Here is a 56838-nt window from a genome sequence, read left to right as displayed (position 1 = left end):
TCCGGACAACGTGAACTCGGCGCCGCCCACGCCGTAGCCCCCGGCGGGTGGTGACCTGCGGGAGCGTCGTGGCCGATCGCGCAGTTCCCCGCGCCCCTAGGGGGCGCCCCGTCAGGGGCGCGGGGAACTGCGCGAGCAACCCCCACCGGAGGGGCAGCCGGAAGCAGACCGCCACCAGCCCCGCGCCTCTGGGGCCTGCGCCCCGGCGGAAACCCCTCCGGGCCCGCCGGAGACCCCGCCCCGCTCCCGCAGGGGCAAGGCCGGTTGTCGTAGCCGTTACGCTGGAGTCGTGGCAGTCGTCGATGTTTCCGAAGAGCTCAAGTCCCTCTCCTCGACCATGGAGTCGATCGAGGCCGTCCTGGACCTCGACAAGCTGAGGGCCGATATCGCCGTGCTCGAGGAGCAGGCGGCCGCGCCGTCCCTGTGGGACGACCCGGAAGCGGCACAGAAGATCACCAGCAAGCTGAGCCACCTCCAGGCGGAGGTCCGCAAGGCCGAGGCCCTGCGAGGTCGCATCGACGACCTCGGTGTCCTCTTCGAGATGGCCGAGGAGGAGGACGACCCGGACACCCGTACCGAGGCCGAATCCGAGCTCGTCGCCGTCAAGAAGGCGCTGGACGAGATGGAAGTAAGGACCCTCCTCTCCGGTGAGTACGACGCCCGTGAGGCCGTCGTCACCATCCGCGCGGAGGCCGGCGGCGTCGACGCCTCGGACTTCGCCGAGAAGCTCCAGCGGATGTACCTGCGCTGGGCCGAGCGCCACGGATACAAGACCGAGCTCTACGAGACGTCGTACGCGGAAGAGGCCGGCATCAAGTCGACCACCTTCGCCGTCAACGTCCCGTACGCCTACGGAACGCTCTCCGTGGAGCAGGGCACCCACCGCCTCGTGCGCATCTCGCCCTTCGACAACCAGGGCCGCCGCCAGACCTCCTTCGCGGGCGTCGAGATCCTCCCCGTGGTCGAGCAGACCGACCACATCGAGATCGACGAGTCCGAGCTGCGCATCGACGTGTACCGCTCCTCGGGCCCCGGCGGCCAGGGCGTCAACACGACGGACTCCGCGGTCCGCCTGACCCACCTGCCGACCGGCATCGTCGTCTCCTGTCAGAACGAGCGCTCGCAGATCCAGAACAAGGCGACCGCGATGAACGTCCTCCAGGCGAAGCTCCTCGAGCGCCGCCGTCAGGAGGAGCAGGCGAAGATGAACGCCCTCAAGGGCGACGGCGGCAACTCCTGGGGCAACCAGATGCGGTCGTACGTCCTGCACCCCTATCAGATGGTCAAGGACCTGCGGACGGAGTTCGAGGTCGGTAACCCCGAATCCGTCTTCAACGGCGAGATCGACGGCTTCCTCGAAGCCGGAATTCGCTGGCGCAAGCAGCAGGAGAAGTAAATACCGCCCTGAGCGGCTTTATCGACAAGGCAACTGCTGCCCAATGGGCGGCAGTTGCCTTTTGCGTCACAGTCAGATCTCCGTACGACGGTCAACTGCCCTGATATCGGACATCGCGCACGCAACGACCTTGACGCTGCTGTGAAAAGTGGAAAGGCTAGCGCGCGGCATGCGTATTCCTGGGGCGCGTGTGAGCGGTGGGGGCCGATCGATCGTCCCCAGCGGCCGCGCTGAATCCCGCCCCGGACGCTGCCTCACTGACGATTCAGCTACTGGGGGTAGCAGCCAGATGACCAAGAAGACGCGGATCCGCGTCGCGCGGATAGCCGCCGGCGCCGTGATCGCCGCCGGTGCCTCGCTGACCGCCGCGGGCGCGGCCTCGGCCCTCGACGTCGGTGTCGACCTCGGCGGTGTGGGCGTCGGCGCCCACGCCGACGAGAGCGGCGTCGGTGTCGACGTGGACACCCCGGGTGCGGACGACGACGAGCCCACCGACCCGCCCACCACGATTCCTGAGCCCACCGAGGACCCGACGGACCCGCCCACCACCGAGCCGACGGACCCGCCGGACCCGACGGACCCGCCCACCACGGAGCCGACCGAGCCCACCGAGGACCCGGACCCGACCGACGACCCGACGGACCCGCCCACCTCGGACCCGAGCGACCCGGGCCACGACAACGGGAACGGCGGCGGCAACGGCGGCAACGACACCGACCCCGACGGCGGCGGCTCCACGCCCGTCGAGCAGGGCAAGGGCAAGGACAGCCTGAGCGACACCGGCTCCAAGCCGGTCGAGCAGGGCGGCAACAAGGGTGAGAAGGGCGAGCTGGCCGAGACCGGCGCCGCCGAGACCACCTTCCTGGTGATCGGTGCCGCGACGATGATCGCCGGCGGCATCGGCTTCCGCATCCTGCCGCGCCTGGTCGGCAACCGCGGCGCCGCTGCCTGACGAGGGCGACGGCGCGTGCGGCGTACCTGAGGTGCGCGACGTACGACGAAGGGCCCGGAGCTTTCCGAAGCTCCGGGCCCTTTCGGGTGTCCGGTCCGGGTCACCCTGAGTCACCCGTGTCGGTTACCTGTGCCTCGTGTCAGCGAGGCGTACCCGACGCGTGACTCTCTGTGTGCCGCCGCTATGCGGTCTGGTGGGCGAGCAGCGCCACCGCCGCGATCAGCACGACGAGCAGCGCTATCAGTGCCGCGGGATTGAGCCCCGCGAAGGGCCCCTCCAGCTGCAGGCGCTCGCGATTGGCCCGGCACACGGGGCAGCGGCCTTCACTCACGGGCGCTGCGCAGTTCGCGCATACCAACCGGTCTAGGGTCATGCGCTTCTCCTCCCGCACAGTCTCAGCCTGCCCAACGCTAGGGGGAACTCAATCGTTCCCCCTACCACTGTGCCAGCTTCCGCGGATTTCGGCGCGGCCCGCCCCCTCTCGACGGTTTCCGACCGTTCCGCTCCCCGGTACTTCCGAGACAATCCGCGCAACTCCGGACGCCGACTGCGCTCGCGTACCGGCTTCGCGTATGGTCACGCTCACCTACCCCCGGCAAACCGTGGTGCATCCGTGATCCGATTCGACAACGTCTCCAAGGCCTACCCGAAGCAGACCCGCCCCGCTCTCAGGGACGTCTCCCTAGAGATCGAGAAGGGCGAGTTCGTCTTCCTGGTGGGTTCCTCCGGCTCCGGAAAGTCCACTTTCCTGCGTCTTGTCCTGCGCGAGGAGCGCACCAGCCACGGCCAAGTGCACGTCCTCGGCAAGGACCTCGCGCGCCTGTCCAACTTCAAGGTGCCGCACATGCGCCGCCAGCTGGGCACCGTCTTCCAGGACTTCCGCCTCCTGCCCAACAAGACCGTCGGCGAGAACGTGGCCTTCGCGCAGGAGGTCATCGGCAAGTCCCGCGGCGAGATCCGCAAGTCCGTGCCCCAGGTCCTCGATCTCGTGGGCCTCGGCGGCAAGGAGGACCGGATGCCCGGCGAGCTCTCCGGTGGTGAGCAGCAACGAGTGGCGATCGCGCGCGCGTTCGTCAACCGGCCCAAGCTCCTCATCGCCGACGAGCCGACCGGCAACCTCGACCCGCAGACCTCGGTCGGCATCATGAAGCTCCTCGACCGGATTAACCGGACCGGCACCACCGTCGTGATGGCCACCCACGACCAGCAGATCGTGGACCAGATGCGCAAGCGGGTCATCGAGCTGGAGGAGGGCCGCCTCGTCCGCGACCAGTCGCGCGGCGTGTACGGCTACCAGCACTGACGACCCCGCCTCGCCCGTACCGTCTGATCCACCTGATCCACTGAAAGGCCGCCATGCGCGCCCAGTTCGTCCTGTCGGAGATCGGCGTCGGTCTCCGTCGCAATCTCACGATGACCTTCGCGGTCATCGTCTCCGTAGCGCTCTCACTCGCCCTCTTCGGCGGCTCGCTGCTCATGCGTGACCAGGTGAGCACGATGAAGGGCTACTGGTACGACAAGGTCAACGTCTCGATCTTCCTGTGCAACAAGGCCGACGCCGAGCAGGACCCCAAGTGCGCCAAGGGCGCCGTCACGAACGAGCAGAAGGACCAGATCCTCGGCGATCTGAAGAAGATGCCCGTCGTGGACAAGGTCGCGCACGAGTCGGCCGACGAGGCGTACAAGCACTACAAGGAGCAGTTCGGCGACTCCCCGCTGTCCAGCTCGCTGACTCCGGACCAGATGCAGGAGTCGTACCGCATCAAGCTGAAGGACCCGGAGAAGTACCAGGTGGTCGCGACCGCCTTCTCGGGCCGGGACGGCGTGCAGTCCGTGCAGGACCAGAAGGGCTATCTGGACAACCTCTTCGGGCTCCTGAACGGCATGAACTGGGCGGCGGTGGCGGTGATGGCGCTGATGCTCGTCGTCGCGCTGATGCTGATCGTCAACACCGTGCGCGTCTCGGCGTTCAGCCGCAGGCGGGAGACCGGCATCATGCGGCTCGTCGGCGCGTCCAGTTTCTACATCCAGATGCCGTTCATCATGGAGGCCGCCGTCGCCGGTCTCATCGGTGGCGGCGTGGCGTGCGGAATGCTGCTCGTCGGGCGGTACTTCATGATCGACCACGGTCTCGAACTCTCCGAGAAGATCAACCTGATCAACTTCATCGGCTGGGACGCCGTGCTCGCGAAGCTGCCCCTGGTGCTCGCGATCGGCCTGCTGATGCCCGCGCTTGCCGCGTTCTTCGCGTTGCGCAAGTACCTCAAGGTGTGACAAGAGACCTCTGCACGTCAGGGCGCCGTACGGTTCAACGAGCCGTACGGCGCCCCTGGTTGTCCTAGACTCACCGGCATGTCAGGCCCCGACCGGTTCGTCGACCGGTTCTCCCGGCCCCGCCGCATCCGCCGCGGGGCGACCCTGACATTGGTCTTCGCGAGCGTCCTCGCCACCGGCGCGGCCACCGGCTCCTGGAGCGACGCGGCCGACGAAGGCCCGAAAACCTCCCCTCCTTCCGTACGCTCCGACGCCCTGAGCCCCCCGGAGGGCGACGCGGGCACGGCGGACGAGGCGGCCGACGCCGCGGCCGAGGCCATGGCGGACGGCAAGTCGGGCAAGAAGGCCGCGGAGGACGCGGTCAGCCGCAGCGGGGACCGCTGGGGATCGGTGTACTCGCAAGGGGAGTACAAGGAGTTCGAGCAGGCCCTCGACGGCGCGTACACGGGCGTCGGGCTCTGGACCCGGCGCGCCGCCGACGGCCGCATCGAGGTCTCCCGGGTCCAGAAGGGCGGCCCCGCCGCCAAGGCCGGTGTCCGCGAGGGGGACAGGCTGCACTCCATCGACGGCGAGCACGTCACGGGCCGCCCGGTCACCGAGGTCGTCGCCCTGCTGCGCGGCGACCGCGCGGGCACCCCGGTGGTCCTGGGCATGGAGCGCGGCACGCGCGCGTGGAGCCGGACGCTGCGCAGGGCCAGGCTCTCCACCGACTCCGTCACGGTCGGCGCGCTCCAGGACGGCGCCGCGGTGATCAAGGTCGACGCCTTCACCAAGGGCTCCGGAGAGGCCGTGCGGACCGCCGTCCGCGACGCACCCAAGGGCGCGGGCATCCTCCTCGACCTGCGCGGGAACTCGGGCGGCCTGGTCACCGAGGCGGTCACGGCGGCGTCCGCGCTCGTCGACGGCGGTCTCGTGGCGACGTACGACGTACGGGGCGAGCAGAAGGCGCTCCACGCCGAGCGGGGCGGTGACACGGCGAGACCCGTGGTCGTGCTCGTCGACGGCGGCACGATGAGCGCGGCCGAGCTCCTCACGGGCGCCCTTCAGGACCGCGGCCGCGCGGTCGTGGTGGGTTCCCGGACGTTCGGCAAGGGTTCGGTCCAGATGCCGAGCAGGCTGCCCGACGGTTCGGTGGCCGAACTGACCGTCGGCCACTACCGCACCCCGGCGGGACGGGCCGTCGACGGCCGGGGCATCACGCCCGACCTGGAGGTCGAGGACGGGGCCGAGGGCCGGGCCGAGACAGTATTGACTGGCCTCGGACCCCCCTCGTAGTGCGAAAATGGCCGCACTATGGCGAAGGAAAAGGTTAAGCGCAAGGCCGCGAAGGCCAATGAGAAGGCCCCTGCCCGGAAGATGATCGCGCAGAACAAGAAGGCGCGGCACGACTACCACATCCTGGACACCTACGAGTGCGGCCTGGTGCTGATGGGCACCGAGGTCAAGTCGCTCCGGATGGGCCGGGCCTCCCTGGTGGACGGCTTCGTGCACATCGACGGCCACGAGGCGTGGCTGCACAACATCCACGTCCCGGAGTACGTGCAGGGCACCTGGACCAACCACTCGGCCACGCGGAAGCGCAAGCTCCTGCTGCACAGGGCCGAGATCGACAAGCTGGAGTCGAAGGCCCAGGAGTCGGGTCACACGATCGTGCCCCTCGCGCTGTACTTCAAGGACAGCAGGGTCAAGGTCGAGATCGCCCTGGCCAAGGGCAAGAAGGAGTACGACAAGCGGCAGACGCTGCGCGAGAAGCAGGACACCCGCGAGACGAACCGCGCGATCTCGGCGGCGCGGCGGCGGCAGGGGATCGCGTAGCACCCGGGGCCCCAGGAATACGCTGGCATCGTCGGCCGTTGGTCACGTACGATGGACAACGTCCCTCAGGCAGGGACGCTGAGCCCCTTTCGCGGGGGCGCCGGGCCGAAAGGCCCACCTTGAAAAATCAACATGGGGATGATCGGTTTCGACAGCGGATGTCGAAGCAGGGGAAGCGTGTCGAGGAAGCGGCAATGATCTCGTAAACCATATGTCGCAAAAAATAATCGCCGATACCAAGCGCGATTCCTTCGCCCTCGCTGCCTAAGTAGCGACTTGCGAAGTGTCAGCCCGGGGGTGTTCCCGACCCGGATCCTGGCATCAGCTAGGGAACTAAACTTCTAGACCCGGTCACGGGGCCTAGGAGGAAATCAAACAGTGACTGGGCCCGTCGGCGACTTGTTCGCGAGATTGCCGGGGCCGAGAAAATCGCAGCGAACTGCACACGGAGAAGCCCTGGTTCTGCACCGTTGGACGCGGGTTCGATTCCCGCCATCTCCACAAACCCCATGTGACAACAGAGGCCCGAGGTCGACACGACCTTCGGGCCTCTGTTGCGTCCGCCCGTCTTCCGGGATGCTCCAGGGCCATGAGTAGACCCGTGAGACGCGTCCCCGCCCGCATGCGCCACTGGATCTGGCCCGCCGTCCTCGGCGTCGCCGCCGCCACCCTCTCCTGGAGCGCGCCCGCCGGGGCCGAATCCGACCGCAGCGGACTGCCCGAAGCCATCGACACCATCCTCGGCGACCCCCGCATGGACGGCGGCGCGGCGAGCGTGGTGATCGCCGACGCCGCGTCCGGCGACGTCCTCTACCAGCGCCAGCCCAGCGGTCGCCTCGTGCCCGCCTCCAGCACCAAGATGCTCACCTCGGCCGCCGCCATGGCGCTGCTCGGCCCTGACCACCGCTTCACCACCGACGTCCTGGCCGACGGCGAGCGGCACGGGCGCGTACTGCGGGGAGACCTGTACCTGCGCGGCACCGGCGATCCGACGACGCTCGCCGAGGACTACGACCAACTCGCCGCGAAGGTCGCCGACTCGGGGATCAGGAAGGTCTCGGGGCGGCTCGTCGCCGACGACACCCGCTTCGACGACCACCGGATCGGTGACACCTGGGGCGGCGACGACGAATCCTCCTACTACGCGGCGCAGATCAGCGCCCTGAGCGTCGCCCCCGACACGGACTACGACACGGGCACGGTCATCGTCGAGGTCGCGCCGGGCAGGCGGGCCGGGGACAGGCCCCGGGTGAGCGTGACGCCGAAGACCGACTACGTGGACATCGATCTGCGCGCGAGCACCGTCGCGGCGGGCGGCCGCGACACCATCGCCGTGGAGCGGCGGCACGGCGAGAACACCCTCACCGTCAGCGGCACCGTCCCCGTCGGCGCCGCCCCCGCCAAGGAGTGGGTGACCGTGTGGGAGCCGACCGGGTACGCGGCCGCCGTCTTCCGGGACGCGCTGACCGCGCACGGGGTGCGGGTGACCGGGCCGACCAGGACGGGCGTCGCCGCCCCCAGGAGCGCGCGGCAGCTCGCCACGCACGACTCCATGGCGCTCAAGGACCTCCTGATCCCGTTCATGAAGCTGTCCAACAACATGCACGCGGAGTCCCTGACCAAGGCCATGGGGTACGAGGCGACCGGCAGGCCGGGGAGTTGGGGCGACGGGATCGAGGCGATCGGCGGCTATCTGAAGGGCATCGGCGTCGACCCCGGCACGCTGCGCCAGGTCGACGGCTCCGGTCTCTCGCGCAAGAACCTGGCCCCCGCCGGCCAGTATGTGAAGCTGCTGCGGGCGGTGCGGGGCGAGCCGTGGTTCGCCGACTGGTACGCGTCCCTCTCGGTGGCCTGCGTCCCCGACAAGTTCGTCGGCGGTTCGCTGCGCTCGCGGATGTGCGGGACCCCGGCGGCGGGCAACGCCCGCGCGAAGGTCGGGTCGTTGACGGGTGCGTCGGCACTGTCCGGCTACGTCACGGACAAGGACGGCCGTGAACTGGTCTTCAGCATCATCCTCAACAACTATCTGGCCGCCTCGGTGAAGCCCTTGGAGGACGCGATCGTGGTGACCCTCGCGTCCTCGACCGAGGACGAGGCCGTGCTGGTCAAGCCCCGTTCGACACGCGGGGCCGAGCGGGCGGGGGAGCTGGAGTGCGCGTGGCGCAAGCCTGCGCGCTGCTGACGAGCAGGGCGCAGCAGGCGGCGGCGACGGGGACCCCGTAGCCCACGGTGGGGCCCAGGTGCTCCACCGCCCAGCCGCCGCCCGCCGCGCCGCCCGCGATGCCCCCGAGCAGCCCGGTCACGGCGAGCGTCATGCCCTCGTTGAGCCGGTCCCTCGGGGTGCGCTCCTGGACGAGCGTCATGCCGGTGACCATGGTGGGCGCCGTCGCCATCCCGGCGATCAGCAGCGCTCCGGAGAGGGCGATCAGCGAATCGGTGACCGCCACGGCCAGCAGCGGCAGCGTCATCAGGGCCGCCATCGCCGCGCCGCACAGCAACTGCCTGCGGACCAGCGTTCCGCGCGGTTTCGCCGCTCCGTAGACGAGGCCCGCAGCGCACGACCCCGCGGCCTGGAGGGCGAGGACGGCGCCCGCCGCCGACTTGTGCCCCTGCGCGTCGGCGAAGGCGATCGTGACGACTTCGAGCGAGCCGAAGACAGCGCCGGTGGCGAGGAAGGCGACCAGGAGAGCGGGCATCCCGCGCGCGCGGAGCGGCGACGGGCTCTCCGGGGACGTTTTGGTACGTCCGTGGGGCGGGGGTTCCGTCGCGCGCTGGGCGGCGAAGACCAGCACGCCGGTCAGCAGCAGGACCACGCCGATCAGGGTGCCCGCCTGCGGGAAGAGCGCGCCGCAGAGGAAGGCGGCGAGGACGGGGCCGAGCATGAAGCAGAGCTCGTCGGCGGCCTGTTCGAAGGAGTTGGCGGTGTGCACCGCGGTGGCGTCGCCCTGGAGCAGATGCGCCCAGCGGGCCCGGGACATGCCGCCCGTGTTGGGGGTCGTGGCCGTCGCGGCGTACGAGGCGAAGAGCGTCCAGTCGGGGGCTCCGTAGCGCACGCAGAGCAGCAGGGAGAGCGAGCCGAGCGCGGCGAAGGCGGTGGCGGGGACGGCGACGCGGGCCTGGCCGTGCCGGTCCACGAGCCGCGCGGTCCACGGCGCGACGACGGCGGTCGCGGCGAGCCCCGTCGCGGTGACGGCCCCGGCCAGGGCGTAGGAGCCGCGGGCCCCGGAGATCATGATCACGGCGCTCACGCTGAACATGCCCATGGGCAGGCGGGCGATGAGGTTGCCGACGGTGAACGCGGCGGCGCCGGGTATCGCGAAGAGGCGGGCGTAGGGGTTGCGGGTCGGGTGACGGGGCATGGGCCCACCCTCGCCGCGGGTGATCGGTGGGGTCCAACACCTGTCACGCGCCCATTCACGCAGCTGTGTTGTAGGTTCCTGCGATGACCGCGGACTCGTCAGGACCTGTCGTACGACCGGAAGTAGCGGCGGGCGCTTCGCCGGACCCCGTCGTACACCGTGATGTGGACCCGAGGCTGCTGCGCGGCTTCGTCGCGGTCGCGCGGGAGCTGCACTTCACGCGGGCGGCCGGTCGGCTGTACGTGGCGCAGCAGGCCCTGAGCCGCGATGTCCGGCGCCTGGAACGGGAGTTGGGCGCCGAGCTCTTCGTCCGCACCACCCGGCAGGTCACGCTGACCGCCGAAGGCGAGCGGCTGCTGCCGTACGCGCGCCGGGTGCTCGCGGCGCAGGACGACCTGGTCGCGGCCTTCACGGGGGCGGCGCGTCCGCTGCTCGTCGATCTGAACAGTCCAGGACTGGTCTTCGGGCGGGTGCTCGCGCGGGCCCGTGAACTCGCCCCGGACTGCGAGCTGATGGCCCGCTTCGAGAGCGGGCTCACCGGCGCCGCGGCCGAGATCGCGGCGGGGCGCGTCGACGTCTCCTTCGGCCGGTTCGCGGGCCTCGACCCGGCGTTGCGGTCCTGCCTCGCCCAGCAGCCGGTGCGGTACGAGCCGATGGCCGTCCTGCTGCCTCAGGGGCATCCGCTCGCGGAGCTCGACGCGGTGCCGCTGGACGCGCTCGCGGGCGAGACCGTGTACGCGGGGGCGGGCAACCCCCGCACGCTGGAGTGGACCGACCTCGCGCGGCGGCTGTTCGAGGGGCGCGGCATCGAGATCGCGCCACCCGCGCCGCTCGCCGTCGGCGCCGAGGAGTTCGGGCGGCTCATGGCGAAGAAGCGCAATCCGGTCCTCGCCGTGATCGACTTTCCGGCCATGCCGGGCGCGGAGCTGCGGCCGCTGATCGATCCCGTTCCGCTGTCGCCCGTGTCGATGGTGTGGCGAAAGGGCCTGGTTCATCCGGGAGTTACCGCTTTGCGTGCCGCGGCCGCGGAACTCTCGGCGGAGGAAGGATGGCTGGAGAAGCCCGTCGGTGGATGGGTTCCCGCCACAGATGCACTCATCATGATGAGTCGAATGTGACTCAGAACAACACCTGACACCGCCGTGCGCTACATTCATGGCCCGGGTGAGGTGTGATAGGGGGAGCGCTCGGAGCGGGTGGGGGCCCGGTCCGGACGACAGGCATCCGGGGTCGTACGCGCACCCGAAGTCGGTTATGTGGGGGGTTGTGCGTACGCATGCAAACTTGGCGAGAAGATGACCTATCTGGTCACACTCATGATCCGAACGAGGTCACCGTTCAGATCGACGGACTGGGACGGCAGTTGGCGGACCTGCCCGTCGCCTTCGGGGCGGGACAGGAGACGGCGGCCGCCGAAGGCCCCGTCTTCGTCGACGAGACGGGCCGCCGCAGCCGCAGGTACCGCAGGCTCGGTGTGGTGGTCGGCCTCGCGTGCGCGGTCTACGCCGTGATCATCGTGGGCACCCTGCTCTCGGGGAACTCCAACGCGCCCTGGCTGCCGGTGCGGGGCCCCGAAGGCGACCACCCCGCGAGCAAGGTGGACACGCCCGACCGCCCGGCGGACGCCATAGCGCCGACCGCGAGTTCCGGTGTGACGGCCTCGGCCGACAGCGACACGCGGGGGACCGAGGGGACGGCGAAGCCCGGTACCACCGGCGAACCGGACCCCAAGGGCAGCGGCGACACCGGCGGCAAGCCCGGCGCCTCCGCTGATCCCGACCCCACGGACGGCGGCGGCAGGCCCGCCCCGGGGCCCGACCCCACGGGCGGCGGCGACCCCGCCCCGGACCCGACCGGTGGCCCCGGCTCCGGTCCCGGTACCGGCCCCGGTCCGGATCCCACGGTCCCGACCACCCCGCCCACCGACCCGTCCACGGAGAACCCGGGAACGGGTGGCGACGGCGGTGGCGGCAACGGCGGCGGTGGTGCTGGTGGCGGTGGCGGTGCCGGCGGTGGCGAGGTCCCCGTCGGTTACACCGCACCCGCCCCGAACGCCCCGGCGGACACCCGGTCCTCCGCGGAGGACGCACGACGATGAACTTCCGCACCAACAGGGGCCGGTCCGACCGCCCCTCGTACCGGCACGTCTCGATCGGGAACGGTCCCGGTCCCGCGGCGGGCGGCGGACCGGGACGAAGCCACCGGGGCAAGGGAAGCCGCCGCAGCACCAAGGCACCGGCATCAGCGCCGGCCTCAGCACCTGCACCTGCACCTGCCTCAGGGCGGCGCCGCCGCCTCCCCATGCGCTACCTGCTGCCCTCGCTGCTCCTCGTCGCGCTGCTCGCGATGCTGATGCTGCGCGGGTACGTCCACAGCGAGATACTCGCCGACCACCGCGTCCGGCCGCCCGCGCCCACCGGTCACGTACCGGAGAAGATCCTGGAGGGCGGCCCCGTCATCGACACCCGGGGCGGCCGTGAGTCCACCCTGAGCGTGCCCGACCACCGGCTCGTGCTCACCTTCGACGACGGCCCGGACCCGGAGTGGACCCCCAAGGTCCTCGACGTCCTCAAGGCACACCACGCGCACGGCGTCTTCTTCGTCACGGGCACCATGGCCTCGCGCTACCCCGACCTGGTCAAACGCATGGTCGACGAGGGCCACGAGGTCGGCCTGCACACCTTCAACCACCCCGACCTCTCCTACCAGTCCACGAGCCGCATCGACTGGGAGCTCTCCCAGAACCAGCTCGCCCTGGCCGGGGCCGCGGGCATCCGCACCTCGCTGTTCAGGCCGCCGTACTCCTCGTTCGCCGACGCGATGGACGACAAGTCGTACCCGGTGACGCGGTACATAGGCAGCCGCGGCTACCTCACCGTCGTGAACAACACCGACAGCGAGGACTGGAAGCGCCCCGGCGTCGACGAGATCATCCGCAGGGCCACGCCCCAGGGCGGCGAGGGTGCCATCGTCCTCATGCACGACTCCGGGGGCGACCGCTCGCAGACCGTCGCCGCGCTCGACCGCTTCCTGCCCCAACTGGCCAAGCAGGGCTACGAGTTCGACAACCTGACGGAGGCCCTCGACGCGCCGAGCGCGCACACGAAGGTCACCGGCGTCGAGCTGTGGAAGGGCAGGGCCTGGGTGTTCCTGGTCGGCGCGTCCGACCACATCACCGACGGGCTGGCGGTGGCGCTCGCCGTCATCGGCTTCCTGGTCTTCGTCCGCTTCGGCCTGATGCTGCTGCTCTCCGCCGTGCACGCCCGGAGGGTGCGCGGACGGAACTTCCGCTGGGGCCCACCGATCACCGAGCCGGTCTCGGTCCTCGTCCCCGCCTACAACGAGGCCAAGTGCATCGAGGCGACCGTCCGTTCCCTGATGGCGAGCGACCACCCCATCGAGGTGATCGTCATCGACGACGGCTCGTCGGACGGCACGGCACGCATCGTCGAGGGGCTGCGCCTGCCGAACGTACGCGTCGTGCGCCAGCACAACGCGGGCAAGCCCGCCGCCCTCAACAGGGGCCTGGCGAACGCCCGTTACGACATCGTCGTGATGATGGACGGCGACACGGTCTTCGAGCCCGCGACCGTACGCGAACTGGTGCAGCCCTTCGGCGACCCGCGCGTGGGCGCCGTCGCGGGCAACGCGAAGGTGGGCAACCGCGACTCGCTCATCGGGGCCTGGCAGCACATCGAGTACGTGATGGGCTTCAACCTCGACCGCCGGATGTACGACGTGCTGCGCTGCATGCCGACCATCCCGGGCGCCGTCGGCGCGTTCCGGCGCTCGGCCCTGGACCGGGTCGGCGGCATGAGCGACGACACGCTCGCCGAGGACACCGACATCACGATGGCTCTGCACCGGGACGGCTGGCGGGTCGTGTACGCGGAGGACGCGCGCGCCTGGACCGAGGCCCCTGAATCGGTCCAGCAGTTGTGGTCGCAGCGCTACCGCTGGTCGTACGGCACGATGCAGGCGATCTGGAAGCACCGTCGCGCGCTCGTCGAATCGGGCCCGTCGGGCCGCTTCGGCCGCGTCGGCCTCCCCCTCGTATCCCTCTTCATGGTGCTGGCCCCGCTCCTGGCCCCGCTCATCGACGTGTTCCTCCTCTACGGCCTGGTCTTCGGCCCCACCAAGAAGACCGTCGCCGCGTGGCTCGGCGTCCTGGCGATCCAGGCGGTCTGCGCCGCCTACGCCTTCCGCCTGGACCGCGAACGCATGACCCATCTGATCTCGCTGCCCCTCCAGCAGATCCTCTACCGGCAGCTGATGTACGTCGTGCTGCTGCAGTCCTGGATCACCGCGCTCACCGGAGGCCGCCTTCGCTGGCAGAAGCTCCGGCGCACGGGAGCCCTGGGAACACCCGGCTCGCCGCCGCTCGGATCCATTCCCCGGCAGCGGACGGGCGGCAACGATCGGAGCAGTGTCGTATGAGCCACGGATATGTGCCCGGGAAGACCCGGCAATCCCCAGTCCCCCCTTCTGCTCCCTTCGTCGCTCCGGCTGCCGCCCCCAAGAAGCCGGGCGGGGGGCGGGACCGCTACCTGGACCTGCTGCGCTCGCTCGCACTCGTCCGCGTCGTGGTCTACCACCTGTTCGGCTGGGCCTGGCTGACGATCCTCTTCCCCTCGATGGGGGTGATGTTCGCGCTGGCGGGCTCGCTGATGGCGCGTTCACTCAAGCGCCCCGCCTGGGGAGTGATCAGGGGCCGGATCCGCCGACTCCTGCCTCCCATGTGGGTGTTCAGCGCGGTCGTGCTCTTCCTGCTCTTCGCGGGTGGCTGGAACGTGGGCGACGACCCCGACCACGGGGGCACCTGGGGCCTGGCGAGCATGCTCAACTACGTGTTCCCGGTGGGCGCGCCGCCGTTCCCCTGGAACCTGGGGGACAAGGCGGGCCTCCTCGAGGACACCTGGCCCGCGCAGGCGGCGGGCCCGCTCTGGTACATCCGCGCGTACCTGTGGTTCGTGATCGCGTCCCCCCTCCTCCTGTGGGCGTTCCGCAGGCTCCCGTGGCTGACGCTGCTCGCGCCGCTGGCGCTGACCGCGGTGGTCGGCACGGGCGTCGTGACGATCCCCGGCGAGACGGGCAACGCGGTCTCGGACTTCGCGGTGTACGGCAGTTGCTGGGTCCTCGGCTTCGCCCACCAGGACGGCCTGCTCGCCCGTGTCCCGCGCTACCTCGCGGTGTCGGTCTCGGCCCTGGTCATGGCCTTCGGCCTGTGGTGGGCTTCGGGCCATCTCGGCCCGGACGGCTGGGACTTGAACGACATCCCGCTGGCCCAGGCGACCTGGTCGTTCGGCTTCGTGGTGATCCTGCTCCAGTACGCCCCGTCGTGGCAGGAGCTGCCGGGGAAGCTGGCGAGGTGGGACAAGCTGGTGACCCTCTCCAACAACAGGGCGGTCACCATCTACCTCTGGCACAACTTCCTCATCATGGCGACGGTGCCGATCATCGACATGGCGTACGACCTGCCGTTCATGGAGGACGAAAGCTGGAGCTCGGCGCTCGACACGACGTACATGCTCTGGATGCTGCTGCTGATCTGGCCGTTGATCGGCCTGATGGTGGTGGCCGTGGGCTGGGTGGAGGACCTGGCGGCGAAGCGCCGCCCGAGGCTGTGGCCGAACGGGGCGAAGGCGCGGCGCGCGCGGTAGGCGGGCGCGTGGGACTGCGGGGCCGTGCGGCTGTGGCGTGCGGTGACCGTACCGACGCGTTGCGCAACTGTTATGAGGTCCAGGGGGTGGGCGGGGGCGGACGGGGGCGGCAGAAATGTCGGTGCATGCCGGGTAGTTCGGGCGGACGGGGAGGGCGGGGCGGGGCTGTGACGGGCCGCGCCGCACCTCCAAATTCGCGCAGGCGAATGAACGAGTTCGAGTGCCAGCTAGCCGCCTAGGCTGATCCATAACGAACGCTAACGAGCAACGAACGGGCGCCCGTAACGGCCTCGACGCGCTACACAGCCCCCTCCTAGGCTGACGATCTCAACCGGCCGCACGCGTGGAACACCGCACGTCATGCGGCGGGGCCCCACACCTGCCGGGAGAACGTTTTGCTCCGCAAGAAGACCGTGCTGCGCTTCGCCGCGCCTGTCGCCGTACTCGCCCTCGCGCTGACCGCCTGCGGCGGCGGTGACGACGACAAGTCGGACGAGAAGAAGGCCGACGCCCCCAAGTCGCAGACCAAGCCGAAGGAGGCTCCCGCCCTCGCGGCCGGTGACAGCACCACGGGCAAGGTGAAGGAGGGCGACGCCACCGTCACGTACGACGTCGCCGCGCAGAAGATCGACGTCGGCACGGAGGCCGAGACCAAGAAGCTGGTCCAGGACCCGAGCAAGGCCAAGGGCATGGTCCCCGCGGTCGCCCACCTGAAGTACACGCACAAGGGCGGCGCCCCCCTCACGGACACGCCGGACGTGGCGGACACCACGGAGATCTACGCGGACGGCACCCGCGGCGGCCTGCTGATCGGCGCGTCGGAGGACGCGTCCGGCTGCGAGGACAAGCTGGACCTGGAGGGCTGGAAGAAGGGCGAGAGCCACGTGCTCTGCGAGACGTACCTGATCCCGGCGGGTTCGAAGTCCCTCGAGGTCCACTGGGCCGCGAAGGAGGACGGGGACCCGGTGGTCTGGAAGTTCGCGGCGAAGTAGCTGGTTCTGCTTCGGCGGTCGCGCATCGTGCCTCTTGGGGGGGGGGGGCACGATGCGCGACCGCTTCGTGTTTTCTGGGGGGGCGGCCTCAGTACCCGACCGTGAACCGCCCCCTGTGGTGCTCCGGCCGCTCCGCCTCGTCCAGGAGGGCGATGGCGAAGTCCTCCATGGAGATGGACGAGTTGCCTTCCGCGTCCACCAGGATCTCGTCCTTGGCGAGGCGGAACTCGCCCGTGCGGGTGCCCGGTTCGAAGAGGGCCGAGGGGCTCAGGTAGGTCCAGGCGACGTCCGTCTGCGTCGTGCGTACCTCGTCGTACTGCGCGTTGGAGGCCGCCGCTATGTGGCGCCAGGCGGCGGGGACGTACCTCGGGTCGTCGATCGCGAGGACACCCTCCGTGCCGGGGACCGTCAGGCTGCCCGCGCCGCCGATGACCAGCAGGCGGACGCCGGTGCCCGCGAGGCCCGCCAGGAGTGACCTGGTGATGGCGGGGTGCTCGGCCTCGCGGCCCGGGGCGGGTCTCGTGGCGTTCACCACCAGGTCCTGGCTCGCACTCAACCGGCGTACGTCGTCCGGGACTCCGGCGTCACCCGTGCGGTGCGTGGCGTCGGGGTGGAGGTCGGTGAAGCGGGCGGCGTCGCGTACGACGGCGGTGACCTCGTGGCCGCGGGACAGGGCCTCGGTGACGACGCGGCTGCCGGAATTTCCCGCTGCTCCGAAGACGGTGATGCGCATGGGGTGGCTCCTTGTGTGGTGGGAGGGGGGAGAGGAGGGGGAGTGGGGTGGGTGGGGGTCAGGCGCGGCGTGTGGCGCGGCGCTGCTGGCCGAGCAGCACGCTCGCCACCACCAGGACCAGACCGGCCAACTGCCAGACGGTCAGGGTCTGGCCCAGGAAGAGCAGGCCCGCGAGCGTGGCGACGACCGGGTTCGTCAGGCCGAGGAAGGAGACGGAGGAGGCGGGGAGGCGCTCGATGCCGCGGAACCAGAGGGCGTACGCGATGGCCGTGCCGATGATGCCGAGGTAGGCGTATCCGGCGATGTTGGCGCCGGTGAAGTGGTCGGGCAGGCCCTCGGCGGTGAGGGCGATGGGCGCCAGGATCAGTCCGCCGACGGTGAGTTGCCAGCCGGTCAGGGTCAGCAGGGAGACGCCTTCGGGGCGGCCCCAGCGCTTGCTGAGGACCACGGCGAGTGCCATGAGCGTGGTCGCCGTCAGCATCGCCGCGATGCCCGCGAGGTCGACGGCGGCGCTGCCGCGCAGGACGAGCAGGGCGACGCCCGCGACGCCGACGAGTCCCGCGATCAACGTACGGCGCGTGGGCCGCACCTTCAGTACGCCGACTCCGAAGCCCGCCACGAGCAGGGGCATGACCGCGCTGATCGTGGACGCGACGCCGCCGGGCAGTCGGTACGCGCCGAAGAAGAGGAGCGGGAAGAACGCCCCGAAGTTGAGTACGCCCAGTACGGCCGCCTTCCACCACCAGTCGCCGCGCGGCAGTCGCCGTGTGAGGGCGAGCAGGATCAGGCCCGCGGGCAGCGCGCGCAGGGCGGCGGCGAGCAGCGGGCGGTCCGGGGGCAGCAGCTCGGTGGTCGTGACGTAGGTGGTGCCCCAGGTGGCCGGGCCGATGGCGGCGAGGGCGGCGATGCCTGCCGCGGCCTTGGCGGAGGTGCGGGGTGCCTGGGCCGAGCGCTTCGTGGTGAGGCTGCGGGCGGCCGCTGCTGCGGTGGCGGTGCTGGTGGTGATGGACATGATGCTTCCCCTCGCTGTTCCCCTGAACGCTGTTATTCTCAACGTTGAGATAAATATGGGGCCTAGGTCTACGAACGTCAAGTATCTGAACGTTGAGAGATTGGGTTCTGTGAGGCACGCGAGGGAGAGGTGCGGAGATGGCTGAGCGGAAGACCGCGGACCGGGCGGCAGAGCAGGCCGGGGTCGACGTCGGTGGCGGGGACGCCATAGACGAGCTGCGCGGTCAGTGGCGCCGTGAGCGCCCGGACCTGGAACTGGCGCACCTGGACGCGATGGCACTGGTCGGCCGCATCAAGCGGGCCGACCACCTGCTGAGCAAGGGCATGAAGACGGTCTTCGTCGAATACGGCCTGGAGTTCGCGGAGTTCGACGTCCTCGCCACGCTCCGCCGCGTCGGCGCCCCGCACGAGCTGACCGCGGGCGGCCTCATCAAGACCGCGATGGTGACCTCGGGCGCCATCACGAACCGCCTGGACAAGCTGGAACGCAAGGGCCTGATCGAACGCAACCCCGACCCCACCGACCGCCGCGCCATCCGCGTCCGCCTCACCGAGGCGGGCCTCGACCTGGTCGACCGCGCGGTGGTCGCGCACGTGGAGAACGAGGAACGCATGCTGGCGGCCCTGACGCCGGGGGACCGCGCGGCGCTCGACGGGGCGCTGCGGCGGTTGTTGGTGTCGTTGGGGGATACGCATCTGGGGTGAGTCACAGCGCCACCGCCGGTTGTCGTCCGGGGGCCTCACCGACCTCCAGGAGCGGACGTGAGAGCAACGTTCCCCGAAGGTCACCCCCCGCCACAGCCCCGAAACCCGCCCTCCCTACCTTCGCCACATCAGCCGCTGCCCGTGGACGGCGACCCGTGGAGGCATGTGATGTGGATCGAGCGGTGGGACCCCGAGGACGAGCGGTTCTGGAAGGAGGAGGGTGGGGAGCGGGTTGCTCGGCGGAATCTGGTGTTTTCCGTGGTGTCCGAGCACATCGGGTTCTCCGTGTGGAGCCTGTGGTCCGTGATGGTGCTGTTCATGGGGCCCGAGTACGGGATCGACGCGGCGGGGAAGTTCTTCCTGGTGTCGATGGCGACGCTCGTGGGAGCCGTCGTACGGGTGCCCTACACGTTTGCCGTCGCGCGGTTCGGAGGGCGGAACTGGACCGTCATCGCCGCGTCGCTCCTGCTGCTCCCTACCGTCGCCGCCTTCGTCGTCATGGAGCCGGGGACCTCGTACGCCACCTTCATGGTGTGTGCCCTGCTCACCGGGGTGGGCGGGGGGAACTTCGCGTCCAGCATGACCAACATCAACTCGTTCTTCCCGCTGCGGGAGAAGGGGTGGGCGCTCGGCCTCAACGCGGGCGGCGGGAACATCGGAGTGCCCGTCGTGCAGCTCGTCGGGCTCGCCGCGATCGGGGCCGGTGGCGGGCCCCGGCTCGTGGTGGGGATCTACATCCCGCTCATCGTCGTCTCCGTCGTCTGCGCCTTCCGGTACATGGACAGCATTTCGTCCGTACGGAACGACACGGGTGCTGCGAAGGCCGCCGTGCGGGACGCGCACACGTGGATCATGGCGCTGCTGTACGTGGGGACCTTCGGATCCTTCATCGGGTACAGCTTCGCCTTCGGGCTCGTGCTCCAGACGCAGTTCGGGCGTACGCCGCTCGAGGCCGCGCAGATCACCTTCGTCGGGCCGCTGCTGGGGTCGCTGATCAGGCCCGTGGGCGGGCGGCTCGCCGACCGGTTCGGCGGGGCGCGCATCACGCTGGGGAACTTCGTGGCGATGGGGGCCGCCACCGGGGTGGTCGTGGTCGCCTCCGTGCGGGAGTCGCTGCCGCTGTTCGTCGGCGCGTTCATCGCGCTGTTCGTGCTCACGGGGCTCGGCAACGGCTCGACGTACAAGATGATCCCCGGGATCTTCCAGGCCAAGGCCGAGGGGAGGGGGCTGACGGGGGAGGCAGCCGCGGTCTACGGGCGGCGGCTCTCCGGGGCCGCCATGGGGCTCATCGGCGCCGTCGGCGCCCTCGGCGGGCTCGGCATCAACCTCGCGCTGCGGCAGTCCTTCCAGGCGGTGGGGTCGGGGACCGGCGCCTTCGTCTCCTTCCTCGGGTTCTACGGCGTGTGCTCGGTCGTGACGTGGGCCGTATATCTTCGGCCGGGTGCGGGGCGGGGACAGGGGCCCGGACAGGGGCCCGGGCGGGGGCACGGGCAGGGCGAGGGGCCGGGTGCCGGCGAGAAGGCGCAGGCCAGGTATGCCGAGGTGTGACGTAACACGGTGGACATCGCGGTGATCCAGGGCCGTCACGCGCCGTTGACAGGCTCGGACGCCCGTCGCCCACCCACGCCACGGACAGGACGGGACGAGAGCGGAGCATGCACGTCACCACCACTTCAGGGAACGCGGAACCGGTGAACGAACCCCTTGCCGGGTTCACCGTCGGCGTGACCGCCGCCCGGCGCGCCGACGAACTCGGCGCGCTCCTCCAGCGGCGCGGCGCCACCGTCCTGCACGCGCCCGCGCTGCGCATCGTGCCGCTCGCCGACGACGGTGAACTCCTCACCGCGACGAAGGAGTTGATCGGGCACGCGCCCGACGTCGTCATCGCCACCACCGCCATCGGGTTCCGCGGCTGGATCGAGGCCGCCGACGGTTGGGGGCTCGGCGAGGCGCTCGTGACGTGTCTGCGCGGGGTCGAACTCCTCGCGCGCGGGCCCAAGGTGAAGGGCGCGGTGCGGGCCGCCGGGCTCACCGAGGAGTGGTCGCCGTCGTCGGAGTCCATGGCCGAGGTTCTTGACCGGCTGCTCGGGCAGGGCGTGGCGGGGCGGCGCGTCGCGCTCCAGTTGCACGGGGAGCCGCTGCCCGGCTTCGTCGAGGCGCTGCGGGCCGGGGGAGCGGAGGTCGTCTCCGTGCCCGTCTACCGGTGGCTGCCGCCGGAGGACCTCGCGCCGGTGGACCGGCTGCTCGACGCGACGGTCGCGCGCGGCGTCGACGCGCTGACGTTCACCAGCGCGCCCGCCGTCGCCTCGCTGCTCGCGCGGGCCGACGAGCGCGGCATGCGCGAGGAGCTGCTCGCGGCGCTCGGCCGCGATGTGCTCGCCGCGTGCGTGGGGTCGGTGACCGCGCTGCCGTTGCAGTCGCTCGGCGTGGACACCGTGCAGCCCGAGCGGTTCAGGATCGGCCCGCTCGTCCAGCTGCTCTGCCGTGAACTGCCCGCCCGCGCCCGGGTGTTGCCCGTCGCGGGCCACCGCGTCGAGATCCGCGGCCACGCGGTCCTCGTCGACGACGAACTGCGGCCCTTGCCGCCCGCGGGCATGGCGCTGCTGCGGGCCCTCGCGCGCCGCCCCGGCTGGGTGGTCGCCCGCGCCGAGCTGCTGCGCGCGCTGCCGGGCGCGGGCAGCGACGAGCACGCGGTGGAGACGGCGATGGCCCGGCTGCGCACGGCGCTCGGTGCTCCGAAGCTGATCCAGACGGTGGTCAAGCGCGGTTACCGGCTCGCGGTCGACCCGGCCGCCGGGTCCAAGTACGCGGGCTGAGCCGCGCGGTCCCCGCCGAGTAGCATCAGGGCTCGTACGAGGAGTGCGGACGCGGCGGTGCAGAGCACGGCCCGCACCACGTTCCAGGCCACCCACGCGTCCTCGAACCGCTCGCGCACGGCGGCCGGGTCGGCGATCTTCGCGGGGTCGCCCGCGTCGGCGAGGTCGTTGTTCAGGGGGACGTTCACGCCCGAGGTGAGCAGGAACGCGGCGGCGTACGCGAGCAGGGCCGCCCACACCCACCAGCGCAGCGAGGTGCGGCGCAGCTGCCAGGCGGCGATCGCGGTGAGGACGAGCGCGCCGAAGAAGCCCGCGAAGAAGACGGGGTTCTGGATGACGTCGTTGATGTTCTGCATCACCTCGACGTAGACGCGGTCGCCGCTGCGGGCGAGCGCGGGCATCACGGCGCACGCGAAGGCGTAGAAGGTTCCCGCCATCAGTCCCATGGCCACCGTCGCGATGCCCAGAACCACCCTTGCGGAGCCGTGTCCCTGACGTGCCGTCACTCGATTCTGTGTCATGGGAGGAGTCAACAGGCTGAGCGCGCCCCGGGCCATGGCCTCGCGTCGCGCCGCCATGCGCGACCGTCTCGCCGGGCCGTGCGCGGCCGTCTCGCCGGGCCATGCGCGAGCCTCCCGCCCGGCCGTACGAGACCGTCCCGCCCGGCCGTACGCGAGCGTCCCGCCCGGTGGCAGGGGTTCCGGACCCGCCGGGGGAAGGGCACTGTAGGGGTACGCAACGGCACTCACTCACCGGTAACCCCCAAGGCGGTGACAGGCGCATGGCGTTGGGCACGGACCCGGCTCCGTACGAGCTCCGATTCGACTCCGGGCGCAGCTGTCTGGATCTGGTGGCGACGAACCATCCCGTGGAACGGCTCGACTCGGTGGCGCGGCTGCGCGCCTGGCTCGTCGGCACGGGCCTGGTCCCCGCGACCGCGCGGCTGCCCGACGCGGGCCCCCGGTGGCTCGGTTCGTTCCACGAACTGCGTGGCCACATCGCCCAGTTGGTGCACGGCGAGCTCGACGGCAGGCCCGCGGACGCCGCGCTCGACCGGGTCAACGCGCTGGCCGCCGCCGCGCCCCCCGCCCCGCGCGCGGTCCGTACCGAGGAGGGCGCCCTGGTCCGCGTCCTGTGCGGCGAACCCGGCTGCGCGGCACTGGTCGCCGCCGTCGCGAGGGACGCCGTCGAGCTGCTCACCGACCCGGCGGCCCGCGCGCTGCTGCGCCAGTGCGAGGGCGACAACTGCCCCATCGTGTACCTCGACACGTCACGCGGGCGCCGCCGCCGCTGGTGCTCCAGCGAGGTCTGCGGCAACCGGGAGCGGGTGGCACGGCACCGCCGCAGGGCGGCGCTCGCCCGGACGTAGCCCGCAACAACTCCCCGGAGTTGAACGCCCCCCGCCCCGTCTACGTACCTCCGTCGTGAGACCCGCCCGAAGCGCCCGAAGCGCGGACACCGGAGGTACGCGTGCGCAAGGATTCCGCCGTGGCCGATGAACGCCCGCAGTCGCCCCGACATCGTCTCGGTCAACCCAAGGGCCCGGACGAGGAGTTGATGCGCGCGCTCTACCGTGAGCACGCGGGTCCGCTGCTCGCCTATGTGCTCCGCCTGGTGGCGGGGGACCGGCAGCGCGCCGAAGACGTCGTGCAGGAAACGCTCATCCGTGCCTGGAAGAACGCCGGTCAGCTCAACCGTGCGACCGGTTCGGTACGCCCCTGGCTGGTGACGGTCGCCCGGCGCATCGTCATCGACGGTCACCGCAGTCGGCAGGCCCGGCCGCAGGAGGTCGATCCGTCACCGCTGGAGGTCATACCCGCGGAGGACGAGATCGATAAGGCGCTGTGGCTGATGACGCTCTCGGACGCGCTGGAGGACCTGACTCCCGCTCATCGAGAGGTACTTGTCGAGACCTACTTCAAAGGGCGTACGGTCAATGAGGCGGCCCAGACGCTCGGCATCCCCAGCGGCACGGTCCGTTCGCGGGTCTTCTACGCGCTTCGCTCGATGAAGCTGGCGCTCGAGGAGCGGGGGGTGACGGCATGACCGAGTCCTACGGCCGACATGACGCGCGGCAGGACGACAGCATCCACGAGACCGTCGGTGCCTACGCCCTCGGCATCCTGGACGACGCCGACGCGACGCGCTTCGAGGCGCACCTCGCCGCGTGCGAGATCTGCCAGCACCAGCTGGAGGAGTTCTCCGGCATGGAGCCGATGCTGGCCGCGCTCGCGGACTTCCCCGGGCCGCGCGGCCTGCCCGCGATCGGTGAGCAGCTCGCCGCCCGGCCGAGCCCCCGGCTCGCCGACCGCCTCGTCGACGAGGTGGCGGTCAAGCGCGAGCACCGGCGCAGGCGGGGCCTGTACCTGGTCGCGGCGGCGGCCGCGCTGATCGTCGGGGGCCCGCTCACGGTGTTCGCGCTCACCGACGACGGCGGTGCGAAGGAGGTCGCGGCCGACCCGCACGCGTCGAGCCCCGCCGAGGACGCCTTCTTCCACCACATGGACGAGAAGTACCGGGCCACGGACCCGAGGACCAAGGTGACCGCCACGGTCGGCACGGAGGAGAAGGCATGGGGCACCCACGCCGTCCTGGAGCTGAAGAACGTCAAGGGGCCCCTCAAGTGCTCGCTGATCGCCGTCGGCAAGGACGGCGAGAAGGAGACGGTGACGACCTGGTCGGTGCCGAAGTGGGGGTACGGCATCAAGGGCAGCCCGAACAAATGGGCGCGCACCCCTCTGTACGTCCACGGGGGCGCGGCCATGGACCGCAACGACATCGACCACTTCGAGGTGACCACCTTCGACGGCAAACGCCTGGTCACGGTGGACGCGTAACGCGCGGGAGTGCACAAGGGGGGCCCCTTTCGCGTACGGTGGACGGCTGCTCAGTACGGGAGAGCAGCACGTCTTGAAAGGGGCCTCGGTGGCCGACGTCAACGCAGTAATGCCGTCAGGCACACGCGACCGGGAGATCAGTGTCGAACAGGAACATCTCGACCAGGTCTACCGGCGTCTCGAGGAGAAGATCCACGAGGCCGAGTTCCTGATGAACGACGCTGCCAAGCGCTCCCAGGTGGGTACGCCGGGAGCGCTCGCCGAGCGCGACGCGCAGGTCTTCCGCGCCGGGGTCCATCTCAACCGCCTCAACAACGAGTTCGAGGACTTCCTCTTCGGGCGCATCGACCTGCTCCAGGGCAAGGACGGCAAGAAGGGCCCCGACGGCGCGTACACCGCGGTCGAGCCCGCCGAGGGCGCCGTCCGCGAGAACAACACGGCCGACATCGCCGAGACCCTGCACATCGGCCGCATCGGTGTCCTGGACGCGGACTACTCCCCGCTGGTCATCGACTGGCGGGCGCCCGCGGCCGCGCCCTTCTACCGCTCGACCCCGGTCGATCCCGGCCGGGTCGTGCGCCGCCGCGTCATCCGCTCCAAGGGCCGCAAGGTCCTCGGCGTCGAGGACGACCTGATGCGCCCGGAGATCACCGCCCTGCTCAAGGGCGAGGAGCTCCCGGTGATCGGCGACGGCGCCCTGATGGCCGCGCTCGGCCAGGCCCGCAGCCACACCATGCGCGACATCGTCGCGTCCATCCAGGCCGAGCAGGACATGGTGATCCGCGCGCCCGCGGCCTCGGTGACGTACGTGGAGGGCGGCCCCGGCACCGGCAAGACGGCGGTCGCGCTGCACCGCGCGGCCTACCTCCTCTACCAGGACCGCCGCAGGTACGCGGGCGGCATCCTCATCGTCTCGCCGACCCCGCTCCTCGTCGCCTACACCGAGGGCGTGCTGCCCTCCCTCGGCGAGGAGGGCCAGGTCGCGATCCGCGCGGTCGGCTCCCTGGTCGACGGCGTGGAGGCCACGCTCTACGACTCTCCCGCGGTGGCCAGGGCCAAGGGTTCGTCGCGGATGCTGAACGTCCTCAGGAAGGCCGCGCGGGGGGCTCTCGAACACGGCGGGGAGGGCGGCGCGGCGGTCCCGTCGCCGCCTGCTGCGGAGGACGGGCAGCTCGCCTTCGGCGAGGAGGACGAGCCCGAGGACCAGGCGCGCCGGGTCGACACCGGCCGTCTGCGCGTCGTCGCCTTCGGCCGCCGCCTCGAACTGGACGCCGACCAGCTGAACCGCATCCGCCGCAACGCGCTCGGCGGCACGGCCCCCGTCAACCTGCTGCGCCCGCGCGCCCGCAAGCTCCTGCTCGACGCCCTGTGGTCGCAGTCCGGCTCCGCGGGCCGCCACACGGACCCCGAACTCGCCGCGGAGCTGCGCTCGTCCTTCGACGACGACGTCTCCTCCGAGGACGACTTCCTCCGCTTCCTGGACGCCTGGTGGCCCGAGCTCACCCCGCGCGGCGTGCTCTCGGCGATGTCGGACGAGCGGCGCCTTGGCCGTTGGGCCCGCCGCGTCCTGAACCCCGCGGAGGTCCGCAAGGTCGCCCGCTCCCTCAAGCGCGACGGCCTCTCCGTGCACGACGTGGCGCTGCTCGACGAGTTGCAGGCGATCCTCGGCACCCCGCACCGGCCCAAGAAGAAGCGCGACCTGGACCCCCTCGACCTGCTCACCGGGCTCGAAGAGCTGATGCCGCAGCGCGAGGAGTCCCAGCGCGAGCGCGCCGAGCGGCTCGCCGCGGAGCGCACCGAGTACGCCCACGTCATCGTGGACGAGGCGCAGGACCTGACCCCCATGCAGTGGCGCATGGTCGGCCGCCGGGGCAGGCACGCCACCTGGACGGTCGTCGGAGACCCCGCGCAGTCCTCCTGGTCCGACCCGGACGAGGCGGGCCAGGCCCGCGACGAGGCGCTCGGCACCCGCCCGCGCCGCCGCTTCACGCTCACCGTCAACTACCGCAACCCCGCCGAGATCGCGGAGCTGGCCGCCAAGGTCCTGGCGCTCGCGATGCCGGGCTCCCAGTCCCCCTCGGCCGTACGTTCGACCGGTCTGCGGCCGCGCTTCTCCGTCGTACGGGACGGCGACCTGGCCCGCTCGGTGCGCGAGGAGGCGGCGCTGCTCCTCGACCGGGTCGACGGCACGGTCGGTGTCGTCGTGGCGATGAACCGCCGCGAGCAGGCGGCCCGCTGGCTCGCCGGGCTCGGTGACCGGGTGGTGGCGCTGGGCAGCCTGGAGGCCAAGGGCCTGGAGTACGACGCGACGGTCGTGGTGTCGCCCGCGGAGATCGCGGACGAGTCACCGGCGGGCCTGCGCGTCCTGTACGTGGCGCTGACCCGCGCGACGCAGCAGCTCACGGTCCTTTCGGGGGAGCGCGACGAGCCCGACGAGGACGGCGTGCCGGACCTGCTGCGCGACTGACGGACGAGAGAACACTTTTGCCCGCCGGGACGGGAATTGCCTTACGGGGATCCTTTGTTACCTTGGATGTGGCACCGGCCCGATCCAAGCCCCCGGGCCCAACCTTCGTCGCTACGAGCGACCACTTGCCGCGAGGCGAGCATGGCGGGTCGGTGTCATTGAACGAACGGAAGAGGTCCACGTCACACCGTGACGTGGACCTCTTCTCGTTTCCCGGAGGCCCCTTCCGAGAAGCCTCAACTTCTCGTATGGTGGAAACAGGTTTCCAAAAACGCAGCGCACTGGCCGGTGAACAAAACGTTCTCAATCCGGGGCGGCTACCACGTACTCGGCGGTAGGTGCGACCATCGGACGGCAAGAGCTACAAGGTGAAAGCAGAGGAAGTCGGCCATGGCAACGGCGCCCAGCGTCTCCTACTCGATGACGGTCCGGCTGGAGGTGCCCGCGAGCGGAACCGCGGTCTCCCAGCTCACCACGGCCGTCGAGTCATCCGGGGGCTCGGTCACCGGCCTCGACGTCACGGCCTCAGGCCACGAGATGCTGCGGATCGACGTCACGATCGCGGCGACCTCCACGACGCACGCCGACGAGATCGTCGAGCAGCTGCGCACCATCGAGGGCGTCACCCTCGGCAAGGTCTCCGACCGTACGTTCCTGATGCACCTCGGCGGCAAGATCGAGATGGCGTCCAAGCACCCCATCAGGAACCGTGACGACCTCTCCATGATCTACACCCCGGGCGTCGCCCGGGTCTGCATGGCGATCGCCGAGAACCCCGAGGACGCGCGGCGCCTCACCATCAAGCGCAATTCCGTTGCGGTCGTAACGGACGGATCGGCCGTTCTCGGCCTCGGCAACATCGGCCCGAAGGCCGCCCTGCCGGTCATGGAGGGCAAGGCGGCCCTCTTCAAGCGCTTCGCGGGCATCGACGCCTGGCCGCTCTGCCTGGACACCCAGGACACCGACGCCATCGTCGAGATCGTCAAGGCCATCGCCCCCGGCTTCGCGGGCATCAACCTGGAGGACATCTCCGCGCCCCGCTGCTTCGAGATCGAGGCACGCCTGCGCGAGGCCCTCGACATCCCCGTCTTCCACGACGACCAGCACGGCACCGCGATCGTCGTCCTGGCCGCGCTCACCAACGCCCTGCGCGTGGTGGGCAAGGGCATCGGGGACGTCCGCGTGGTCATGTCGGGCGCCGGAGCTGCCGGTACGGCCATCCTCAAGCTGTTGCTCGCCGCGGGCGTCAAGAACGCCGTCGTGGCCGACATCCACGGCGTCGTGCACGCCGACCGCGAGGACCTCGTCAGCGCCGACGCGGACTCGCCGCTGCGCTGGATCGCCGACAACACCAACCCCGAGGGCCTCACCGGCACCCTCAAGGAGGCCGTCGTCGGCGCCGACGTCTTCATCGGCGTCTCCGCCCCGAACGTGCTGAACGGCGACGACGTGGCGGCCATGGCCGAGGGCGCCATCGTGTTCGCGCTCGCGAACCCGGACCCCGAGGTCGACCCCGCGATCGCCCGCCAGACGGCGGCGGTCGTGGCCACAGGCCGCTCGGACTTCCCGAACCAGATCAACAACGTCCTGGTCTTCCCGGGCGTCTTCCGCGGCCTGCTCGACGCCCAGTCGCGCACGGTCAACACGGAGATGATGCTCGCCGCCGCGGGCGCCCTCGCGGACGTCGTCGCCGAGGACGAGCTGAACCGGAACTACATCATCCCCAGCGTCTTCAACGACAAGGTCGCGGGTGCGGTGGCCGGTGCCGTGCGCACCGCGGCGAAGGCCGCGGGGGCCGCTGTGACGGGTCCCACGGCCTAGCGTCACGGCGCGTCGCCGGACGCGGGCCCGAGGGGCCCCTCTAGGGTGGCTTGGCAGCAAGCAAGCCCCCCGGGCCCCTTCTTTCGAGGGGCGGCGGACGCTTTTCGTGTGACCCCCACGGGCGCCGGATTCGCTTTCCCGCCGCAGGTGGGGGCAGGATGCGTAATCGGGCGCGAGGGTCTGACGTAGGACCCGGGTCCGGGGACTGTCCAAGGACCCTGGCAGCATCGTCTTAGCTGTGCCCATCATGCGGCTCTGCCGCGTGGCACGCCTCAACGGCAAAAGAACACGGGAGTACAAACATGAACCGCAGTGAGCTGGTGGCCGCGCTGGCCGACCGCGCCGAGGTGACCCGCAAGGACGCCGACGCCGTGCTGGCCGCGTTCGCCGAGACCGTCGGCGAGATCGTTGCCAAGGGCGACGAGAAGGTCACCATCCCCGGCTTCCTGACCTTCGAGCGCACCCACCGTGCCGCTCGCACCGCCCGCAACCCGCAGACCGGCGAGCCGATCAACATCCCGGCCGGTTTCAGCGTCAAGGTTTCGGCTGGTTCCAAGCTGAAGGAAGCGGCTAAGGGTAAGTAACCCTGAGCAGCTGAAAGGGGCGGCCACCCGGTTGGGTGGCCGCCCCTTTCGCGTGCCGCTAAAAGATGGCCTCAAACGCCGGCCGGGCTGAAGCGGCTACAGCGCCGGCTTGCCCGGGAGTTCGACCTTCGCGCCCAGCTCCACGAGCTTGTCCATGAAGTTCTCGTAGCCGCGGTTGATCAGGTCGATGCCGTGCACGCGGGACGTGCCCTGTGCCGCGAGGGCCGCGATCAGGTACGAGAAGCCGCCGCGCAGGTCGGGGATGACCAGGTCGGCGCCCTGCAGCTTGGTGGGGCCGCTGACGACCGCCGAGTGCAGGAAGTTGCGCTGGCCGAAGCGGCAGTCGGAGCCGCCCAGGCACTCGCGGTAGAGCTGGATGTGCGCGCCCATCTGGTTGAGCGCCGAGGTGAAGCCGAGCCGGGACTCGTAGACCGTCTCGTGGACGATGGAGAGGCCCGCGGCCTGCGTCAGGGCGACCACGAGCGGCTGCTGCCAGTCGGTCTGGAAGCCGGGGTGCACGTCCGTCTCCAGGGCGATCGCGTTGAGCGAGCCGCCCGGGTGCCAGAAGCGGATGCCCTCGTCGTCGATCTCGAAGGCACCGCCCACCTTCCGGTAGGTGTTCAGGAACGTCATCATCGAGCGCTGCTGGGCGCCGCGGACGTAGACGTTGCCTTCGGTCGCCAGGGCCGCGGAAGCCCAGGAAGCGGCCTCCAGACGGTCCGAGAGGGCGTGGTGGTTGTAGCCGCCGAGGCTGTCGACACCGGTGACCCTTATGGTCCTGTCGGTGTCCATGGCGATGATCGCGCCCATTTTCTGCAGGACGCAGATCAGGTCCTCGATCTCCGGCTCGACCGCGGCGTTCGAGAGCTCGGTCACACCCTCGGCGAGCACGGCGGTGAGCAGGACCTGCTCGGTGGCGCCCACGGAGGGGTACGGCAGCTTGATCTTCGTGCCGCGCAGCCGCTGCGGGGCCTCCAGGTACTGGCCGCCCTCGCGCTTCTCGATGGTCGCGCCGAACTGGCGGAGCACCTCGAAGTGGAAGTCGATCGGGCGGCCGCCGATGTCGCAGCCGCCGAGGCCGGGGATGAAGGCGTGCCCGAGGCGGTGCAGGAGCGGGCCGCAGAAGAGGATCGGGATGCGCGAGGAGCCGGCGTGGGCGTCGATGTCGGCGACGTTCGCGCTCTCCACGTGCGACGGGTCCATGATGAGCTCGCCCGGCTGCTCACCGGGACGGACCGTCACGCCGTGCAGCTGCAGCAGGCCGCGTACGACTCGGACGTCCCGGATGTCGGGGACATTGCGCAGCCGGCTCGGGGCGCTGCCGAGCAGCGCGGCGACCATGGCCTTGGGCACGAGGTTCTTCGCGCCGCGGACACGGATCTCGCCCTCAAGCGGGGTTCCGCCGTGGACAAGCAGGACATCGTCGGTGACGGTCATGAATCTCGCGTTCCGATTGGATGGACGGGGGGACCAAAGGGCAAGCGTAATGGCCGCGTACCCCCCTTTTGTAAGGCCGAGGGGGCCCGAAACACGTCATGAGTTCGCCACAACACGAACTGTGCGGAACCGGACACTCCGGGTCACTGGCTCCGATGTGCGCTCCGGATGCGCTCATGCGCCCTGAACTGCGTTGGCTCACGTACCGCCATTGCCTCCCCGCGCAGGGCGAAGATGCGGGATCATGTCGTTCATGACGGAGGTGTCCTCGCTCACAGGGCGGCTGCTCGTGGCCACGCCTGCCCTGGCGGACCCGAACTTCGACCGCGCGGTGGTGCTGCTCCTCGACCACGACGAGGAGGGCTCGCTCGGCGTGGTCCTCAACCGGCCCACGCCGGTGGACGTCGCCGACATCCTGGAGGGCTGGGGCGATCTCGCGGGGACGCCGGGCGTCGTCTTCCAGGGCGGGCCCGTCTCGCTCGACTCGGCGCTCGGCGTCGCGGTGATCCCCGGCGACGAGGGCCTGTCCCCGGTGTCGCGGCGGCGCGCGGTCAAGGGGGAACCCATCGGCTTCCGCCGGGTGCACGGCGCGATCGGCCTGGTGGACCTGGAGACCCCGCCCGAGCTGCTCGCCTCCGCCCTCGGCTCGCTCCGCATCTTCGCGGGCTACTCGGGCTGGGGCCCGGGCCAGCTGGAGGACGAGCTGGGCGAGGGCGCCTGGTACGTGGTGGAGTCGGAGCCGGGCGACGTCTCGTCGCCCGACCCCGAGCAGCTGTGGCGCGCGGTGCTCCGGCGCCAGCGCAGCGAGCTCGCGATGGTGGCGACCTACCCGGACGACCCGTCGCTGAACTGAGCCAGATAGCGCTCGGCCAGGGGATGGGCGTCCCGCGCCGGCACCGCGAGGTGCACGCTCACGGGCGGGGCGTTCTTCAGGCGTACGTAGCGCAGTGACGGGTGGGAGTGCCTGCGCGCGACCGGCTCGGTGGCCACGCCCACGCCGTGGCCCGCGGCGACCGCCTCCAGCCATTCGTCGAAGTTGTCGGCCGTGCAGGCGATGCGGGGGCGGCGGCCCTCGGGCCACAGCTCCGGGCGGGTCGCGCCGGTCACCGTGTTGACGACCAGCGGCAGTTCGGCGAGCTCCGACCAGTCGACCACGCGGCGGCCCGCGAGCTCGGCGGCGCCGCGGGCGACGACCGCGGTGCGGGGCTCGCGCAGCAGGAGGCGCGAGCGCACCGGGCTGTCCGGCGGGATCTCGCCGCGTACGACCGCCACGTCGCAGGCGCCCGACGCCAGGCCCGCGAGCGGGGCGTCGCGCCGCACCAGGCGGACGCCCGCGCCGGTCGCCGCCTTGAAGGCGGCGGTCAGCGGGACGCACGTCTCGGGCAGGACCGAGGTGAAGCCGAGCCTGAGCAGGGGCGGTTCGGCGCCCGCCGCGGTGCGCAGGGTGGTGTCGATGCGGGTCAGGAGCGGTGCGAGGTCGTCGCGCAGGCGGCGCCCCGCGTCGGTCAGCGCGACCTGGCGCGTGGTCCGGTCGAGCAGCCGCGTCCCGATGCTCTCCTCCAGGGCGCGCACGGTGCGGGTCAGCGCGGGCTGTCCGACGCGGAGCCGGTCGGCGGCGTGCGTGAAGCTCAACTCGTCGGCGACGGCGAGGAAGCCGCGCAGGTGCCGCAGCTCCACGGCCTCCGTGCGCGGCTGCTCCGCAGCGTGTACGTCATTCATGCCTCCCGAGCATAAGTGCACCTCGCGCGCATTTCCCCCGCGATCCGGAGGCTGCCTACGGTCCGGGGAAACGGCGTGCGGAAGCAAGGGAGTTGAGTCGCGTGCGCAAAGTGTGGCTGTTGATGGTGGGGTCCTTCACCCTGGGGCTCGACGCCTACGTGATGGCCGGGCTGCTGCCGGTCGTCGCCAAGGACCTGGGGACGACCGTCTCCCTCGCGGGGCAGATGGTCACCGTCTTCACCCTCGCCTACGCGGTGAGCGCGCCGCTCGTCGCCGGTCTCCTGTCCGGCGTACGGCCGAGGACGCTGATCGTGGCCGCGCTTGCCGTCTTCACCCTCGGCAACGCTCTGACCGCGCTCGCGCCAGGACTCGCCGTACTGCTCGTCTCGCGCGCCGTGGCGGGGGCCGGGGCCGGGGTCTACTCGGCGCTCTCCACAGCGGCGGCCGCCTCGCTCGCGGGTCAGGAGCGCCGCGGCCGTGCGCTCGCGCTGGTGATGGGCGGGATGAGTTCGGGCACGGTGCTCGGTGTCCCGCTGGGCGTGCTGCTCGCCGACCACACGACGTGGCGGGCCACGATGTGGCTGGTGACGGCGCTGGGCGCGGTCGCGCTCGTGGGCCTCGCGGTGGGGCTGCCGGAGGTGCCCGCGGGGCCCGCGGTGCCGGTGCGGGCGCGGCTCGGGGCGCTCGCCGACCGGAAGGTGCTGCCCGTGGTGGGCGTCTCCTTCCTGGGAGCGGTGGCCAGCCTCGGCCTCTACACCTATCTCGCGCCGGTGCTCGACTCGTCGGGCGGCGTGAGCGAGAGCGCGGTGGCGCCCTACCTGTGGGCGTGGGGGATCGGCGGGGTGCTCGGCAGTGTGCTCGCCGGGCCCCTCGTGGACCGCACGGGCCGGGTGGTCGCCCTGGTGACGGGGATCGTCGTGACCCTGGTCGTCTCGATCGGCGCCCTGCCGCTGCTGGGCGCCGCCGCCTTCCCTGTGCTCGTCGTCTGGGGCGCGGCGGGCTGGGCGTTCCAGGTCCCGCAGCAGCACCGCCTCCTGGCCCTGCGGGCCGAGCGCGGCACCGTGGCCCTCGCGCTCAACAACTCCGCCCTCTACCTGGGCAGCGCGGTCGGCTCGGCCCTCGCCGGTCTCGCCCTGGCCGCGGGTCTCGCGCCGCGCGATCTGCCGTGGGCGGCGGCCGCGGTCGCGGCGGCGGGGCTCGTCCTGCACCTGGTGACGACGCGTACCCGGCGGACTCTCGCGGGCAGCCGCTGCCGGGACGCGGCGGGCGTGAGTACCCTTGGCCCTTATGAGCACTCTTGAGCCCGAGCCCGAGCGCGGGGCAGGTACGGGGACCCTCGTAGAGCCGACGCCACAGGTGTCGCACGGTGACGGCGACCACGAGCGCTATGCGCACTACGTCCAGAAGGACAAGATCATGGCGAGCGCGCTCGACGGCACGCCCGTCGTCGCGCTCTGCGGCAAGGTGTGGGTCCCCGGCCGCGACCCGAAGAAGTATCCCGTCTGTCCCATGTGCAAGGAGATCTACGAGTCCATGGGCGCGGGCGGCGACAAGGACAAGGGCGGCAAGGACGGCAAGGGCGGCAAGAAGTAGTCCCTTTCGGTCCCTTGTGAGACCTCTTCGCCCGAGGGGCGTTGCGCGTGCCGCAACGCCCCTTTTGCGTTGCGCAATCGCATGACAGCCTCTGGGTCCATGACCTTTGAGCAACTCATCCCGGCGCCCGCACGCGCCGAGGCCACTCAGGGCTCCCCCTTCGTCGTCGACGCCGCCACCACCCTCGTCGCGGGTCCCGGCACCGAGTCCACCGAGCGCTGGCTGCGCGCCACGCTCGGCGGCGCGCTCGGACTGCCGCTGCGGCCCGGCGCCGAGGGCGCGGCCGGTTCCGTCTCCCTGCGCGTCGACGGCTCGTTGGAGCCCGAGGCGTACCGGCTCACCATCGAGAGCGACCGCGTCGAGATCGCCGGCGGCGCGGGCGCGGGCGTCTTCTGGGGCGCCCAGACCCTGCGCCAGTTGCTCGGCCCCGACGCCTTCCGGCGGGCGCGGCTGCGGCTCGGCGCGGAGCACTCCGTGCCCGCGGGCACCGTCGAGGACGCGCCCCGCTTCGGCTGGCGCGGCATGATGCTCGACGTCTCGCGGCACTTCATGCCCAAGGACGGCGTCCTTCGCTACCTCGACCTGCTGGCCGCGCACAAGCTCAACGTCTTCCACTTCCACATCACCGACGACCAGGGCTGGCGCGTGGAGATCAAGCGTCACCCCCGGCTCACCGAGGTGGGCTCGTCGCGGGCCCGCACCCGGTGGGGCCACCGCGCGTCGCCGCTCTGGCTGGAGCACCCGCACGGCGGTTACTACACGCAGGACGACATCCGCGAGATCGTCGCGTACGCGGACTCCCTGCACATCACCGTCGTCCCCGAAGTCGACATCCCCGGCCACTCGCAGGCGGCCATCACCGCCTACCCGCACCTCGGCAACAGCGACGTCGTCGACACCGAGGCCATGCGGGTCTGGGACTCCTGGGGCGTCAGCCCCAACGTCCTGGCCCCCACCGAGGACGTACTCCGTTTCTACGAAGGGGTCTTCGAGGAGATCCTCGACCTCTTCCCCTCCACGTTCATCCACGTCGGCGGCGACGAGTGCCCCAAGGACCAGTGGAAGGCGTCGCCCGCCGCCCAGGCCCGCATCAAGGAGCTGGGCCTGGCCGACGAGGACGAGTTGCAGAGCTGGTTCATCCGGCACTTCGACCGGTGGCTGACCGCGCGCGGGCGGCGGCTCATCGGCTGGGACGAGATCCTGGAGGGCGGGCTCGCCGAGGGCGCCACCGTCTCGTCCTGGCGCGGCTACCGGGGCGGCATCGACGCGGCCAGATCAGGCCACGACGTCGTCATGTGCCCCGAGCAGCAGGTGTACTTGAACTTCCGGGAGGACGGCGGCCCCGACGAGCCGATGCCCATCGCGTTCGTGCGCACCCTGGAGGACGTCTACCGCTTCGAGCCGGTCCCCGCGGAGCTGACCGAGGAGGAGGCCGCGCACGTGCTCGGCACCCAGGCCAACGTCTGGACCGAGGTGATGGAGAACCAGCAGCGCGTGGACTACCAGGTGTTCCCGCGGCTCGCCGCCTTCGCCGAGGTGGCCTGGCGGGAGCTCCCGGCCTCCGCCGAGCGTGACTTCGCCGACTTCGAGCGCCGAATGGCCACGCACTACGCGCGACTTGACGCCCTCGGCGTCGACTACCGCCCGCCGACGGGGCCGTTGCCGCGACACACGCGCCCCGGTGTGCTCGGGCGCCCGATCGACGGGCCGCCCCCGAACGTGTGAGGTCGTTCGCCGGGCGTTCGCTTCCGGCGGCCCGTGCCACGCGCGCGTGCCGTCGGGAGCGGCGGCCGGAAGACGCCGCCCAGGAGTCACCGGACAGGGGCAATTCGCACTGACCGGTGAGGGCATGCGAAACCAGTACATCCCCCTGGTCCCCGGACGAATGCCTCCTAGCGGACCCCCACGCCGGGGCCCGGGGAAGATGTGCCAGAGTTGCCACGTCCGGGTTGTGAGCACGTACCGTACGGCGGAACAGGCGTAACGGTGTGACGTCGGAAACGTAGCGAGCACCGCGAACGGCGAGTACGTGAAGTACGCGGCCGGGCATCGGGAAGGGGCAGCCGGTTTTGAGCACGCACGCACCGCAGGCGGCACAGGCACCGCAGTCGGTGAAGCTGCCCGCCACGCTCGACGAGGCAGTGGCGGCACTCGCCGCCATGCCCGCCGCCGTGCCCGTCGCCGGTGGCACCGACCTGATGACGTCGGTCAACTCGGGACAGCTGCGGCCCGCCGCCCTCGTGGGGCTCGGCCGCATCAGCGAGATCCGCGGCTGGCAGTACCAGGACGGTCACGCGCTGCTCGGCGCGGGACTCACCCACGCCCGCATGGGCCGCCCCGACTTCGCCGCGCTGATCCCCGCGCTCGCCGCCGCCGCGCGCGCCGCGGGACCGCCGCAGATCCGCAACGCGGGCACCCTCGGCGGGAACATCGCGTCGGCCGCGCCGACCGGCGACACCCTTCCCGTGCTGGCCGCGCTCGAAGCCGTCCTGATCATCGCGGGACCCGGCGGCGTCCGCCGCGAGGTCCCCGTGCCGCACCTGCTCGCGGGCATGGAGATGCTCCGCCCCGGCGAGCTCATCGGCTTCGTCCGCGTGCCGCTGCTGCACGCCCCCCAGGTCTTCCTCAAGGCGACCGGGCGCACCGGGCCGGGGCGCGCCACCGCCTCCGTCGCGCTGGTCCTCGACCCCGCGCGCCGGGGCGTGCGGTGCGCGGTCGGCGCCATCGCCCCGATGCCGCTGCGCCCCCTGGAGGCCGAGCAGTGGGTCGCCTCGCTGATCGACTGGGACGGCGAGCGGGGCAGCCTGGTGCCGGAAGCGGTGACGGCCTTCGGCGAGTACGTCGCCGCCGCCTGCATCCCCGAACAGCCCCCGGCGGCCGACGGCAGCGAACAGCCGCTGCCGCCCGCCGTACTGCACCTGCGGCGCACCGTCGCCGCACTGGCCCGACGAGCACTGGGGAGGGCGCTGTCGTGAGCGACGACCAGAACACCCACAACGGCGGCGGCTGGCAGCCGCACCCGCAGGGCGAGTACGACTCGGACGCGACGGCGTTCGTGCAGCTCCCCGAGGGCATGCTGGACGTTCCGCTGGCCGCGCCGGGGCACGGTTATGTGCCGCCGCAGATAAAGGTCACCCCGACCACCGCGGACGCCACCGACCCGGCGGCCACGGGCACGTGGGTCATGCCGCCCGAGATCACCGGAGCGATGGGCGGCGGCCAGGCGGTGAGCTGGCCCGAGGCGGGCACGGCGCAGAGCCGGCAGGTCCCGGAGAGCCAGCCCCAGGGCCACGTCCAGGGCCAGGGGTACGACCCCCGGGCGACCGGACAGTGGAGCTTCCCCGAGGCGCACGCCGCGGAGCAGGGCTACGGGCCCGAGCACGGGCACACGCAGGGACACGGGCACGCGCACGGGTACGAGCAGCCGCACGAACAGCCGCACGAGGCCGCTTCCGACGTCACCGGCCAGTGGTCGATCCCGGTCGCCGATGGTGATCTTCCGGACGAATCGGGTGAGTTCACGACCTCGTCGCTCGCCACGTGGGGCGGCACGCCGCCCGCGACCCTGCCCGGCGGCGCGGCCGCGCCCTGGGCGACGGGGGCGGGGGCCGGTGCGCCCTGGGGCGCGCAGGCCCAGGAGGCGCCCGTCCTGGAGCCGGAGCCCGAGGTGACGGCCCCGCCCCAGGAACATCACGTACCGGATCACCACGTTCCGGAGCACCACGTCTCAGAGCCGCACGTCTCCGAGCCGCACGTTCCGGAGTACCGGGCTCCGGAGAGTCACGCCCCGGTACAGGAGGGCCCCCCGGAGAACCGGTTCGAGCAGACGACGCTGCTGCGGGCCGTGCGGGTGCCGAGTGCCGCCGAGCGCGAGGCCGCCGAGCACCCGGAGGTCCAGGAGCCCCAGGCCCAAGAGGTCCAGGAGGCCCAGGAGGTCCGGCAGGAGCTTCAGGAACTCCAGGAGGCCCCGGAGCCCGGGCCCGCCGAAGCGGACGCCCTCGACCAGCCCGTCCTCGCCGAGCCCGTCCTCGCCGAGCCCGCCCTCGACCAGCCCGTTCTCGAACAGCAGGACGCGCACGACGAGTTCGTGGAGCCGGAACCGCCCGTCGACGACGTGGCCGAGGCCCCCGCGCCCGCCCCCGAGGCCGTCGCCGAGGAGCCCACCGGACCCGAGCCCGAGCCGGACGCCGAACCCGAGGCGGAACCGGCCGAACCGGCCATCCTCTCCGCCCCCCTCCACGACGACCACCCCCTCGTCTCGTACGTCCTGCGGGTGAACGGCGCCGACCGACCCGTCACCGATGCCTGGATCGGCGAGTCGCTGCTCTACGTGCTGCGCGAGCGCCTCGGTCTCGCCGGGGCCAAGGACGGCTGCTCGCAGGGCGAGTGCGGGGCGTGCAACGTCCAGGTGGACGGTCGGCTCGTCGCCTCCTGCCTGGTGCCCGCGGCGACCACCGCGAGCAGCGAGGTGCGCACCGTCGAGGGCCTCGCCGAGGACGGGCAGCCCTCCGACGTGCAGCGCGCGCTCGCCGCGTGCGGCGCGGTCCAGTGCGGCTTCTGCGTACCGGGCATGGCCATGACCCTGCACGACCTGCTCGAAGGCAACCCCGCCCCCACCGACCTGGAGACCCGCCGCGCGCTGTGCGGCAACCTCTGCCGCTGCTCCGGCTACCGGGGCGTGCTCGACGCCGTCCAGGAAGTCGTGGCCGAGCGCGAGGCGACAGCGGCGGCCGCCTCGGCCGCGGAGTCGCCGGACGAGCCGGGCGACCAGGCCCGCATCCCGCACCAGGCGGGCCCCGGCGCGGGCGGCGTCCACCAGGCCGCGCACGAGGGGATCTACGAGGAACCCGAAGGATCCCAGGGGCCGTACGGCCGGGACGGAGGCCAGGCGTGAGCAACGAAGCCGCCACCGCGACCAGCTCCGCCGTGCCGCAGGGCCCCGAGCAACTGCCGCACGGCATCGGCTCGTCACTGCCGTCGGCGCAGTGCCGCGCCAAGACCGAGGGCACCTTCCCGTACGCCGCGGACCTGTGGGCGGAGGGCCTGCTGTGGGCGGCGGTGCTCCGCTCGCCGCACGCGCACGCCCGCATCGTCTCCATCGACACCACGCACGCGCGCGAGATGCCCGGCGTCCGCGCCGTCGTCACGCACGAGGACGTGCCGGGGGACGCGCTGCACGGCCGCGCGGTCGCCGACCGCCCGGTCTTTGCCTCCGACGTCGTACGCCACCACGGCGAGCCCATCGCCGCGGTCGCCGCCGACCACCCGGACACGGCGCGGATGGCGGCCGCCGCGATCATCGTCGAGTACGAGGTGCTCGAACCGGTCACCGACCCGGAGAAGGCCTTCGAGGCCGAACCGCTGCACCCCGACGGCAACTTGATCCGGCACATCCCGCTGCGCCACGGCGACCCGGAGGCGGCGGGCGAGCTCGTCGTCGAGGGGCTCTACCGCATCGGCCGCCAGGACCCCGCGCCCATCGGCGCGGAGGCCGCGCTCGCGGTGCCGCGTCCCGACGGGGGAGTGGAGCTGTACCTGGCCTCCACCGATCCGCACGCCGACCGGGACAGGGCCGCCGCCTGCTTCGGGCTCGCCCCGGACCAGGTGAAGATCGTCGTCACCGGGGTGCCCGGCGCGACCGGTGACCGCGAGGACGCGAGCTTCCAACTGCCCGTCGGGCTCCTCGCGTTGCGGACCGGCTGCCCCGTCAAGCTCACCGCGACCCGCGAGGAGTCCTTCCTCGGCCACGCGCACCGCCACCCCACGCTCCTTCGCTACCGCCACCACGCGGACGCCGAGGGCAGGCTCGTCAAGGTCGAGGCGCAGATCCTGCTCGACGCGGGCGCGTACGCGGACACCTCGTCGGAGGCGCTCGCGGCGGCGGTCTCCTTCGCCTGCGGGCCCTACGTCGTGCCGAACGCCTTCATCGAGGGCTGGGCCGTACGCACGAACAACCCGCCCTCCGGCCACGTGCGGGGCGAGGGCGCCATGCAGGTGTGCGCGGCGTACGAAGCCCAGATGGACAAGATCGCAAAGAAGCTGGGCGTCGACCCGGCGGAGCTGCGCCTGCGCAACGTCATGGCGACCGGCGACATCCTGCCCACCGGGCAGACGGTGACCTGTCCCGCCCCGGTGGCCGAACTCCTCGCCGCCGTACGGGACTTCCCGCTGCCCGAGCTGCCCAAGGACACCCCCGAGGACGAGTGGCTGCTGCCCGGCGGGCCCGAGGGCGCGGGCGAGCCCGCCGCCGTCCGCCGGGGCGTCGGCTACGGCCTCGGCATGGTCCAGCTCCTGGGCGCCGAGGGCACGGACGAGGTCTCCACGGCCACCGTGAAGGTCCACGACGGCGCGGCCACGGTCATCTGCGCGGCCGTCGAGACCGGCCAGGGCTTCACCACGCTGGCCCGCCAGATCGTCCAGGAGACGCTCGGCATCGACGACGTGCGGGTGGCTCCCGTCGACACGGACCAGCCACCGGCGGGCCCGAGCTGTCGCGGCCGCCACACCTGGGTGTCGGGCGGCGCGGTGGAGCGCGCGGCGAAGATGGTGCGCACCCAGCTCCTCCAGCCGCTCGCCCACAAGTTCGGCATGTCCACGGAGCTGCTCCAGATCACCGACGGCAAGATCACCTCGTACGACGGGGTGCTCTCCACGACCGTCACCGAGGCGATGGACGGCAAGGAACTGTGGGCCACGGCCCAGTGCCGCCCGCACCCGACCGAGCCCCTCGACGAGGCAGGACAGGGCGACGCCTTCGTGGGCATGGCGTTCTGCGCGGTGCGCGCGGTGGTCGACGTCGACATCGAGATCGGCTCGGTCCGCGTCGTGGAACTGGCCGTCGCCCAGGACGTGGGCCGCATCCTCAACCCCGCCCAGCTGAGGGTCCGCATCGAGGCGGGCGTCACGCAGGGCGTGGGCGCGGCACTGACGGAGAACCTGCGCACCCCGCGCGGCATCGTCCGCCACCCCGACCTGACGGGCTACGCCCTGCCCACGGCCCTGGACACCCCCGACATCCGCATCGTGAAGCTGGTCGAGGAGCGTGACGTGGTCGCCCCGTTCGGCGCGAAGGCGGCGAGCGCGGTCCCGGTGGTGACGTCCCCCGCGGCCGTGGCATCGGCGGTCCGCGCGGCGACGGGCCGCCCGGTCAACCGCCTCCCGATCCGCCCGCAGGCGGCGGTGGCCGCGCCGTCGGCGTAGCGCGGGCGGGCGGTCGTGGCGGGCTGGGGGCTGTTCACCTTCGTGGGCGGCACGGTGCTTGCCACCAACGTGTGCCGTGCGGCCGACTGGTTCCAGATGCTCTCCTACCAGCATCGGATGTGGCCGAAGAGCGTGACGACCGTGCGGGTCGGCGGGGCGATCTTCTCGGTGGCCGGTGCGGTGGCTCTTCTGAGGGCCTGGTGACGCGGAGGGCGAGCAGGTGCCCGGTGTGAGGGACGGCCCGCGCGGCGGCGGTCCGCCGGTAATCCGGAGGCGGTGGCGTCGGGTGCGCTGGCACGATGGGCGTCATGACTACCAGCACCTCTGACCCCGGTGGCGTCGTCGTCATCACCGGCATCATGGCGTCCGGCAAGTCCACGGTGGCGCAGGCCCTTGCCGAGCGGCTCGACAAGGCCGTGCACGTGCGCGGGGACGTCTACCGGCGGATGATCGTCTCCGGCGGCGTCGCGTACGAACCCGACGCCGGGGGCGAGGCGGAGGCCCAACTCCTGCTCCGCTACCGGCTTTCCGCCTCCACGGCCGACGCGTACGCCGACGCGGGTTTCACCGCGATCGTCCAGGACGTCATCCTGGGCCCGCCCCTGAAGACGTACGTCGAGCTGATCAGGACCCGTCCCGCGTACGTCGTCGTCCTCGCCCCGCGCCCCGAGGCGGTCGCCGCCCGCGAGGCGGGACGCGGCAAGACGGGCTACGGCGCGTGGACGGTCGAGGACCTGGACACCGGCCTGCGCGAGACGACCCCGAAGCTCGGACTCTGGCTGGACAGCTCGGAGTTGACGGTGGCGGAGACCGTGGACGCGATCCTGGCGCGACTGGACGAGGCGCGGATCGACCCGGCGTCCTGAGGGGGCGCCGGCCGGGTCACCGGATGGGTCACCAGATGTCGTCCTCCGGGGCGCGGCGCCCCGCGCTGCTCGTCAGGACGGGGGTGACGGCCAGCAGGCCGACGTCCTCGGGGTGGACCAGGGTCGGTTGCAGGACGACGGGGTACGGCGGCCGACTGGCGTCGTCGGCCGGGTGGGGCAGGGTCGTCCGCCAGTGCGCCAGGGAGGGGAGCCGTTCCCGGCGGCGAGGCGAGACCGGGAAGGGCGTGGTCCCCGGGGGCGTGGGCGTGACGCGCACGGCACTCCTGGCGGCCGGGGCGTCGGGACCCTCGGGGGCGACCAGGCCGTGCACGTGCGCGGGGACGTCTACCGGCGGATGATCGTCTCCGGCGGCGTCGCGTACGAACCCGACGCCGGGGGCGAGGCGGAGGCCCAACTCCTGCTCCGCTACCGGCTTTCCGCCTCCACGGCCGACGCGTACGCCGACGCGGGTTTCACCGCGATCGTCCAGGACGTCATCCTGGGCCCGCCCCTGAAGACGTACGTCGAGCTGATCAGGACCCGTCCCGCGTACGTCGTCGTCCTCGCCCCGCGCCCCGAGGCGGTCGCCGCCCGCGAGGCGGGACGCGGCAAGACGGGCTACGGCGCGTGGACGGTCGAGGACCTGGACACCGGCCTGCGCGAGACGACCCCGAAGCTCGGACTCTGGCTGGACAGCTCGGAGTTGACGGTGGCGGAGACCGTGGACGCGATCCTGGCGCGACTGGACGAGGCGCGGATCGACCCGGCGTCCTGAGGGGGCGCCGGCCGGGTCACCGGATGGGTCACCAGATGTCGTCCTCCGGGGCGCGGCGCCCCGCGCTGCTCGTCAGGACGGGGGTGACGGCCAGCAGGCCGACGTCCTCGGGGTGGACCAGGGTCGGTTGCAGGACGACGGGGTACGGCGGCCGACTGGCGTCGTCGGCCGGGTGGGGCAGGGTCGTCCGCCAGTGCGCCAGGGAGGGGAGCCGTTCCCGGCGGCGAGGCGAGACCGGGAAGGGCGTGGTCCCCGGGGGCGTGGGCGTGACGCGCACGGCACTCCTGGCGGCCGGGGCGTCGGGACCCTCGGGGGCGACCAGGCCGTGCACGTCGTCCGCGTCGCCCACGTCCTCCGCGCCCTCCGTGTCGCCCACCGGGCCGGAGGGCGACGGCGATGCCACGCTCCCCAGGATCTGCTCCCACTCGGCCTGCGGATAGCCGAACACCCGGCACGTCCACGTCCGCCCGCCGCCCGTCTCGCGGCACACGAGGTCGGCGCGGATCTCCAGCTGCCCGCCGTGTCCGCGGTGCACGTCCTGCGCAAGCAGCTTCAGATGCCGTAGGGCGTTGGTGCCCGTGTGCAGCCAGAGGAACGTGCCGTCGTCGGCGCCGCCGATGACATGGGCCTGTTCGTGGTTCAGGTGAACGGTGACCCTGGCCTCGTCCAGGTCCGAGCCCGCCGTCTGCTTGAGGACGGCGACCACCTCGACGACTTCGCCCTCGCCCCTGCGGACGTCGGTCTCCTGCATGATGAACTGCGGGCAGTCCGCCCGGTCCCGCTCGCCCCTGGCCCGGTCCTGCTGCTCGCGCTGCGCCTTCAGCTGGGCGTCGGTCGCCTCCTTGGCCACCCGGGCCTGCCACCAGGCGACGGCGACGGCGCCACCGGCCACGGCGTTGCTCGCCGCGTTCATGTAGTCCCCAGCCTCCACCCGGTACCTCTCGCCCCTGGTTCGCGCGCGTCGCCCTGACGCCATTGTGGCGCCGAGACGGGCCGGGGGTCCGGGCAACCGCGCAGTCGTGAAGGGGAGTTGACGCGAGGGCGGACGAACAGAGGCCGACGAACAGAGGGTGACCCCGAGGCGGGGTCACCCTCTGCTCACGCGCGCGGCGCGCTGCCGTGCGTGCCGCGTTGCGGGCTACTTGCCGTAGTACGCGTCGTACACGGACAGCGTCGACGTGTTGCCGCCCTTGTCCGTGACCTTCGCGCGGAAGGCGATGCCCTTGCCCTTCGCCGGGTTCTTCACCGAGATCTTCCCGCCCCGGACCGGCGTCTTCTGCCAGGTGCGCCCCGCGTCGTAGGAGACGTACACCGCGAGGGACTTGAGGTTCCCCGCACCCGCCGCCGAGCCCTGGACCTCGACCGGGACGGACTGGGTCGCGCCCGCGGCGGCCCGGCTCCTCAGGTCGAGCTCGGGGGTGAAGCGGACGGTGGACGCAGGGAGTTGGGTCTGTCCGGTCACCCTCTTGGAGCGGAACGTCCAGCTCGCGTCGACCCGCGACGAGACCGCGGCGACCTTCGGGTCGCGCTTCACGGTGGTCGTGAGCTTGTACGCGGCGTCCTCCGCCGGGACCGTGAACGTCTCCTCGCCGGTCAGCGGGTCACCGTTCTCGGCGATCTTCGTGCCGTCGCGGTACAGGGTCGACTTCGCCGACGCGTACGCGCTCCAGCCCGTGTGCCCCTTGCCGTCGGCGACGACGGCGAGGCTGCCGCCGAGCTTGTCGCCCTCGCGGAAGATGCCGCCCCTGTCCTTGCCGAGGGCGGGGCCGAACACGCCGGTGTTGAAGGACTTCGCGTACGCGCGGCCCGCGGTGAAGGGCTCCGGGAGCATCCGGTAGGCGCCGTCCCAGGCGGGGTCGCCGTCCGCGTTCTTGTCGCCGTACTGGTCGAAGTCGATGCCCCACCGCACGCCGTCGAGCGCGGAGACGTACACCGTCTGGGTGCGCGGCAGCTTCTGCGCGGGGAGGATCGGCGAGATGCCGCCCGCCAGCGGCAGGTATCCGGCGACGGACAGGGCGCCCGTGCGGCCGGGTGAGGAGGCGCCCATGCCGACCTTCAGGGTGGCGAAGTCGGCGCGCTTCAGGTGCCGCGTGTAGCCGGTCGCGAGCTTCTTGACCTCGCCGCCGATGAGCATGTCGTACCGCGTGTCCGCGCCCTTGCGCCACGTGCCGAGCCACTGCTGGCCGAGGCCCTTGGGCACCTCGGGGCCGAGGTGGGCGGTGCGCATGCTCTGGAAGGAGCTGATGTTGAGGGCGCCCATTTCGTAGCCCTCGTAGGAGTAACGGCCGTCCAGGAACGCCAGGTCGGCGGACGGGTCGGGGCCCGTGATGTCGACGGGCTTCGTCGTGCGGGCGTCGACGGTGATGGTCGTGTCCTTGTCGACGGACAGGGTCGGCCCGGCGAGCCAGTCGACGCCCTTGTCACCGTTGTCGGGGTCGACGTAGATCGCCGAGTCGAGCAGGTAACTGCCCTTGGCCACGCGGAAGGTGTCGGTCCCCGACGGGTCGTTGGGGAAGAGGTTGAGGCCCTTGTCGGCCCCGGTGATGGCGGAGAACGAGCTCTGGTGGTTCGGGGTGGGCTTCCCGTCGCGGCCGATGAACTTGAGCGTCACGTCGTACCGCTCGACCTCGTTGTCGATCGCCGCCGCGGTGCGCACGGACTGGCCGCCGCCGCTCGCCACGACGTACGCGGAGTAGGCGCCGTCGAGCGCCGCGCCCAGCTTGGGGTCGGCGGTCAGGTCGACGGAGGCGGTGCCGCCCGCGGGGACGGTGACCTTGTCCGCGCCGAGCGTGAAGAACCCGGCGGGGGCCGGGTCGCCCTTGGGCCCGGTGGCGTCGAGGGTGAGGCCGAGGGTGACGGCGTCCTTGCCGAGGTTGCGGTAGGTGACCTTCTTGGTGACCGGCTTGTCGTCGGTGTGGGGCCACTGCTGTGTACCGAAGCTCACCGACACGGGGTCGGCGATCACGGACTGCTCGATGGCCTTGTCGACGGCGATGCGGCCCGAACCCTGCTCGAACGGGGTGTACTTGCCGGGCTTGGTGGACGCGGTGAGGGCGCCCTTGAGCTCGGTGTACTTCCAGTCGGGGTGCTGCTGCTTGAGCAGCGCGGCGGCGCCCGCGACGTGCGGCGCCGCCATGGAGGTGCCGGAGATCGTCAGGTAGCCCTCGGGGTTCTGGCCGACCTGCTTCTCGATGACGGAGCCGGGGGCGGCCGCGGCGGTGATGTCCACGCCGGGGGCGGTCACGTCGGGCTTGATGGCGCCGTCGCCGACGCGCGGGCCCTGGCTGGAGAAGTCGGCGAGCTTGTCGTTGTCGTCGACCGCGCCGACGGTGAGCGCGGCGTCGGCGCTGCCGGGGGAGCCGACGGAACCGGGCGTTCCGTCATTGCCCGCCGAGATGGCGAAGAGGATGCCCTGGTCGGCGGAGAGCTTGTTGACGGTGGCTTCGAGGGGGTCGATGCCGGGGGTGTCGCCGCCGCCGAGGCTGAGGTTGACGACGTCGGCTTTCTCGGCCGCCGCCCACTCCATGCCCGCGACGATGCCGGAGTCGTCGCCGAATCCGTCGTCGTCGAGGACCTTGCCGTTGAGCAGCTTGGCGCCCGGCGCGACGCCCTTGAACGTGCCGCCGGACTTCGCGCCGGTGCCCGCCACGGTGGACGCGACGTGCGTGCCGTGCCCGAAGCGGTCCTTGGCGTCGGCGGCGCCGGTGAAGTTCTTCTCGGCGGCGACCTGGTCCTTGAGGTCGGGGTGGGTGGCGTCCACGCCGGTGTCCAGGACGGCGATCTTCACGCCCTTGCCGTCGTACCCCGCGTTCCACGCCTTGTCGGCGCCGATCTGCTTGACGCTCTTGTCCAGGGTCGCCTTGCGGGTGCCGTCGAGCCAGACGTGCGCGATGCCGGACGCGGTGGTGCGGGCGCCGCCGCGCTCGCCGGTGAGGGCCTTCCACAGGTCGCCCGCGTCCTGCTTCGGGGTGGTGACGGCGTCGGCGTTCAGTGTCTTGAGGGACCGGCGGACGGTGGTGTCCCCGGCGGCCCGGACGTCGGCCTTCGCGTCGGCCTGGGCGGAACCCTGGTAGCCGACGATCACCTTCAGGCCCTTGGACTGCGCCGCGCGGTTGCGCTTCTTGCTCAACTCCGTGATGTCGAAGAGCCGTTGGTCGACGCGCCCGTCGGCCACCAGGCGCTGGGCGTCCGCGGGGAGTACGAGGGTGTGGCCGTTCGGCGAGCGGTGCGTGCGGACGGGTATGTGCTCGCGGCCCTTCGCCGGGGCGAACCCGACCGCACGCCCCTTGGCGTCGACGGTGACGCGGTCGCCGGTGATGAGGGTGATCCTGTGGTGCTCCTGTGCGGTGCCGGTCGCCCGTGCACCCGTGTCGCCGGGCCGTAAGGGCCCGTTCCGCTGGGCCGACGCGGGGCCCGTCATGCCCGCCGTGAGCGCCATGGCGGCGGCCGTGGCGACGGTCGCCGCGCAGGCTCTCTTCACGTGGTCGCGCAAGTCTCCTCCTGGAACCGAGTGGTCTCGTGGCACCGAGGTGCCGTTCCCGGAGTATGTCGGGGCGACCGGGCAAGATCCCGGCTCGTTACAAGAATCGAACGGCTAACTGACAGCCGGACAGGAGCAGTTGGGGGGGGCGAGACGGCCAAGGGTCCTTTGCCATCCGGCAAAGGACCCGGAGGCCGTGGCGGGAATCGAACCCGCGTAACTGGATTTGCAATCCAGCCCCTCAACCACTCGGGCACACGGCCAAGTCGCGCAGCGTGCCTCGCGAAGACCCGCTGACCTGACCTCTCGAACGTAGCCGGGGCCCCGCGGCGGCCTCAAGGGATCACGGGGTGGCGCAACGGGACTGCCACGCGGCGTTCATGAACGGCCCTCTGGCGGCGGGCGGACCGATGGTGTCAGCGTCGTGTCAGTCGTATGTCCGCGCCGTCGGTCAACGTAGCCACATCGACCGCGACACCCACCCGTACCGAGAGGGCATTCCATGAGCAGCACGGTTCCTGCCACCCCGAACGGCCTTCCCGCGGAACGCGACGCGGGCCCCTTCGTGCCGCCGAGCGGCATCACCCGCCTGCGCGAGAGCCGCCCGGTCAGCCCCGTGCTCTTCCCGGACGGCCACGAGGGCTGGTTCGTCAGCGGCTACGAAGCGGTCCGTCGGCTCATAGCCGACGACCGGTTCAGCTCCCGCCAGGACATCGACATCATCCACATCCCGTACGAGATGACCGGCATGGCCGCGCCCACCGAACCGTCCCCGCAGCTTCCGGGCGTGTTCATCGCCATGGACCCGCCGGAGCACACGCGGCTGCGGCGCAAGCTCATCGGGGCCTTCACCGTGAAGCGCATGAAGCAGCTCGAAGAGGGCATCGTCGAGATCACCGAGCGGCAACTGGACGAGCTTGAGCGCCTCACCCCGCCGGTCGACCTGGTCAAGGAGTTCGCGCTGCCGGTGCCCGCGCTGGTCATCTGTGAACTCCTCGGCGTCCCCCACGCGGACCGGGCGGCCTTCCAGGGCAACTCCGCCCGGTTCATGGAGAAGGACGTGACGCTCGACGAGAAGGTGGCCGCGTACGAGGGGATGACCTCGTTCCTGTCCAGGCTGGTCACGGACAAGCGCGCGGAGCCCGGCGACGACATCCTGTCCGACCTGACCCGCGACGACGACCTCACCATCGAGGAGCTGACGGGCATCGCCTTCCTGCTGCTGCTCGCGGGTCACGAGACCACCGCCAACATGGTGTCGCTGGGTACGTTCGCGCTCCTGGAGAACCCCGAGCAGCTGGCCGAACTGCGCGCCGCCCCGGAGCTGATGCCCGACGCCGTCGAGGAGCTCCTGCGCTATCTGTCCGTCGCCGACATCTTCTATCGCGTCGCCACGGAGGACATCGAGCTCTGCGGCGAGACGATCCCCAAGGGCTCGACCGTCGTCGCCTCGCTCCTCGCCGCCAACCACGACCCCGCGCGTTTCGAGAACCCCGACACCCTGGACATCCACCGCAAGGCCCGGGGCCACACGGCCTTCGGGCACGGCGTCCACCAGTGTCTCGGCCAGCAACTGGCCCGCATCGAGATGCGCGCGGGCTTCGAGGGCCTGTTCCGCCGCTTCCCGACCCTCGAACTCGCGGTCCCCGCCGACGAGGTGAGGCTCAGGACGGACATGAACATCTACGGCGTACACGAGCTGCCGGTCACCTGGACGACGGGGACGGCACGCTAGAACGGGCGGCCGCGGGACCACCTTCCGGTGATTCCGCGACCGCCCGCCTTGGGGGAATGCGCCGTGGCGCATCGGGGGTTGGCTCTAGCGCACCGTGACGTTGAAGACCGGCGACAGGGTCGCGCCGCTCTTCACGCGGAGGTCGTTCTTGCCCTTGAGGCCGAGCTTGACGCGCATCGAGTACGCGCCGGACTTGTTGACGCTCGTGCTGGCGGGCAGGGACTTCCAGGTGCCGCGCTGCTTCTGCTCCAGGGTGACCTTGCTGCCCGCCTTGATGCCGGTCGCCTTTCCGCTGACGCGCAGCTCCTGCCAGGCCTTCACGGACGTGGCGGACGGCTTGGCGGTCAGGGCGGCCTTCACCTTCGCGGTGGGGCTGTTCTTCTGCGTGCCGAGGTTCTTACCGGTCTTGACGTCCCAGATCGCGTACGGCACGCCGCCGCCCTGCGTCTTGCTGTAGAGGCGCTTGCCGTCGGCGCTGAGGTGCACGTAGATGCCGTCGTCGACGGTCCCGCCCGGCTTGATGACCTTGCCGTTGTAGTACGGCTTGCCGCCCTTGACGGTGATGGTGACACCGGCACCGATGTCGATCTTCACGTCCTTGGCCGCGGCGGCCCGTGCGACGGCGGGGCTCTGCGGGGCGGGCGTGCTCGCCAGGGCCGCCGCGGCGGGGGCCAGCAGGGCCGCACCGGCGACGATCGAGACGGTGGCGGTACGGAAGGCGCTGCGGCGGTGGGTGTTGGTGCGCATAACGGCGTGGTTCCCCTTCACGATGCGGTGGCGTGCTCTCGCACGGCACGGGTCCGCGGGTCCACTGGTCGGGTGGATCCGCGTGGTTGAGCCCTTTTGCTCTCTGCCGTCCGGCGAGTGCTGAATAAAGGTAAAACACCCACCATTGCGGCTAGTTGTAGGCCGTGTAACAGAGCTCCGTAGATCACCGCACGGATGGACGTCGTCGGGGCGGGGGCCTGCGGCGGGCTGGGGCATGCACGGTCCTGCGTGGGGCTCTGTGCTGGGCCGGGTGGCTCTGTGTCGTGCCGGGTGGCTCTGCGCCGTGCCGGGTGTGGCTCTGTGCCGTGCCGGGTGGCTCTGCGCCGTGTCGGGTGTGGCTCTGCGCTGTGCCGTTGACGCCTCCGTGTCTGGGCGGGTGGGGCGCTTCGGCGGGTTGTCTGCTTGGGGTCGGGGCGCGTGTGGCTCTGTGCCGTGCCGCTGGTGCCTCCTCCCGCCCGCCCGCCCCCGCCTGCGATGGCGTGCTGTCTCCGGCTGGGTGGATGTCGTTCGTGGGGGTGGGTCGGCCTCGGCCGAAGGTTTCCGGTTCTGTCCGGTTCCGCTCCGTGTCTGGGCGGGTGGGTCGCTTCGGCAGGTTGTCTGCTTGAGGCCGGGGCGCGTGTGGCTCTGCGCCGTGCCGCTGGTGCCTCCTCCCACCCGCCCGCCCCCGCCTGCGAGGGCGTGCTGTCTCCGGCTGGGAGCGGCCGGGCAGGGCCGGGTGTGGGCCTGTGCCGTGCCGCTGGTGCCTTCTCCCGCCCGCCCGCCCCCGCCCGCGATGGTGTGCCGCATGCGGCTGGGTGGATGTCGTTCGTGGGGGTGGGTCGGCCTCGGCCGAAGGTTTCGGGTTCTGTCCGGCTCCGTTCCGTGTCTGGGCGGGTGGGTCGCTTCGGCGGGGCGTCTGCTTGGGGCCGGGGCACGTATGGCCCTGCGCCGGGCCGCTGACGCCTTCTCCCGCCCACCCGCCCCCGCCCGCGATGGCGTGCTGTCTCCGGCTGGGAGCGGCCGGGCAGGGCAGGGCAGGGCCGGGCGGAGCTGGGCGTGGTCGGGCACGCAGGGCCGAGCAGGGCCGGGTGTGGGCCTGTGTCGTGGCGCTGACCTCTCCTCCCACCCGCCCCCGCCCGCGAGGGCGGGCTGTTTCCGGCCGGGAGCGGCCGGGCGGAGCTGGGTGGGGCCGGAGATGGTCGGGCGGAGCTGGGTGTGGTCGGGCGGGCATGGTCGGGTGGGGCCAGGCATGGTCGGGCACGAGGGGTCGGGCACGGTCGGGCCTGCGGGCCGGGCGGAGTTGGGTGGGGCCGGGCATGGTCGGGCGTGTGGTCGGGCACGCAGGGCTGGGCATGGTCGGGTGCGCGGGGGCGGGCATGGTCGGGCCTGCGGGCCGGGCGGAGCTGGGTGGGGCCAGGCACGGCCGGGCACGCGGGGTCGGGTGGGGCCAGGTGCGCGGGGTCGGGTGGGGCCAGGCATGGTCGGGCACGAGGCGTCGGGCGTGGTCGGGCATGCAGGGCTGGGCATGGCCGGGCACGCAGGGCCGGGTGGGGCCAGGCATGGTCGGGCGCGCGGGGCCGGGCGTGGTGGGGCGCGCAAGGCCGGGTGGGGCCAGGCACAGGCGGGCGCGCGGACCGGGCGGAGCTGGGCGAGGCCGGGCGTGGTCGGGCGCGCAGAGCCGAGTGGGGGGCCAGGGAGAGCCGGGCGTGGTCGGGTGCTGCGGGGGAGAGGCGGGTGTGGGTGGGAGCTGGGGTGGGGTGAAGGAGTAAGTCGCGCTGCGCCTACCAGGGGATCGAGGTCAGGACGCCGCCCCCGGCCGGACGCGGGCGTCCACCGCCCGGGTGTGGGCGAGAACCGCCGCCGCCAGAGGCGCGTGGACCGCGCGCGGCAGGGCGTGCCCCATGCCCGGTATCTCCACCAGCCGCGCCCCGGCGATCACTTGGGCGAGATGGTCGGGGTGCGGCGGCGGGAAGACGGGCTCGGCCGGGGCGGAGGTCACCAGGGTCGGCACCTCGGTGCGCGCGAGTTCGTCGGTGCGGTCCATGCCGGAGTGGTCCGCGCGCCCGTGGACCATGGGTGCCTCGTAGCGCCCGGCGTGCTCGATGACGCGGCGCTCCAGGGCCCGGAACTCCTCGGGGTCGAAGGGGATCTGGTCGCCGTTGAGCAGCCGCCAGTGCTCCACCCGGTGGTCCAGCTCGCCCTCGAGGCCACGGTCCTCGTGGGGGCGGGACCACAGTTCGAGTACCCGTGCGTCGATGGACGGCAGTCGGTCCACGGGAGTTCGGGAGCCGTCCGGGTGCGACAGAGGGGTGCTGCTGAGGGCACCGGCCCCCATCACTGTCGCGCTGAGCAGCCGTTCGGGGTGATCGGCGATCAGCAGTTGGGTCAGCATGCCGCCCAGGGAGAGACCGACGACGTGCGCCCGTTCCACTTCGTACGCGTCGAGGACGGCGATCGCGTCCGACGCGAGGTCGACGACGCGGTACGGGTGCGTGTCGAAACTCAGGCTGGAGCGGCCGGTGTCCCGGTGGTCGTAGCGGATGACGCGGTGACGCGCGGCCAACGCGTCGACCAGTTCCTCCGGCCAGCCCAGGCCGGACGCCCCGGCCCCCATGATCAGCAGCAGGGTGGAGTTCCGGGGGTCGCCGCGCTCCTCGGACCACAACCGCACCGCCGGGTCGACCTGGACGAATCGCTGATTCATGGCACCGCTCCTCACATCCGCGACGTGACAACGAGACGTTTCGTCTCGCTGCCCGGTGTCGCCATGATGGCGCATGCGTTGAAGCGATGCAATACGTCTCGTCTCGCTGAAGTGCGTCAGTGCGTCAGTGCGGCAGCGCGCCAGTGCGTCAGTACGGCAGCGCGCCAGCGCGTCAGCGCATCAGGCAAGAGGGGGTCTCGCAGTACCTGTACCACCAGGGACTCCCGGACGCCCCAAGCGCCTGCCAACCTGCTTGCGCATCCACCCTCCACGGCACAAGGGACTGAGACCAATGTCGGACAACCCATTCACCCCTCACACCGAACTTTTCGATCTGAGGGGAAAGTGCGCCCTCGTCACCGGCGGCACCAAGGGAATTGGAGTGATGATCGCGCGCGGCCTTCTCCAGGCGGGCGCCCGCGTAATCATCAGCTCGCGCAACGAGGACGCGTGCGCGGAGGCACAGCGTCAGCTGTCCGAATTCGGCGATGTGCAAGCAATTCCCGCCGACCTGTCCCGGCACGACGAGTGCCAGCGCCTCGCTGATCTCGTCGAGGCAGAATCGGAACGCCTGGACATTCTGGTCAACAACGCGGGAGCGATGTGGCGCGAGCCGCTGGAGACGTTCCCGGACGAGGCATGGGACACGGTGATCGACCTCAACCTCAAGTCGCCGTTCTGGCTGGTCCAGGCGCTGCTCCCCGCGCTTCGCAAGGCGGGCACCGCCGATGATCCCGCGCGGATCATCAACATCGGCAGCATCGCCGCCATCCACGTCGCCCAGTCGCCCAACTACTCGTACGCCAGCAGCAAGGCGGCACTCCACCAGCTCACCAGGGTGCTCGCCAGGGAGCTGGGCCCGCAGCACGTCACGGTGAACGCGGTGGCACCGGGAGTGTTCCCGTCGCGGATGATGGCGTCCACGCTCGACGCCGTCGGCGACACGATCGCGGCGGCGACCCCGCTGCGCAGGCTCGGCCGCGACGACGACATGGCGGGTACCGCCGTGTTCCTCGCCAGCCGGGCCGGGTCCTACCTCACGGGCGCCGTCATCCCGGTGGACGGCGGGATCGCGACGACCGCATCGGGCACCCCCTAGGTCGCGGGGGCCGTTTACGGTGAGGGGATGGCCACGATGGATCCACGCACCGAGATCCGCGATTTCCTCAGGTCGCGCCGCGCCCGCATCACGCCCGAGCGGGCGGGCCTGCCCGCTTACGGCGGCAACCGTCGGGTCAAGGGCCTGCGCCGCGAGGAGGTGGCGCTCCTGGCGGGGGTGTCGGTCGACTACTACGTACGCATGGAGCGCGGCAGCCTCGCCGGTGCCTCCGACGGCGTGCTCGACGCGTTGGCCGCCGCCCTGCAACTCGACGAGGCCGAGCGCGACCACCTGTTCCACCTCGCGCGCCGGTCCAAGGCGCCCGGCGGCCCACGCCGACGCAAGCCTGCCGTGACGGTGCGCTCGACACTGCGACAGGTGCTCGACGCCATTTCCGACGCGCCTGCCTGGATCGGTAACGGCCGTTATGACGTGCTCGCCATGAACGAACTCGCCCGCGCACTGTATTCACCGGTGCTGGCCGATCCGAGACGGCCCGCGAACACGGCGCGGTTCGTCTATCTGCACCCCGAGGCGGCCAGGGATTTCTTTGTCGATTACGACCACGTTGCCCGTGGCGTGGCCGCGAAGCTCCGCATGGAGGCCGGTCGCAATCCGCACGACGAGGAGTTGATCGCCCTGGTCGGCGAAATGTCGACGCGCAGCGAGCTGTTCCGGCAGCGGTGGGCGTCTCAGGACGTGCGGCTGCACCGGTCCGGACGCAAGCGGATGCACCATCCGGTGGTGGGTCAACTCGACCTGGACGTCGAGTCCCTGGACCTGCCCGCCGAACCCGGCTTGCACCTCAACGTCTACACCGCACCCGCGGGCACGCCGGCCGCTGACGGTTTGGCGCTCCTGGCATCGTGGGCGGCCACCCGGCAGACATCGGCGACCGAGCTCGAAGCGCACGACGGATAGCGTCCGGCGTCGCTCAGGCGTACCGCGGGAGATCGTCCGTGGGGATCGTCCAGGCGGAGACGGTGACGGGCTCGCCGTAGACGAAGTCCTTGCGGGTGGCGTAGCGCGCGCCCTCCGGCGTCGGATGGATGTCGGTCATGACCGCGCCCGAGCCGGTGCGGGGGTCGAAGATCGCGTACACGGGGACGCCCAGGAGCGGGTAGTCCCGCATCTTGCCGACCCAGTCGTTGTCCGGATGGGAACGGGAGACGACCTCGATGGCGGCGATGACCGTTCGTGGGTCGAAGGCGCCCTGTATCTCCATGTCGGCCTCGGCGATCACCATGACGTCGGGGTGCCGCATGATGCCCTGCGGCAGATCCTCCACGTCGGGGGTCCCCGTGTGGGCCACCAGCTCTTCCGGCATGGCCTTCTCCAGGCGTTTCCGGATGCGCAGCGCGGTGAGCTCGTGAGGCCCGGTCGGCGACAGCATGTCGTGGACGATTCCTTCTTTGGTGATCTCGAATTTACCCGGGAGGGTGTCGTCCATCGACTGCACGAACTCCCGCATGGTCCGGTACGTGTGGCTGGCCGTGTGGCCCGAAGCGGGAGTCATGGCTCTCATGCTAGGCGGCCGCTTGTTTCCGGGCACGGCACGCGGCGCAGTGGCCCGGCTCCGGTGAGCGGAAGGCACGGTCGCAGTCCTCGCAGTTCTGGAGCGGGTCCGGGCGGGAGGGGCGTGGGGCGGCAGGGAGTGGGGGTGGCAGGAATTCGGTCAGTCGGTGGGTCAACAGGGCCACCGGGTGGTGGATCGGGGTGGCGGGGAGCCTTGCCGTGAGCGTGCGGCTTACCGCCTCCGGGGTGACTCCGCGGTCCAGCCAGGCCGTCGCCGCCGGGGCGAGGGCTCGTACGTCGCGGGCGGAGAGCAGGAGGCGGGGGTCGTGGCGGCGCAGGTCTATGAGGAGTTCGGCGGCCGCGCGGTGCGCCTCGGGTGCCTCTGGGCGTGCGGCGGTGGCAGTGGGAGGCGGAGGCGGAGGCGTTGGTCGGGGTGGCGGGCTCGGTGGGCTCGCCGTCATCGCCGGTGGGTTGTTGTACGACACCGTGCGGGTGATGACTCGTCCCGATGGCAGGCGCTCGCGGGTTCGGGCCAGGTACCCGTGCGCTTCGAGTTCGCGCAGCGCCGCCGCGATGCGGACCTCGCCCTCGGGGAAGCGGTCCGCCAGGCACTTGATGGTCACCTTGGCGCCTGCGGGCAGCGACTGGATGTGGACCGCCAGGCCGATCGCGGTGAGGGAGAGCCCTCGGTGCTGGGTGAGGTGATTCCCCACCACCGTGAAGCGGTCCGGGTGGCGGCGGTTGATGTGTCGGATGCCGCTTGCGGGAATCGGGGGCCTCGCGCTCGGCGGCGCGTTAAGCTGCTGCTCAGTCATCGGGAAGGTGCTTTCTTCCTTGGTGTTAGGCCCTCGCACTGGGATTGCCGTCCCGGCGGGGGCCGTTCCATGTCTTCGGTTGTCGAGGGCGAGCTTGCACCGCGAACTGGCATATGCGCCAGCTGAGTTGGCGCCGATCACCCGTCCGAGTGAGCGCCTCGGGGTTTGGGGTGGGTGGGAAGGGTTCTCACCCTCGTTTCTTACGTTCTTGATGTCGGGCGGCACCGAGTCCTGGCCCGCCGGGACGTGGAAACCTCGATCCGGCCAAGTGGGGCTCACAGGTCGATTTCCGCCCAGATTGTCTTGCAGGGGACCGGCCCGAGATCCGTCCCCCAGCGGTTGGCGTACGCCTCGATCAGGAAGAGCCCTCGGCCTGACTCCGCGTCCGGGCCCGGGAGTTCGGCCTCCTGTGGCAGTTCCTCCGCCCGCGCGTCCGTCACTTCGATACGGAGCGTGGCCGTCTCGGCGAGGGTGAGCGCGAGCCGGAAGCTCCTTCCGGGTACGTGGCCGTGCAGCACGGCGTTGTTCGCCAGCTCGGCGACGATCTGTTCGCCGTCCTCGAACGGCGTTCCCCAGCTGCGGAGTTGTTCCCGTGTGAGGAGCCGCGCCAGGCGCGCGCCTCTGCGCGTCGCGGAGAGCAGGATCGTGAACTGGCGTTCGGGGTTCAGCGTCCTGGTCCCGGTGAATTCTCGCTTCATGTCACTCAGCGTGGCTGGGTGCGCGTGGCGTGA

Annotated in this window: 49 protein-coding genes, 1 tRNA gene, 1 other RNA gene and 1 pseudogene (1 of these 52 running past the window's edge); 36 read left to right on the top strand and 16 right to left on the bottom strand. The window is 71.5% G+C overall.

The features are described from left to right. The 3 genes from KY5_RS15820 to KY5_RS15810 all read left to right on the top strand — a co-directional run. A protein-coding gene (locus KY5_RS15820; protein WP_098242856.1) for a serine/threonine-protein kinase crosses the window boundary here: on the top strand, positions 1–37 show its 3' portion. Its footprint begins 1205 nt before the window's first position; 37 of the gene's 1242 nt are visible here — the last part of the coding sequence; its start codon lies beyond the left edge, outside the window; it ends in the stop codon at positions 35–37. A gap of 252 nt (positions 38–289) precedes the next feature. After that, the gene (gene prfB, locus KY5_RS15815; RefSeq protein WP_098242855.1) at positions 290–1396 is read left to right on the top strand and encodes a peptide chain release factor 2; all 1107 of its coding nucleotides are present in this window, start codon (positions 290–292) and stop codon (positions 1394–1396) included. 289 nt (positions 1397–1685) lie between these two features. Continuing rightward, a complete protein-coding gene (locus KY5_RS15810; RefSeq protein ID WP_098242854.1) occupies positions 1686–2348 on the top strand; it encodes an LPXTG cell wall anchor domain-containing protein in 663 nt (220 codons plus the stop codon). A 181-nt stretch (positions 2349–2529) separates the two neighbouring features. Here the strand turns inward: KY5_RS15810 and KY5_RS15805 are convergent, their stop codons facing one another. Next, positions 2530–2721: a hypothetical protein gene (locus KY5_RS15805; protein WP_098242853.1), complete on the bottom strand. Its 192-nt coding sequence runs from the start codon at positions 2719–2721 to the stop codon at positions 2530–2532. A gap of 240 nt (positions 2722–2961) precedes the next feature. Between KY5_RS15805 and ftsE the strand changes: the two genes are divergently transcribed. The 6 genes from ftsE to dacB all read left to right on the top strand — a co-directional run bounded on the left by ftsE (position 2962) and on the right by dacB (position 8619). Beyond that, positions 2962–3651 carry a cell division ATP-binding protein FtsE gene (gene ftsE, locus KY5_RS15800; RefSeq protein ID WP_098242852.1) on the top strand — a complete coding sequence of 230 codons (690 nt, stop codon included), beginning with the start codon at positions 2962–2964 and terminating at the stop codon, positions 3649–3651. A 53-nt stretch (positions 3652–3704) separates the two neighbouring features. Then, positions 3705–4622, top strand: coding sequence for a permease-like cell division protein FtsX (gene ftsX, locus KY5_RS15795; protein ID WP_055550727.1), 918 nt, complete (start codon positions 3705–3707; stop codon positions 4620–4622). Positions 4623–4700: 78 nt separating this feature from the next. Continuing rightward, the gene (locus tag KY5_RS15790) at positions 4701–5897 is read left to right on the top strand and encodes a S41 family peptidase (protein ID WP_098242851.1); all 1197 of its coding nucleotides are present in this window, start codon (positions 4701–4703) and stop codon (positions 5895–5897) included. An 18-nt stretch (positions 5898–5915) separates the two neighbouring features. Then, positions 5916–6437, top strand: a complete 522-nt coding sequence (gene smpB, locus KY5_RS15785) for an SsrA-binding protein SmpB (RefSeq protein ID WP_098242850.1) — start codon at positions 5916–5918, stop codon at positions 6435–6437. A gap of 134 nt (positions 6438–6571) precedes the next feature. Beyond that, positions 6572–6941: a transfer-messenger RNA gene (gene ssrA / locus KY5_RS15780) on the top strand. Positions 6942–7026: 85 nt separating this feature from the next. Beyond that, entirely contained in the window at positions 7027–8619 is a 1593-nt protein-coding gene (gene dacB, locus KY5_RS15775; protein WP_199843098.1) for a D-alanyl-D-alanine carboxypeptidase/D-alanyl-D-alanine-endopeptidase, read from the top strand. On the opposite strand, the gene KY5_RS15770 is transcribed toward dacB, so the two are convergent. After that, positions 8543–9796, bottom strand: a complete 1254-nt coding sequence (locus KY5_RS15770; RefSeq protein ID WP_098242848.1) for an MFS transporter — start codon at positions 9794–9796, stop codon at positions 8543–8545. The two genes, dacB and KY5_RS15770, sit on opposite strands and share 77 nt — an antisense overlap. A gap of 83 nt (positions 9797–9879) precedes the next feature. Between KY5_RS15770 and KY5_RS15765 the strand changes: the two genes are divergently transcribed. The 5 genes from KY5_RS15765 to KY5_RS15745 all read left to right on the top strand — a co-directional run bounded on the left by KY5_RS15765 (position 9880) and on the right by KY5_RS15745 (position 16448). Next, positions 9880–10914 carry a LysR family transcriptional regulator gene (locus tag KY5_RS15765; RefSeq protein WP_098242847.1) on the top strand — a complete coding sequence of 345 codons (1035 nt, stop codon included), beginning with the start codon at positions 9880–9882 and terminating at the stop codon, positions 10912–10914. Between the two features lie 245 nt (positions 10915–11159). Beyond that, on the top strand, positions 11160–11894 hold the full coding sequence (locus tag KY5_RS15760; RefSeq protein ID WP_098242846.1) for a hypothetical protein: 735 nt from the start codon (positions 11160–11162) through the stop codon (positions 11892–11894). A 203-nt stretch (positions 11895–12097) separates the two neighbouring features. Beyond that, positions 12098–14233 carry a glycosyltransferase gene (locus KY5_RS15755; RefSeq protein ID WP_098242845.1) on the top strand — a complete coding sequence of 712 codons (2136 nt, stop codon included), beginning with the start codon at positions 12098–12100 and terminating at the stop codon, positions 14231–14233. Next, positions 14230–15456, top strand: coding sequence for an acyltransferase family protein (locus KY5_RS15750; RefSeq protein ID WP_098242844.1), 1227 nt, complete (start codon positions 14230–14232; stop codon positions 15454–15456). The genes KY5_RS15755 and KY5_RS15750 overlap by 4 nt, the downstream gene beginning before the upstream one ends. A gap of 395 nt (positions 15457–15851) precedes the next feature. After that, complete coding sequence (locus KY5_RS15745; RefSeq protein WP_098242843.1) at positions 15852–16448, top strand: hypothetical protein; 597 nt, start codon at positions 15852–15854, stop codon at positions 16446–16448. Positions 16449–16536: 88 nt separating this feature from the next. On the opposite strand, the gene KY5_RS15740 is transcribed toward KY5_RS15745, so the two are convergent. Both KY5_RS15740 and KY5_RS15735 read right to left on the bottom strand, forming a co-directional pair. Beyond that, positions 16537–17181 (bottom strand): NAD(P)-dependent oxidoreductase, encoded by a 645-nt coding sequence (locus KY5_RS15740; RefSeq protein ID WP_098242842.1) that lies wholly within the window; start codon positions 17179–17181, stop codon positions 16537–16539. 58 nt (positions 17182–17239) lie between these two features. Beyond that, entirely contained in the window at positions 17240–18193 is a 954-nt protein-coding gene (locus KY5_RS15735) for an EamA family transporter (RefSeq protein WP_098242841.1), read from the bottom strand. Positions 18194–18330: 137 nt separating this feature from the next. Between KY5_RS15735 and KY5_RS15730 the strand changes: the two genes are divergently transcribed. The 3 genes from KY5_RS15730 to KY5_RS15720 all read left to right on the top strand — a co-directional run bounded on the left by KY5_RS15730 (position 18331) and on the right by KY5_RS15720 (position 21713). Continuing rightward, entirely contained in the window at positions 18331–18897 is a 567-nt protein-coding gene (locus tag KY5_RS15730) for a MarR family winged helix-turn-helix transcriptional regulator (protein WP_098242840.1), read from the top strand. Between the two features lie 168 nt (positions 18898–19065). Then, positions 19066–20445 (top strand): nitrate/nitrite transporter, encoded by a 1380-nt coding sequence (locus tag KY5_RS15725; protein ID WP_098242839.1) that lies wholly within the window; start codon positions 19066–19068, stop codon positions 20443–20445. A 107-nt stretch (positions 20446–20552) separates the two neighbouring features. After that, positions 20553–21713, top strand: a complete 1161-nt coding sequence (locus KY5_RS15720) for a uroporphyrinogen-III synthase (protein ID WP_098242838.1) — start codon at positions 20553–20555, stop codon at positions 21711–21713. On the opposite strand, the gene KY5_RS15715 is transcribed toward KY5_RS15720, so the two are convergent. Further along, positions 21665–22234: a DUF1772 domain-containing protein gene (locus KY5_RS15715; RefSeq protein ID WP_234362741.1), complete on the bottom strand. Its 570-nt coding sequence runs from the start codon at positions 22232–22234 to the stop codon at positions 21665–21667. The genes KY5_RS15720 and KY5_RS15715 overlap by 49 nt on opposite strands. 260 nt (positions 22235–22494) lie before the next feature. On the opposite strand from KY5_RS15715, the gene KY5_RS15710 reads away from it, so the two are divergent. From KY5_RS15710 to KY5_RS15685, 6 genes are all read left to right on the top strand, one after another. Beyond that, on the top strand, positions 22495–23082 hold the full coding sequence (locus tag KY5_RS15710) for a CGNR zinc finger domain-containing protein (RefSeq protein ID WP_098242837.1): 588 nt from the start codon (positions 22495–22497) through the stop codon (positions 23080–23082). Positions 23083–23183: 101 nt separating this feature from the next. Then, positions 23184–23759, top strand: coding sequence for a sigma-70 family RNA polymerase sigma factor (locus KY5_RS15705; RefSeq protein WP_098242836.1), 576 nt, complete (start codon positions 23184–23186; stop codon positions 23757–23759). Beyond that, entirely contained in the window at positions 23756–24550 is a 795-nt protein-coding gene (locus tag KY5_RS15700) for an anti-sigma factor family protein (RefSeq protein ID WP_098242835.1), read from the top strand. The genes KY5_RS15705 and KY5_RS15700 overlap by 4 nt, the downstream gene beginning before the upstream one ends. Positions 24551–24659: 109 nt before the next feature. Beyond that, positions 24660–27017 (top strand): HelD family protein, encoded by a 2358-nt coding sequence (locus KY5_RS15695; RefSeq protein ID WP_098242834.1) that lies wholly within the window; start codon positions 24660–24662, stop codon positions 27015–27017. 390 nt (positions 27018–27407) lie between these two features. Next, a complete protein-coding gene (locus KY5_RS15690; protein WP_098242833.1) occupies positions 27408–28838 on the top strand; it encodes an NAD-dependent malic enzyme in 1431 nt (476 codons plus the stop codon). 302 nt (positions 28839–29140) lie between these two features. Then, complete coding sequence (locus KY5_RS15685) at positions 29141–29422, top strand: HU family DNA-binding protein (protein WP_030680681.1); 282 nt, start codon at positions 29141–29143, stop codon at positions 29420–29422. Between the two features lie 96 nt (positions 29423–29518). Here the strand turns inward: KY5_RS15685 and murA are convergent, their stop codons facing one another. Further along, positions 29519–30859 (bottom strand): UDP-N-acetylglucosamine 1-carboxyvinyltransferase, encoded by a 1341-nt coding sequence (gene murA / locus KY5_RS15680; protein ID WP_098242832.1) that lies wholly within the window; start codon positions 30857–30859, stop codon positions 29519–29521. Positions 30860–31103: 244 nt separating this feature from the next. On the opposite strand from murA, the gene KY5_RS15675 reads away from it, so the two are divergent. After that, the gene (locus KY5_RS15675) at positions 31104–31712 is read left to right on the top strand and encodes a YqgE/AlgH family protein (protein ID WP_098242831.1); all 609 of its coding nucleotides are present in this window, start codon (positions 31104–31106) and stop codon (positions 31710–31712) included. Here the strand turns inward: KY5_RS15675 and KY5_RS15670 are convergent. Then, positions 31685–32578, bottom strand: coding sequence for a LysR family transcriptional regulator (locus KY5_RS15670; protein ID WP_098242830.1), 894 nt, complete (start codon positions 32576–32578; stop codon positions 31685–31687). The two genes, KY5_RS15675 and KY5_RS15670, sit on opposite strands and share 28 nt — an antisense overlap. A 101-nt stretch (positions 32579–32679) precedes the next feature. On the opposite strand from KY5_RS15670, the gene KY5_RS15665 reads away from it, so the two are divergent. From KY5_RS15665 to KY5_RS15630, 8 genes are all read left to right on the top strand, one after another. Next, a complete protein-coding gene (locus KY5_RS15665) occupies positions 32680–33879 on the top strand; it encodes an MFS transporter (protein ID WP_098242829.1) in 1200 nt (399 codons plus the stop codon). Beyond that, the gene (locus KY5_RS15660) at positions 33866–34171 is read left to right on the top strand and encodes a DUF3039 domain-containing protein (protein ID WP_055550135.1); all 306 of its coding nucleotides are present in this window, start codon (positions 33866–33868) and stop codon (positions 34169–34171) included. The genes KY5_RS15665 and KY5_RS15660 overlap by 14 nt, the downstream gene beginning before the upstream one ends. A 99-nt stretch (positions 34172–34270) precedes the next feature. Further along, on the top strand, positions 34271–35896 hold the full coding sequence (locus KY5_RS15655) for a beta-N-acetylhexosaminidase (RefSeq protein WP_098242828.1): 1626 nt from the start codon (positions 34271–34273) through the stop codon (positions 35894–35896). 344 nt (positions 35897–36240) lie between these two features. Then, positions 36241–37146, top strand: a complete 906-nt coding sequence (locus KY5_RS15650) for an FAD binding domain-containing protein (RefSeq protein WP_098242827.1) — start codon at positions 36241–36243, stop codon at positions 37144–37146. After that, positions 37143–39065 (top strand): 2Fe-2S iron-sulfur cluster-binding protein, encoded by a 1923-nt coding sequence (locus KY5_RS15645; protein WP_199843096.1) that lies wholly within the window; start codon positions 37143–37145, stop codon positions 39063–39065. The genes KY5_RS15650 and KY5_RS15645 overlap by 4 nt, the downstream gene beginning before the upstream one ends. Next, the gene (locus tag KY5_RS15640; RefSeq protein ID WP_098242826.1) at positions 39062–41371 is read left to right on the top strand and encodes a xanthine dehydrogenase family protein molybdopterin-binding subunit; all 2310 of its coding nucleotides are present in this window, start codon (positions 39062–39064) and stop codon (positions 41369–41371) included. Before KY5_RS15645 ends, KY5_RS15640 begins: the two co-directional genes overlap by 4 nt. A gap of 15 nt (positions 41372–41386) precedes the next feature. Beyond that, on the top strand, positions 41387–41575 hold the full coding sequence (locus tag KY5_RS15635; protein WP_098242825.1) for a hypothetical protein: 189 nt from the start codon (positions 41387–41389) through the stop codon (positions 41573–41575). 104 nt (positions 41576–41679) lie between these two features. Continuing rightward, on the top strand, positions 41680–42237 hold the full coding sequence (locus tag KY5_RS15630) for an AAA family ATPase (RefSeq protein ID WP_098247276.1): 558 nt from the start codon (positions 41680–41682) through the stop codon (positions 42235–42237). A 28-nt stretch (positions 42238–42265) separates the two neighbouring features. Here KY5_RS15630 and KY5_RS41790 read toward each other — a convergent pair whose 3' ends face one another. Then, complete coding sequence (locus tag KY5_RS41790) at positions 42266–42514, bottom strand: hypothetical protein (protein ID WP_159072531.1); 249 nt, start codon at positions 42512–42514, stop codon at positions 42266–42268. A gap of 42 nt (positions 42515–42556) precedes the next feature. On the opposite strand from KY5_RS41790, the pseudogene KY5_RS15625 reads away from it, so the two are divergent. After that, positions 42557–43012: pseudogene (locus tag KY5_RS15625) on the top strand (phosphotransferase); the annotation flags it as partial. Positions 43013–43040: 28 nt separating this feature from the next. Here the strand turns inward: KY5_RS15625 and KY5_RS15620 are convergent. From KY5_RS15620 to KY5_RS15610, 3 genes are all read right to left on the bottom strand, one after another. Continuing rightward, positions 43041–43925, bottom strand: coding sequence for a hypothetical protein (locus KY5_RS15620; RefSeq protein WP_098242824.1), 885 nt, complete (start codon positions 43923–43925; stop codon positions 43041–43043). 225 nt (positions 43926–44150) lie between these two features. Next, positions 44151–47504: a S8 family peptidase gene (locus tag KY5_RS15615; RefSeq protein WP_234362740.1), complete on the bottom strand. Its 3354-nt coding sequence runs from the start codon at positions 47502–47504 to the stop codon at positions 44151–44153. A gap of 179 nt (positions 47505–47683) precedes the next feature. Next, positions 47684–47755 (bottom strand) — tRNA-Cys (locus tag KY5_RS15610). 239 nt (positions 47756–47994) lie between these two features. Between KY5_RS15610 and KY5_RS15605 the strand changes: the two genes are divergently transcribed. After that, positions 47995–49227, top strand: a complete 1233-nt coding sequence (locus tag KY5_RS15605; RefSeq protein ID WP_098242823.1) for a cytochrome P450 — start codon at positions 47995–47997, stop codon at positions 49225–49227. 84 nt (positions 49228–49311) lie between these two features. Here KY5_RS15605 and KY5_RS43075 read toward each other — a convergent pair whose 3' ends face one another. Together KY5_RS43075 and KY5_RS15595 are read right to left on the bottom strand one after the other, a co-directional pair. After that, a complete protein-coding gene (locus KY5_RS43075; RefSeq protein WP_199843093.1) occupies positions 49312–49974 on the bottom strand; it encodes a hypothetical protein in 663 nt (220 codons plus the stop codon). 1798 nt (positions 49975–51772) lie between these two features. Next, positions 51773–52678, bottom strand: a complete 906-nt coding sequence (locus tag KY5_RS15595) for an alpha/beta fold hydrolase (protein ID WP_098242822.1) — start codon at positions 52676–52678, stop codon at positions 51773–51775. A 292-nt stretch (positions 52679–52970) separates the two neighbouring features. Between KY5_RS15595 and KY5_RS15590 the strand changes: the two genes are divergently transcribed. Both KY5_RS15590 and KY5_RS15585 read left to right on the top strand, forming a co-directional pair. Next, positions 52971–53777, top strand: coding sequence for an SDR family oxidoreductase (locus tag KY5_RS15590; RefSeq protein ID WP_098242821.1), 807 nt, complete (start codon positions 52971–52973; stop codon positions 53775–53777). Positions 53778–53813: 36 nt separating this feature from the next. Further along, on the top strand, positions 53814–54698 hold the full coding sequence (locus tag KY5_RS15585; protein ID WP_234363179.1) for a helix-turn-helix domain-containing protein: 885 nt from the start codon (positions 53814–53816) through the stop codon (positions 54696–54698). A gap of 13 nt (positions 54699–54711) precedes the next feature. On the opposite strand, the gene KY5_RS15580 is transcribed toward KY5_RS15585, so the two are convergent. From KY5_RS15580 to KY5_RS15570, 3 genes are all read right to left on the bottom strand, one after another. Then, a complete protein-coding gene (locus KY5_RS15580) occupies positions 54712–55293 on the bottom strand; it encodes a Uma2 family endonuclease (RefSeq protein ID WP_098242819.1) in 582 nt (193 codons plus the stop codon). Positions 55294–55303: 10 nt separating this feature from the next. Then, positions 55304–56107: a DNA-binding protein gene (locus KY5_RS15575; RefSeq protein ID WP_098242818.1), complete on the bottom strand. Its 804-nt coding sequence runs from the start codon at positions 56105–56107 to the stop codon at positions 55304–55306. A 275-nt stretch (positions 56108–56382) separates the two neighbouring features. Beyond that, positions 56383–56805, bottom strand: a complete 423-nt coding sequence (locus tag KY5_RS15570; protein WP_098242817.1) for an ATP-binding protein — start codon at positions 56803–56805, stop codon at positions 56383–56385. Positions 56806–56838: the final 33 nt, after the last annotated feature.

Source organism: Streptomyces formicae (assembly GCF_002556545.1).
Classification (GTDB): Bacteria; Actinomycetota; Actinomycetes; order Streptomycetales; family Streptomycetaceae; genus Streptomyces; species Streptomyces formicae_A.
This window is presented reverse-complemented; position numbering and strand designations above follow the sequence as displayed.

Coding starts and splice junctions, on each gene's coding strand:
- KY5_RS15710 (WP_098242837.1), top strand. CDS start 22,495: ATGGCGTTGGGCACGGACCCGGCTCCGTACGAGCTCCGATTCGACTCC.
- dacB (WP_199843098.1), top strand. CDS start 7,027: ATGAGTAGACCCGTGAGACGCGTCCCCGCCCGCATGCGCCACTGGATC.
- KY5_RS15770 (WP_098242848.1), bottom strand. CDS start 9,796: ATGCCCCGTCACCCGACCCGCAACCCCTACGCCCGCCTCTTCGCGATA.
- KY5_RS15575 (WP_098242818.1), bottom strand. CDS start 56,107: ATGACTGAGCAGCAGCTTAACGCGCCGCCGAGCGCGAGGCCCCCGATT.
- KY5_RS15790 (WP_098242851.1), top strand. CDS start 4,701: ATGTCAGGCCCCGACCGGTTCGTCGACCGGTTCTCCCGGCCCCGCCGC.
- KY5_RS15725 (WP_098242839.1), top strand. CDS start 19,066: ATGTGGATCGAGCGGTGGGACCCCGAGGACGAGCGGTTCTGGAAGGAG.
- KY5_RS15740 (WP_098242842.1), bottom strand. CDS start 17,181: ATGCGCATCACCGTCTTCGGAGCAGCGGGAAATTCCGGCAGCCGCGTC.
- KY5_RS15700 (WP_098242835.1), top strand. CDS start 23,756: ATGACCGAGTCCTACGGCCGACATGACGCGCGGCAGGACGACAGCATC.
- KY5_RS15585 (WP_234363179.1), top strand. CDS start 53,814: ATGGATCCACGCACCGAGATCCGCGATTTCCTCAGGTCGCGCCGCGCC.
- KY5_RS15735 (WP_098242841.1), bottom strand. CDS start 18,193: ATGTCCATCACCACCAGCACCGCCACCGCAGCAGCGGCCGCCCGCAGC.
- KY5_RS15720 (WP_098242838.1), top strand. CDS start 20,553: ATGCACGTCACCACCACTTCAGGGAACGCGGAACCGGTGAACGAACCC.
- KY5_RS15675 (WP_098242831.1), top strand. CDS start 31,104: ATGTCGTTCATGACGGAGGTGTCCTCGCTCACAGGGCGGCTGCTCGTG.
- KY5_RS15685 (WP_030680681.1), top strand. CDS start 29,141: ATGAACCGCAGTGAGCTGGTGGCCGCGCTGGCCGACCGCGCCGAGGTG.
- KY5_RS15765 (WP_098242847.1), top strand. CDS start 9,880: ATGACCGCGGACTCGTCAGGACCTGTCGTACGACCGGAAGTAGCGGCG.
- KY5_RS15730 (WP_098242840.1), top strand. CDS start 18,331: ATGGCTGAGCGGAAGACCGCGGACCGGGCGGCAGAGCAGGCCGGGGTC.
- KY5_RS15590 (WP_098242821.1), top strand. CDS start 52,971: ATGTCGGACAACCCATTCACCCCTCACACCGAACTTTTCGATCTGAGG.
- KY5_RS15805 (WP_098242853.1), bottom strand. CDS start 2,721: ATGACCCTAGACCGGTTGGTATGCGCGAACTGCGCAGCGCCCGTGAGT.
- ftsX (WP_055550727.1), top strand. CDS start 3,705: ATGCGCGCCCAGTTCGTCCTGTCGGAGATCGGCGTCGGTCTCCGTCGC.
- KY5_RS15570 (WP_098242817.1), bottom strand. CDS start 56,805: ATGAAGCGAGAATTCACCGGGACCAGGACGCTGAACCCCGAACGCCAG.
- KY5_RS15810 (WP_098242854.1), top strand. CDS start 1,686: ATGACCAAGAAGACGCGGATCCGCGTCGCGCGGATAGCCGCCGGCGCC.
- KY5_RS15630 (WP_098247276.1), top strand. CDS start 41,680: ATGACTACCAGCACCTCTGACCCCGGTGGCGTCGTCGTCATCACCGGC.
- KY5_RS15655 (WP_098242828.1), top strand. CDS start 34,271: ATGACCTTTGAGCAACTCATCCCGGCGCCCGCACGCGCCGAGGCCACT.
- KY5_RS15660 (WP_055550135.1), top strand. CDS start 33,866: ATGAGCACTCTTGAGCCCGAGCCCGAGCGCGGGGCAGGTACGGGGACC.
- KY5_RS15695 (WP_098242834.1), top strand. CDS start 24,660: ATGCCGTCAGGCACACGCGACCGGGAGATCAGTGTCGAACAGGAACAT.
- KY5_RS43075 (WP_199843093.1), bottom strand. CDS start 49,974: ATGCGCACCAACACCCACCGCCGCAGCGCCTTCCGTACCGCCACCGTC.
- smpB (WP_098242850.1), top strand. CDS start 5,916: ATGGCGAAGGAAAAGGTTAAGCGCAAGGCCGCGAAGGCCAATGAGAAG.
- KY5_RS15595 (WP_098242822.1), bottom strand. CDS start 52,678: ATGAATCAGCGATTCGTCCAGGTCGACCCGGCGGTGCGGTTGTGGTCC.
- KY5_RS15715 (WP_234362741.1), bottom strand. CDS start 22,234: ATGACACAGAATCGAGTGACGGCACGTCAGGGACACGGCTCCGCAAGG.
- KY5_RS15670 (WP_098242830.1), bottom strand. CDS start 32,578: ATGAATGACGTACACGCTGCGGAGCAGCCGCGCACGGAGGCCGTGGAG.
- murA (WP_098242832.1), bottom strand. CDS start 30,859: ATGACCGTCACCGACGATGTCCTGCTTGTCCACGGCGGAACCCCGCTT.
- KY5_RS15690 (WP_098242833.1), top strand. CDS start 27,408: ATGGCAACGGCGCCCAGCGTCTCCTACTCGATGACGGTCCGGCTGGAG.
- KY5_RS15580 (WP_098242819.1), bottom strand. CDS start 55,293: ATGACTCCCGCTTCGGGCCACACGGCCAGCCACACGTACCGGACCATG.
- KY5_RS15605 (WP_098242823.1), top strand. CDS start 47,995: ATGAGCAGCACGGTTCCTGCCACCCCGAACGGCCTTCCCGCGGAACGC.
- KY5_RS15620 (WP_098242824.1), bottom strand. CDS start 43,925: ATGAACGCGGCGAGCAACGCCGTGGCCGGTGGCGCCGTCGCCGTCGCC.
- KY5_RS15750 (WP_098242844.1), top strand. CDS start 14,230: ATGAGCCACGGATATGTGCCCGGGAAGACCCGGCAATCCCCAGTCCCC.
- KY5_RS15755 (WP_098242845.1), top strand. CDS start 12,098: ATGCGCTACCTGCTGCCCTCGCTGCTCCTCGTCGCGCTGCTCGCGATG.